This window comes from Streptomyces blattellae, from assembly GCF_009709555.1.
GTDB classification, from domain to species: domain Bacteria; phylum Actinomycetota; class Actinomycetes; order Streptomycetales; family Streptomycetaceae; genus Streptomyces; species Streptomyces blattellae.
This window is the reverse complement of sequence record NZ_WJBG01000131.1, coordinates 1-57,150: the sequence shown is the minus strand read 5'-3', so window position 1 is coordinate 57,150 and position 57,150 is coordinate 1. Positions and strand designations below refer to the sequence as shown.

At 69.7% G+C, this 57,150-nt stretch carries 50 protein-coding genes and 2 pseudogenes (1 of these 52 only partly in view); 29 read left to right on the top strand and 23 right to left on the bottom strand.

The genetic code is table 11. From position 1 onward, the window contains the following. Nucleotides 1-184 carry the final stretch of a DUF4429 domain-containing protein gene (locus tag GFH49_RS13710; protein ID WP_155056153.1) on the top strand. It extends 674 nt beyond the left edge of the window, so only the last 184 of its 858 coding nucleotides appear in the window; its start codon lies off the left edge, out of view; the stop codon is at nt 182-184. A 25-nt stretch (nt 185-209) separates the two neighbouring features. Here GFH49_RS13710 and GFH49_RS13705 read toward each other — a convergent pair whose 3' ends face one another. Both GFH49_RS13705 and GFH49_RS13700 read right to left on the bottom strand, forming a co-directional pair. Then, nucleotides 210-1,229, bottom strand: coding sequence for an aldo/keto reductase (locus tag GFH49_RS13705; RefSeq protein ID WP_155056148.1), 1,020 nt, complete (start codon nt 1,227-1,229; stop codon nt 210-212). Then, on the bottom strand, nt 1,226-1,690 hold the full coding sequence (locus tag GFH49_RS13700) for a MerR family transcriptional regulator (RefSeq protein ID WP_155056147.1): 465 nt from the start codon (nt 1,688-1,690) through the stop codon (nt 1,226-1,228). The genes GFH49_RS13705 and GFH49_RS13700 overlap by 4 nt, the downstream gene beginning before the upstream one ends. Nucleotides 1,691-1,784: 94 nt before the next feature. On the opposite strand from GFH49_RS13700, the gene GFH49_RS13695 reads away from it, so the two are divergent. After that, the gene (locus GFH49_RS13695) at nt 1,785-2,255 is read left to right on the top strand and encodes a GNAT family N-acetyltransferase (protein WP_155056146.1); all 471 of its coding nucleotides are present in this window, start codon (nt 1,785-1,787) and stop codon (nt 2,253-2,255) included. 18 nt (nt 2,256-2,273) lie between these two features. Then, entirely contained in the window at nt 2,274-3,092 is an 819-nt protein-coding gene (locus GFH49_RS13690; RefSeq protein ID WP_155056145.1) for a serine hydrolase domain-containing protein, read from the top strand. Between the two features lie 10 nt (nt 3,093-3,102). Here GFH49_RS13690 and GFH49_RS13685 read toward each other — a convergent pair whose 3' ends face one another. After that, a complete protein-coding gene (locus GFH49_RS13685; RefSeq protein WP_196217972.1) occupies nt 3,103-3,759 on the bottom strand; it encodes a pirin family protein in 657 nt (218 codons plus the stop codon). 252 nt (nt 3,760-4,011) lie between these two features. Here GFH49_RS13685 and fasR point away from each other — a divergent pair, with 252 nt between their 5' ends. The 5 genes from fasR (at nt 4,012) to fabF (ending at nt 8,982) form a co-directional block, all read left to right on the top strand. Beyond that, a complete protein-coding gene (gene fasR / locus GFH49_RS13680) occupies nt 4,012-5,217 on the top strand; it encodes a fatty acid biosynthesis transcriptional regulator FasR (protein ID WP_155056143.1) in 1,206 nt (401 codons plus the stop codon). An 89-nt stretch (nt 5,218-5,306) separates the two neighbouring features. Then, nucleotides 5,307-6,224: an ACP S-malonyltransferase gene (locus GFH49_RS13675; RefSeq protein ID WP_155056142.1), complete on the top strand. Its 918-nt coding sequence runs from the start codon at nt 5,307-5,309 to the stop codon at nt 6,222-6,224. A 21-nt stretch (nt 6,225-6,245) separates the two neighbouring features. Then, the gene (locus GFH49_RS13670) at nt 6,246-7,277 is read left to right on the top strand and encodes a ketoacyl-ACP synthase III (RefSeq protein ID WP_155056141.1); all 1,032 of its coding nucleotides are present in this window, start codon (nt 6,246-6,248) and stop codon (nt 7,275-7,277) included. Nucleotides 7,278-7,355: 78 nt separating this feature from the next. Beyond that, nucleotides 7,356-7,604, top strand: a complete 249-nt coding sequence (locus GFH49_RS13665; RefSeq protein ID WP_155056140.1) for an acyl carrier protein — start codon at nt 7,356-7,358, stop codon at nt 7,602-7,604. Between the two features lie 106 nt (nt 7,605-7,710). Beyond that, nucleotides 7,711-8,982, top strand: a complete 1,272-nt coding sequence (gene fabF, locus GFH49_RS13660) for a beta-ketoacyl-ACP synthase II (RefSeq protein ID WP_155056139.1) — start codon at nt 7,711-7,713, stop codon at nt 8,980-8,982. Between the two features lie 75 nt (nt 8,983-9,057). Here the strand turns inward: fabF and GFH49_RS13655 are convergent, their stop codons facing one another. Then, nucleotides 9,058-9,552, bottom strand: a complete 495-nt coding sequence (locus tag GFH49_RS13655; protein WP_155056138.1) for a DUF3145 domain-containing protein — start codon at nt 9,550-9,552, stop codon at nt 9,058-9,060. 250 nt (nt 9,553-9,802) lie between these two features. Between GFH49_RS13655 and GFH49_RS13650 the strand changes: the two genes are divergently transcribed. Both GFH49_RS13650 and GFH49_RS13645 read left to right on the top strand, forming a co-directional pair. Further along, nucleotides 9,803-10,687, top strand: coding sequence for an SGNH/GDSL hydrolase family protein (locus GFH49_RS13650; RefSeq protein ID WP_155056137.1), 885 nt, complete (start codon nt 9,803-9,805; stop codon nt 10,685-10,687). 10 nt (nt 10,688-10,697) lie between these two features. Next, the gene (locus GFH49_RS13645; RefSeq protein ID WP_155056136.1) at nt 10,698-11,669 is read left to right on the top strand and encodes an aldose epimerase family protein; all 972 of its coding nucleotides are present in this window, start codon (nt 10,698-10,700) and stop codon (nt 11,667-11,669) included. 114 nt (nt 11,670-11,783) lie between these two features. On the opposite strand, the gene GFH49_RS13640 is transcribed toward GFH49_RS13645, so the two are convergent. Continuing rightward, nucleotides 11,784-14,225 carry a beta-glucosidase gene (locus GFH49_RS13640; RefSeq protein WP_155056135.1) on the bottom strand — a complete coding sequence of 814 codons (2,442 nt, stop codon included), beginning with the start codon at nt 14,223-14,225 and terminating at the stop codon, nt 11,784-11,786. Nucleotides 14,226-14,327: 102 nt separating this feature from the next. On the opposite strand from GFH49_RS13640, the gene GFH49_RS13635 reads away from it, so the two are divergent. Both GFH49_RS13635 and GFH49_RS13630 read left to right on the top strand, forming a co-directional pair. After that, the gene (locus tag GFH49_RS13635) at nt 14,328-14,906 is read left to right on the top strand and encodes a TetR/AcrR family transcriptional regulator (RefSeq protein ID WP_155056134.1); all 579 of its coding nucleotides are present in this window, start codon (nt 14,328-14,330) and stop codon (nt 14,904-14,906) included. Between the two features lie 292 nt (nt 14,907-15,198). Then, nucleotides 15,199-16,485 (top strand): pyroglutamyl-peptidase I, encoded by a 1,287-nt coding sequence (locus GFH49_RS13630; RefSeq protein WP_155056133.1) that lies wholly within the window; start codon nt 15,199-15,201, stop codon nt 16,483-16,485. Here GFH49_RS13630 and GFH49_RS13625 read toward each other — a convergent pair. The 3 genes from GFH49_RS13625 to GFH49_RS13615 form a co-directional block, all read right to left on the bottom strand. Further along, complete coding sequence (locus tag GFH49_RS13625; protein ID WP_155056132.1) at nt 16,446-17,258, bottom strand: EI24 domain-containing protein; 813 nt, start codon at nt 17,256-17,258, stop codon at nt 16,446-16,448. The two genes, GFH49_RS13630 and GFH49_RS13625, sit on opposite strands and share 40 nt — an antisense overlap. 95 nt (nt 17,259-17,353) lie before the next feature. Further along, a complete protein-coding gene (locus GFH49_RS13620) occupies nt 17,354-17,827 on the bottom strand; it encodes a carboxymuconolactone decarboxylase family protein (protein WP_155056131.1) in 474 nt (157 codons plus the stop codon). Nucleotides 17,828-17,934: 107 nt separating this feature from the next. Next, entirely contained in the window at nt 17,935-18,801 is an 867-nt protein-coding gene (locus GFH49_RS13615) for a hypothetical protein (protein ID WP_155056130.1), read from the bottom strand. A 175-nt stretch (nt 18,802-18,976) separates the two neighbouring features. Here GFH49_RS13615 and GFH49_RS13610 point away from each other — a divergent pair, with 175 nt between their 5' ends. Then, complete coding sequence (locus GFH49_RS13610; protein ID WP_155056129.1) at nt 18,977-21,538, top strand: M14 family zinc carboxypeptidase; 2,562 nt, start codon at nt 18,977-18,979, stop codon at nt 21,536-21,538. Then, a complete protein-coding gene (locus GFH49_RS13605) occupies nt 21,535-22,689 on the top strand; it encodes a serine hydrolase domain-containing protein (RefSeq protein WP_155056128.1) in 1,155 nt (384 codons plus the stop codon). Before GFH49_RS13610 ends, GFH49_RS13605 begins: the two co-directional genes overlap by 4 nt. 108 nt (nt 22,690-22,797) lie before the next feature. Here the strand turns inward: GFH49_RS13605 and GFH49_RS13600 are convergent, their stop codons facing one another. Continuing rightward, nucleotides 22,798-23,796 carry an NADP-dependent oxidoreductase gene (locus tag GFH49_RS13600; RefSeq protein ID WP_155056127.1) on the bottom strand — a complete coding sequence of 333 codons (999 nt, stop codon included), beginning with the start codon at nt 23,794-23,796 and terminating at the stop codon, nt 22,798-22,800. A 100-nt stretch (nt 23,797-23,896) separates the two neighbouring features. On the opposite strand from GFH49_RS13600, the gene GFH49_RS13595 reads away from it, so the two are divergent. Continuing rightward, nucleotides 23,897-24,340: a MarR family winged helix-turn-helix transcriptional regulator gene (locus GFH49_RS13595; RefSeq protein WP_155056126.1), complete on the top strand. Its 444-nt coding sequence runs from the start codon at nt 23,897-23,899 to the stop codon at nt 24,338-24,340. A gap of 320 nt (nt 24,341-24,660) precedes the next feature. Here GFH49_RS13595 and GFH49_RS41815 read toward each other — a convergent pair whose 3' ends face one another. Further along, nucleotides 24,661-25,560 carry an SCO2400 family protein gene (locus tag GFH49_RS41815; protein WP_521969629.1) on the bottom strand — a complete coding sequence of 300 codons (900 nt, stop codon included), beginning with the start codon at nt 25,558-25,560 and terminating at the stop codon, nt 24,661-24,663. Between the two features lie 551 nt (nt 25,561-26,111). Between GFH49_RS41815 and GFH49_RS13585 the strand changes: the two genes are divergently transcribed. Then, nucleotides 26,112-26,717, top strand: a complete 606-nt coding sequence (locus GFH49_RS13585; protein ID WP_155056125.1) for an SMI1/KNR4 family protein — start codon at nt 26,112-26,114, stop codon at nt 26,715-26,717. A gap of 82 nt (nt 26,718-26,799) precedes the next feature. Here the strand turns inward: GFH49_RS13585 and GFH49_RS13580 are convergent, their stop codons facing one another. The 6 genes and pseudogenes from GFH49_RS13580 to GFH49_RS13560 form a co-directional block, all read right to left on the bottom strand. Next, complete coding sequence (locus GFH49_RS13580) at nt 26,800-31,143, bottom strand: golvesin C-terminal-like domain-containing protein (RefSeq protein ID WP_230396275.1); 4,344 nt, start codon at nt 31,141-31,143, stop codon at nt 26,800-26,802. 259 nt (nt 31,144-31,402) lie between these two features. Beyond that, nucleotides 31,403-31,732: a hypothetical protein gene (locus tag GFH49_RS13575; RefSeq protein WP_155056124.1), complete on the bottom strand. Its 330-nt coding sequence runs from the start codon at nt 31,730-31,732 to the stop codon at nt 31,403-31,405. A gap of 176 nt (nt 31,733-31,908) precedes the next feature. After that, nucleotides 31,909-32,889 (bottom strand): hypothetical protein, encoded by a 981-nt coding sequence (locus tag GFH49_RS13570; RefSeq protein WP_155056123.1) that lies wholly within the window; start codon nt 32,887-32,889, stop codon nt 31,909-31,911. Between the two features lie 32 nt (nt 32,890-32,921). Continuing rightward, nucleotides 32,922-33,104, bottom strand: a complete 183-nt coding sequence (locus GFH49_RS40080; protein WP_230396274.1) for a hypothetical protein — start codon at nt 33,102-33,104, stop codon at nt 32,922-32,924. Between the two features lie 6 nt (nt 33,105-33,110). Next, complete coding sequence (locus GFH49_RS40075; RefSeq protein ID WP_230396273.1) at nt 33,111-33,371, bottom strand: hypothetical protein; 261 nt, start codon at nt 33,369-33,371, stop codon at nt 33,111-33,113. Nucleotides 33,372-33,639: 268 nt separating this feature from the next. Continuing rightward, nucleotides 33,640-33,932: pseudogene (locus GFH49_RS13560) on the bottom strand (IS1634 family transposase); the annotation flags it as partial. Nucleotides 33,933-34,295: 363 nt separating this feature from the next. Here GFH49_RS13560 and GFH49_RS13555 point away from each other — a divergent pair. The 8 genes from GFH49_RS13555 (at nt 34,296) to GFH49_RS13520 (ending at nt 44,660) form a co-directional block, all read left to right on the top strand. Then, nucleotides 34,296-35,456, top strand: a complete 1,161-nt coding sequence (locus GFH49_RS13555) for a mandelate racemase/muconate lactonizing enzyme family protein (RefSeq protein WP_155056121.1) — start codon at nt 34,296-34,298, stop codon at nt 35,454-35,456. After that, nucleotides 35,453-36,457, top strand: a complete 1,005-nt coding sequence (locus GFH49_RS13550; protein ID WP_155056120.1) for a zinc-dependent alcohol dehydrogenase — start codon at nt 35,453-35,455, stop codon at nt 36,455-36,457. The genes GFH49_RS13555 and GFH49_RS13550 overlap by 4 nt, the downstream gene beginning before the upstream one ends. Before the next feature lie 110 nt (nt 36,458-36,567). Then, nucleotides 36,568-37,536 (top strand): hypothetical protein, encoded by a 969-nt coding sequence (locus GFH49_RS13545; protein ID WP_155056119.1) that lies wholly within the window; start codon nt 36,568-36,570, stop codon nt 37,534-37,536. A gap of 140 nt (nt 37,537-37,676) precedes the next feature. Next, nucleotides 37,677-38,783 carry a multiple monosaccharide ABC transporter substrate-binding protein gene (chvE, locus tag GFH49_RS13540; protein ID WP_155056118.1) on the top strand — a complete coding sequence of 369 codons (1,107 nt, stop codon included), beginning with the start codon at nt 37,677-37,679 and terminating at the stop codon, nt 38,781-38,783. 32 nt (nt 38,784-38,815) lie between these two features. After that, the gene (gene mmsA / locus GFH49_RS13535) at nt 38,816-40,366 is read left to right on the top strand and encodes a multiple monosaccharide ABC transporter ATP-binding protein (protein ID WP_155056117.1); all 1,551 of its coding nucleotides are present in this window, start codon (nt 38,816-38,818) and stop codon (nt 40,364-40,366) included. Beyond that, complete coding sequence (gene mmsB, locus GFH49_RS13530; protein ID WP_155056116.1) at nt 40,363-41,613, top strand: multiple monosaccharide ABC transporter permease; 1,251 nt, start codon at nt 40,363-40,365, stop codon at nt 41,611-41,613. The genes mmsA and mmsB overlap by 4 nt, the downstream gene beginning before the upstream one ends. Nucleotides 41,614-41,741: 128 nt before the next feature. Then, nucleotides 41,742-42,887 carry an aldose epimerase family protein gene (locus GFH49_RS13525; protein WP_155056115.1) on the top strand — a complete coding sequence of 382 codons (1,146 nt, stop codon included), beginning with the start codon at nt 41,742-41,744 and terminating at the stop codon, nt 42,885-42,887. A 162-nt stretch (nt 42,888-43,049) separates the two neighbouring features. Then, on the top strand, nt 43,050-44,660 hold the full coding sequence (locus GFH49_RS13520) for a pyridoxal phosphate-dependent aminotransferase (protein WP_155056114.1): 1,611 nt from the start codon (nt 43,050-43,052) through the stop codon (nt 44,658-44,660). A gap of 118 nt (nt 44,661-44,778) precedes the next feature. On the opposite strand, the gene GFH49_RS13515 is transcribed toward GFH49_RS13520, so the two are convergent. Further along, on the bottom strand, nt 44,779-46,230 hold the full coding sequence (locus tag GFH49_RS13515) for a family 43 glycosylhydrolase (protein ID WP_155056150.1): 1,452 nt from the start codon (nt 46,228-46,230) through the stop codon (nt 44,779-44,781). Between the two features lie 90 nt (nt 46,231-46,320). Continuing rightward, nucleotides 46,321-46,824: an ATP-binding protein gene (locus tag GFH49_RS13510; RefSeq protein ID WP_155056113.1), complete on the bottom strand. Its 504-nt coding sequence runs from the start codon at nt 46,822-46,824 to the stop codon at nt 46,321-46,323. Between the two features lie 130 nt (nt 46,825-46,954). Here GFH49_RS13510 and GFH49_RS13505 point away from each other — a divergent pair, with 130 nt between their 5' ends. The 5 genes from GFH49_RS13505 to GFH49_RS13485 all read left to right on the top strand — a co-directional run bounded on the left by GFH49_RS13505 (nt 46,955) and on the right by GFH49_RS13485 (nt 51,151). Next, a complete protein-coding gene (locus tag GFH49_RS13505) occupies nt 46,955-47,788 on the top strand; it encodes a helix-turn-helix domain-containing protein (RefSeq protein ID WP_155056112.1) in 834 nt (277 codons plus the stop codon). Beyond that, nucleotides 47,785-48,030, top strand: coding sequence for a DUF397 domain-containing protein (locus tag GFH49_RS13500; protein WP_155056111.1), 246 nt, complete (start codon nt 47,785-47,787; stop codon nt 48,028-48,030). The genes GFH49_RS13505 and GFH49_RS13500 overlap by 4 nt, the downstream gene beginning before the upstream one ends. Before the next feature lie 87 nt (nt 48,031-48,117). Continuing rightward, a complete protein-coding gene (locus GFH49_RS13495; RefSeq protein WP_155056110.1) occupies nt 48,118-48,450 on the top strand; it encodes a hypothetical protein in 333 nt (110 codons plus the stop codon). A 5-nt stretch (nt 48,451-48,455) separates the two neighbouring features. Further along, entirely contained in the window at nt 48,456-49,484 is a 1,029-nt protein-coding gene (locus GFH49_RS13490) for a hypothetical protein (RefSeq protein WP_155056109.1), read from the top strand. Next, entirely contained in the window at nt 49,481-51,151 is a 1,671-nt protein-coding gene (locus tag GFH49_RS13485; RefSeq protein ID WP_155056108.1) for a hypothetical protein, read from the top strand. The genes GFH49_RS13490 and GFH49_RS13485 overlap by 4 nt, the downstream gene beginning before the upstream one ends. On the opposite strand, the gene GFH49_RS13480 is transcribed toward GFH49_RS13485, so the two are convergent. From GFH49_RS13480 to GFH49_RS39340, 5 genes and pseudogenes are all read right to left on the bottom strand, one after another. After that, on the bottom strand, nt 51,135-52,949 hold the full coding sequence (locus GFH49_RS13480) for an APC family permease (RefSeq protein ID WP_196217971.1): 1,815 nt from the start codon (nt 52,947-52,949) through the stop codon (nt 51,135-51,137). The genes GFH49_RS13485 and GFH49_RS13480 overlap by 17 nt on opposite strands. A 162-nt stretch (nt 52,950-53,111) precedes the next feature. Next, on the bottom strand, nt 53,112-54,023 hold the full coding sequence (locus tag GFH49_RS13475) for a sulfite exporter TauE/SafE family protein (RefSeq protein WP_155056106.1): 912 nt from the start codon (nt 54,021-54,023) through the stop codon (nt 53,112-53,114). Between the two features lie 123 nt (nt 54,024-54,146). Then, nucleotides 54,147-55,544, bottom strand: coding sequence for an NAD(P)/FAD-dependent oxidoreductase (locus GFH49_RS13470; RefSeq protein WP_155056105.1), 1,398 nt, complete (start codon nt 55,542-55,544; stop codon nt 54,147-54,149). Nucleotides 55,545-55,558: 14 nt separating this feature from the next. Next, nucleotides 55,559-56,743, bottom strand: coding sequence for an MAB_1171c family putative transporter (locus tag GFH49_RS13465; RefSeq protein ID WP_155056104.1), 1,185 nt, complete (start codon nt 56,741-56,743; stop codon nt 55,559-55,561). After that, nucleotides 56,740-57,150 (bottom strand): annotated as a pseudogene (locus tag GFH49_RS39340) (hypothetical protein); the annotation flags it as partial. The gene GFH49_RS13465 and the pseudogene GFH49_RS39340, both read right to left, overlap by 4 nt.

Genomic DNA, 57,150 nt, shown 5'->3' with positions numbered 1-57,150 from the left:
GGCGGCGGTTCTCGCAGCGGTGCGGGAGTGCGGGCCGGTGGCGGCGGTGCCGGCGAGCGCGCCGAGGCGCGATCCCGCCGACATCGCCGAGCGGATCCGTCATCTTGGGGAGTTGCATCAGGCGGGGCTGGTGACGGACGAGGAGTTCTCACTGAAGAAGGCTGAACTGCTGGCGGAGTTGTAGCTGGCCCGCGGACCAACGGAACCCGTTACTCCCTGCCCGCCGACGTGAACGTCATGTCCGCGTACCTGTCGCCTGCCACCTTCCCGGCGATCGGCTCCAGGAGGGCCATGTCCTGTTCGCCCAGCACGATGCCCGTCGCCGCCGTGTTCTCCGCCACCCGGCTCGGCTTGCGGGTGCCCGGGATCGGGACCAGGGGAAGGCCGTGCATGGCCGCCTGCTGGTGTACCCAGGCGAGGGCGATCTGCCCGAGGGAGGCGTCGTGGGAGCGGGCGACCGTGCGGATCGGGTCCAGGAGGGCGGCGTTGGCGGCCGCGTTGTCGCCGGTGAAGCGTGGCTGCTGGCGACGGAAGTCGTCGGCCGTGAGGTCCTTGTCGGCGGCGGCGAAGGAGCCCGTGAGGAAGCCCCGGCCCAGGGGTGAGTACGGCACGAGGGTGACGCCCAGGTCGCGGACCGCGGGGACCACGTTCGCCTCGATGTCGCGGCTGAAGAGCGACCACTCGGACTGCACGGCCGCGATGGGGTGGACGGCGTGGGCGGCGCGCAGTTCGGCGGCCGTCACCTCGCTCAGGCCCAGCTGCTTGACCTTGCCCTCGCGGACCAGTTCGGCCATGACGCCGACGGTCTCCTCGATGGGGACGTTCACGTCCCGGCGGTGCATGTAGTAGAGGTCGATGACGTCGACGTCCAGGCGCTGCAGGCTCGCCTCGACGCACTGCCGGACATAGGGGGCGTCGTTGCGGATGATCCGCTTCGTGGGGTCGTCCGGGTCGATCGCCAGGGCGAACTTGGTCGCGATCACGATGTCGTCGCGGTGGGCCTTGAAGAAGGGGGACAGGAACTTCTCGTTCTCCCCGGCGCCGTAAGCGTCCGCCGTGTCGTACAGGGTGACGCCCAGTTCCAGCGCCCGGTCCAGGGTGGCCCTGGACTCCTTCGCGTCCGAGGGGCCGTAGGCGAAGCTCATGCCCATGCAGCCGAGGCCCTGGACACCCACCTCGGGGCCGTGTTCGCCGAGTCGGGTCGTCGGGATCCTGGTGCTGTCGGTCATCGGGGCCTCTCCGACGCCAGGGCACGCCCGGCGTCCGCATAGAAGTTGATCTTCCGGTCGAGTACGGCGAGGGTGTCCTGGAGCTCCTCGATCCGGGCCCGCACGTCCCGCCGGGTCGCCTCCAGGAGTTCGTACCGCGCGCCGTAGGTGTGGTCGCCCTCGCGGACCAGCTCGGCGTACCGCACCATGTCGGCGACCGGCATGCCGGTGAGCCGGAGCTTGCCGACGAGGTCGAGCCAGTCCAGGTCGCGGTTGCTGTAGCGGCGCTGGCCGGTGTGCGAGCGGTCGATGTGCGGCATCAGACCGATCCGCTCGTACCAGCGCAGGGTGTGCGCGGTCAGACCGGTGAACGCGGCGACCTCACTGATCGTGTAGCTGTCCTGGCCGTCCGGGCGCCGATCGGCATCGGGCAGCCCTCCGCAGGTGTCGGTCCTGGTACTCGTGGCGTCCATCACCGTCATGGACTCAACGCTATGGCCTTGGAGTGCACTCCATGCAAGCCGGCCGTGAGAAATCGGCAAGACTCCACGGGCGGGTGTGATTAGCGTGCGGGCCATGAGTCTCGTACGCCGTGCCACAGCCGAGGACGCGGAGGAAGTGCTCCGTCTGCGTCAGGTCATGATCGATTCCGTGCACTCCCCAGGGTCCGGTACGGACTGGCACGTACAGTCCCTGCCCACCCTGCGGGACCGGCTCGCCGACGCCGACGGGAACTTCGCGGCCTTCGTCGTCGAGCATCCGGAGCGGCCGGGGGCGCTGGCGGCCCTGGTGGCCGGGACGGTCGAGTACCGCATCGGAAAGGCCGGCAATCCGCACGGACGGACCGGCTACGTCTTCAGCGTCGCCACGGATCCGGACGCGCGGCGCCGCGGGTACGCCCGCGCGTGCATGGCGGAACTGCTGGAGTGGTTCCGGGAGCGGGGCGTCGGACAGGTGGATCTCACCGCCTCCGAGGATGCCGAGCCGCTGTACGTCGCGCTGGGCTTCGCACGCCGGAAGGACCCCTTCATGCGGCTGACATTCTGAGCGGCTTAGGCTCGGCGTATGTCCTTGAAGAGCCTCGCGTTGATCGAGAACTGGCCGGTTTCCACCGCCGCGGCGGCCGTCGTACGGGCCGACGGCACCGTCCTCGGGTCCCACGGCCCGACCGGACACCGGTTCCCCCTCGCCTCGGTCACCAAGCCGCTCGCCGCGTACGCCGCCCTGGTCGCGTACGAGGAGGGCGCCATCGAACTCGACGAACCGGCAGGCCCGCCCGGGGCGACGGTGCGGCACCTGCTCGCGCACACCTCGGGTCTCGCCTTCGACGAGCACCGGGTGACCGCCCCGCCCGGTGAGCGGCGGCTGTACTCCAACGCGGGTTTTGAGCAGCTCGGCGACCACATCGCGAAGGCCACGGACATCCCCTTCGCCGAGTATCTGCGGCAGGCGGTGCTGGAGCCGCTGGGGATGACGTCCACGACGCTGGAGGGCTCGCCCGCGAAGGACGGCGTCTCGACCGTGGCGGATCTGCTGCAGTTCGCCGCCGAGGTCCAGACACCCCGCCTCCTCGACCCCCGCACGGTCGCCGCGGCCATGACCGTCCAGTACCCGGGCACCAAGGGCGTCCTGCGGGGATACGGACACCAGAACCCCAACGACTGGGGACTCGGCTTCGAGATCCGTGACGCCAAGTCCCCCCACTGGACCGGCGCTTCCTCCTCACCGCGCACCTTCGGCCACTTCGGCCAGTCCGGTACGTTCCTCTGGATCGACCCCGACGCCCGGCTGGCCTGTGTCGCGCTGACGGACCGGGCGTTCGGCCCCTGGGCGGCCGAGGTGTGGCCGGTGCTCACGGACGCGGTACTGACCGAGACCCGCTGAACCCGCGCCGCTACCGCGACAGTTCCCATGCCAGTACCTCGGCCTCCTCGGAAACGGCGCGGAGTTCGAGATCCTTCTCGCCGGTCGCGCGCACCGCGTCCCCCGGCCCCAGTTCGTGCGGGCCGAGCCGGACGGTGCCGCGCACCACATGGACGTAGACCAGAGCGGCATCCGGCACGGCGGTGCGCTCCCCCGCCGACAGTCGCCGCACGTGCAGCATCGCGCCCGCCTCGGGGACGGCGTACGGCGTGGAGTCGGCGATGCCGCGCACGGTCTCGTAGGCGGGCTCACCGCCCGGCTCCAGCGGGGCCAGCCACATCTGCACGAACGTCAGCGGCTCGGTGCCGTCGTTGCGCTCGACATGACGGACCCCGGCCGCGGAGCTGAGCCTCTGCACGTCCCCGGGCCGGATCACCGTCTCGTGCCCCCGCGAGTCACGGTGCGTCAGCTCCCCCTCGACGACCCAGGTCACCAGCTCGGTGTGGCTGTGCGGATGCTCGTCGAACCCGGCGCCGGGCGCGAGGTGCTCTTCGTTGCACGCGATCACGGGGCCGAAGCGGAGATTGTCGGGGTCGTAGTGCGCCCCGAAGGAGAAGGCATGCCAAGACTCGATCCCGGCTGCGGGCTCGCCTCCCCGGTAACGGTCCGCTGCACGCCTCACGTCCATCACGCCCTCCACCGTAGCCACACGCAGCAAACGGCAAGGGCCCACCAACCTCCACTGGTCCCACGCGCCGGCCGCGAAGGAACCGCAGGGGGTGCGCCGGTGTCGAGGCGGCATGGGGGCACCTCCCGGTCGAGCGAAGCCGAGAGTGGGGGAGCGCGGAGGCGCGAAGCGTCGAGCACGATCGCCGCCTCGACACCGGCATTCAGCGCCCCCGTAGGCGACCGAGCCATCCGATAAGGCAGTCTTGTCCCCGTGCCCGAACCCGAATCCAGCAAGCCCCCCGCCGCACCCCCCGGCGCCCACCCCCACTCCGCAACCCTCAGGCGGCTGGAGAAGTCGTCGGGAAGTCTTGCCGCGCAAGCCATCGCGCGCATGGACGAGACGCTGCCGTGGTACCGGGCCATGCCCCCGGAGAACCGTTCCTGGATCGGTCTGGTGGCGCAGGCGGGTATCGCCGCGTTCACCGAGTGGTTCCGGCGTCCCGACGCCCCGCAGGCGATCTCCACGGATGTCTTCGGGACCGCGCCACGCGAGCTGACCCGGGCCATCACCCTCCGCCAGACCGTCGAGATGGTGCGCACCACCATCGAGGTCATGGAGTCGGCCATCGACGAGGTGGCGGCGCCCGGCGACGAGAACGTGCTGCGCGAGGCGCTGCTCGTCTACGCCCGCGAGATCGCGTTCGCCACCGCGCAGGTCTACGCGCAGGCCGCGGAGGCGCGCGGTGCCTGGGACGCGCGGCTGGAGTCGCTGGTCGTGAACGCGGTCCTCAGCGGGGAGGCCGACGAGGGTGCCGTGTCGCGTGCCGCCGCCCTCGGCTGGAACGCGCCCGAGCATGTGTGCGTGGTGTTGGGTACGGCGCCGGACGGTGACAGTGAGTTGACCGTGGAGGCGATCCGGCGGGCGGCCCGGCACGCCAAGCTGCAGGTGCTCACCGGCGTGCTCGGGGACCGGCTCGTGGTGATCGCGGGCGGCAGCGACAGCCCGCTCGCGGTCGCCAAGTCGCTGATCGGGCCGTATGCCGCCGGGCCGGTGGTGGCGGGTCCCGTCGTACCGGATCTGCTGGCCGCGACCCGGTCCGCGCAGGCCGCCGCGGCCGGGCTGAAGGCGTGTTCTGCCTGGCAGGACGCGCCGCGGCCGGTGCTGGCCGACGATCTGCTGCCGGAGCGCGCGATCGCCGGGGATCCCTCGGCGCGCGAGCAGCTGGTGGAGGAGATCTACAGACCGCTGGAGGAAGCCGGCTCCGCGCTCCTGGAGACGCTCTCCGTCTATCTTGAGCAGGCGAGCAGCCTCGAAGGCGCCGCCCGCATGCTGTTCGTCCATCCCAACACCGTGCGCTACCGGCTCCGACGTGTGACTGACGTCACCGGCTGGTCACCGTCAGATGTACGGTCGGCGTTCACGTTGCGGATCGCGCTGATCCTCGGGCGTCTGGCCGATGGAGATCTGCAGCTCTAGCCTTTTGTCGGGGGCCTACAAAACCCCTTCGCGTTCTTCGTCCCTGTCCCCACGGGCGGCCGTGGCCGTCCACAAGAGAGAGTGTGAGAGTGCTCGTACTCGTCGCTCCCGGCCAGGGCGCCCAGACGCCCGGCTTCCTGACCCCCTGGCTCGATCTGCCCGGTGCCGCGGACCGCGTCGCCGCGTGGTCGGACGCCATCGGACTGGACCTCGCCCACTACGGCACACAGGCCGACGCGGACGCGATCCGCGACACCGCCGTGGCCCAGCCGCTGCTGGTCGCGGCCGGCATACTCTCCGCCGCGGCACTGGGGACCGTCGCCGCCGGCGCGGTCGCCGGCCACAGCGTCGGTGAGATCACCGCCGCCTCCTTCGCGGGCATCCTCGACGACACCGCCGCGCTGGCCCTCGTACGCAAGCGCGGCCTGGCCATGGCCGACGCCGCCGCGGTCACCGAGACGGGCATGTCGGCGCTGCTCGGCGGCGACCCCGAGGTGTCCGTCGCGCACCTGGCGAAGCTGGGCCTGACTCCGGCGAACGTCAACGGCGCCGGTCAGATCGTCGCCGCGGGCACGCTGGCGCAGCTCGCCGCGCTCGCCGAGGACAAGCCCGAGGGCGTCCGCAAGGTCGTCGCACTGAAGGTCGCCGGCGCCTTCCACACGCATCACATGGCTCCGGCGGTCGACGTGCTGGCCAAGGCCGCCGCGGAACTGACGCCCGCCGACCCCGAGATCACCTACGTCTCCAACAAGGACGGCCAGGCCGTCGCGACCGGCGCCGAGGTGCTCGACCGCCTCGTCGGACAGGTCGCCAACCCCGTGCGCTGGGATCTGTGCATGGAGACCTTCAAGGAGTTGGGTGTCACCGCCCTCCTTGAGGTCTGTCCCGGCGGTACGCTCACCGGCCTGGCCAAGCGTGCGCTCCCCGGCGTCAGGACGCTGGCCCTGAAGACCCCCGACGACCTCGACGCGGCCCGCGAGCTCATTGCCGAGCACGCCGACGCCTGACGCCTAAGGAGCCGTACGAACATGTCGAAGATCAAGCCCAGCAAGGGCGCCCCGTACGCGCGCATTCTGGGCGTGGGTGGTTACCGTCCCACCCGGGTCGTGCCGAACGAGGTGATCCTTGAGAAGATCGACTCGTCCGACGAGTGGATCCGTTCGCGCTCCGGCATCGAGACACGGCACTGGGCCTCCGACGAGGAGACGGTCGCCGCGATGTCGATCGAGGCGTCCGGCAAGGCGATCGCCGGCGCCGGGATCTCGGCCGAGCAGATCGGCGCCGTGGTCGTCTCGACCGTGTCGCACTTCAGCCAGACCCCGGCCGTCGCCACCGAGATCGCCGACAAGCTGGGCACGGACAAGGCCGCCGCGTTCGACATCTCGGCGGGCTGCGCGGGCTTCGGCTACGGCCTCACCCTCGCCAAGGGCATGGTCGTCGAGGGCTCCGCGGAGTACGTCCTCGTCATCGGCGTGGAGCGGCTGTCGGACCTGACCGACCTGGAGGACCGGGCCACCGCGTTCCTCTTCGGTGACGGTGCCGGCGCGGTCGTCGTCGGTCCCGCCCAGGAGCCGCACATCGGTCCGACGGTGTGGGGCTCGGAGGGCGACAAGTCCGAGACGATCAAGCAGACGGTGCCGTGGAACGAGTACCGGATCGGCGACCTCTCCAAGCTCCCGCTCGACAGCGAGGGAAACGTCAAGTTCCCCGCAATCACGCAGGAGGGCCAGGCGGTGTTCCGCTGGGCCGTGTTCGAGATGGCGAAGGTCGCCCAGCAGGCGCTGGACGCGGCCGGACTCACCCCGGACGACCTGGACGTCTTCATTCCCCACCAGGCCAACGAGCGGATCATCGACTCGATGGTGAAGACGCTGAAACTGCCGGAGCACGTCACGGTCGCCCGTGATGTGCGCACCACCGGCAACACCTCGGCCGCCTCGATCCCGCTCGCGATGGAGCGGCTTCTGGCGACCGGCGAGGCGAAGAGCGGTGACACCGCGCTCGTCATCGGATTCGGGGCGGGTCTCGTCTACGCCGCCACGATCGTTACCCTCCCCTAGGCACTCCGTGCCGGATCACCCGGTCCGGCACGGATATCAACGCCACACCCTCTGGATAAACAAGAAGGAGCGCCTGACATGGCCGCCACGCAGGAAGAGATCGTCGCCGGTCTCGCCGACATCGTGAACGAGATCGCCGGCATCCCGGTTGAGGACGTCCAGCTGGACAAGTCCTTCACCGACGACCTGGACGTCGACTCGCTGTCCATGGTCGAGGTCGTCGTCGCCGCCGAAGAGCGCTTCGACGTCAAGATCCCGGACGAGGACGTCAAGAACCTCAAGACGGTCGGCGACGCGACCGACTACATCCTCAAGCACAAGGCCTGATCACCCCTCAGGACCGACTGCAAGGCCCCGCCACCCGGCGGTGGCGCCGTTGTCCCCGCCCCGAGCGGGGGTTGTCCTCCTCGGATCCGTTGGAGAAAGAATTCCCGTGAGCCCGACCAAACGCACCGTGGTCGTCACCGGTATCGGCGCAACCACACCGCTGGGTGGCGACGCAGCCTCTACCTGGGAGGGCCTGATCGCCGGCAAGTCCGGCGTCAAGCCCCTGGAGCAGGAGTGGGCGGCCGAGCAGGCCGTCCGTATCGCGGCCCCGGTCGCCGTGGAGCCGGCCGAGGTCATTCCGCGGCCGCAGGCCCGCCGCCTGGACCGCTCGGCGCAGTTCGCGCTGATCGCCGCCCAGGAGGCATGGAAGGACGCCGGCTTCGAGGCGAAGGCCGGTGGAGACACGAACGTCGACCCCGACCGGCTCGGCGCGGTCATCGCCTCCGGCATCGGCGGCGTGACGACCCTGCTCGACCAGTACGACGTGCTGAGGGAGAAGGGCGTCCGCCGTGTCTCCCCGCACACCGTCCCGATGCTGATGCCGAACGGCCCGTCCGCCAACGTGGGTCTGGCCGTGGGCGCCCGCGCGGGTGTGCACACGCCGGTCTCCGCGTGCGCCTCCGGCGCCGAGGCCATCGGCTACGCCATCGAGATGATCCGCTCCGGCCGCGCCGACATCGTCGTCGCGGGTGGTACGGAGGCGGCGATCCATCCGCTGCCCATCGCCGCGTTCGGCAACATGATGGCGATGTCCAAGAACAACGACGATCCGCAGGGCGCGTCCCGTCCGTACGACGTGGCCCGTGACGGCTTCGTCCTCGGCGAGGGCGCCGGCGTGCTCGTCCTGGAGTCCGCCGAGCACGCCGCGAGGCGCGGTGCGCGGGTGTACGCCGAGGCGGTCGGGCAGGGCGTCTCCGCCGACAGCCACGACATCGTGCAGCCCGAGCCGGAGGGCCGCGGGATCTCGCACGCGCTGCAGAACCTGCTCGACAACACCGACCTCAAGCCCGCCGAGATCATGCACGTCAACGCGCACGCGACGTCCACGCCGGCCGGTGACGTGGCCGAACTGAAGGCGTTGCGGAAGGTGTTCGGTGACGACACGGACCACATGGCGGTCTCCGCGACCAAGTCGATGACCGGGCATCTGCTGGGCGGTGCGGGCGGCGTGGAGTCGGTCGCGACGGTGCTGGCCCTGTACCACCGGCTGGCTCCGCCGACCATCAACGTCGAGAACCTCGACCCGGAGGCCGAGGCCAACGCGGATGTCGTGCGCGGTGCGGCCCGCAAGCTGCCGGTCGAGGGCCGGATCGCCGCGCTGAACGATTCGTTCGGCTTCGGCGGGCACAACGTGGTGCTGGCGTTCCGCACGGTCTGAGGAAGCCGCACTTCCAGTCGTACGACGTGAAGGGCCCCCACCGGCCGGTGGGGGCCCTTCGTACGTGCGGAGATCTCACACCACCTGGTGCAGCCAGCGGACCGGTGCTCCCTCGCCCGCGTACCTGAACGGCTCCAGTTCGTCGTCCCAGGGCTTTCCGAGGAGCTTGGCGAGTTCGGCCTCCAGGTCCGTCTCTTCTCGCTGGGAGCGGACGAGGGCCGCTCTCAAGCGGTCCTCCGGGATCAGGATGTCGCCGTGGATGCCGGTGACGGCGTGGAAGATGCCGAGGTCGGGGGTGCAGCTGTAGCGCTCGCCCTCGGCGGTGGGGCAGGGCTCGGCGGTGACTTCGAAGCGCAGGAGGTGCCAGCCGCGCAGGGCGGACGCCAGTTTGGATGCGGTGCCGGCCTCGGCCTGCCAGGAGAACTCGGAGCGCCAGGTGCCGGGGGCCGCGGGCTGCCGGATCCAGTCGAGGTTGACGCGTGTGCCGAGCACCCCGGCGACGGCCCACTCGACGTGCGGGCACAGCGCGCGCGGCGCGGAGTGCACGTACAGAACTCCACGTGTCGTCACCGGGACCTCCGGGCAGAGCGGGACAGGTATTGCTGGCTGGCCTGGCGGCGGTGACAGGCAGCCACGTTGATGGCGAGGCTACCGTGCGGCGGCGCGGGGAGTGTGACGTACCGTCCGTCCCGGCGCCCGGAAACGCCCGCCATTCACCCGGCAGGACGCTCATACAAATATAATCCGTTCCACGGAGGCATCCGGGAATTCTCGGGCGTTGCTCAGAAGGGGGCATACACCTACCGAGGAGACACACCGGATGCGAAAGCCAAGCCATCGCTCGCGGGCCGCCGTCGCCGTCCTGACGGCGGCCCTTCTGGGCGTCACCGGCTGTGACGCCGTCGGTGGCGGCTCGTCGGAGCCCACCCAGAAGGCCAAGCCCACCGCCCAGCCGGCTTCGGCGTGGGACACCAGCCCGGATTCGGTGGCCGCCGTGGGCGACTCCATCACACGCGGCTTCGACGCCTGTTCGGTCCTCCACGACTGCCCCGAGGTGTCCTGGGCAACCGGCAGCAGAGACGACGTCGACAGTCTCGCCGTACGGCTGCTGGGCAAGTCGGGGGCGGAGGAGCGGAGTTGGAACTACGCGGAAACCGGGGCGCGGATGGCGGACCTGTCCGGGCAGATGACCGAGGCTGCCGCCCGCTCGCCGGAGCTGGTGACCGTGATGATCGGCGCCAACGACGCCTGCCGGGACTCCACGGATGAGATGACCTCGGTGGACGACTTCCGGGACGATTTCGAGGACTCGCTGAGCGTGCTGCACGAGGAGGCGCCCGACGCGGAGGTGTACGTGTCGAGCGTGCCGGACCTCAAACGGCTGTGGTCTCAGGGGCGGGACAGCCGGATGGCCAGGGCGGTGTGGCGGCTGGACATCTGCCCGACGATGCTGGACGACGCGGAGTCGATGGACGCGGCGGCGGTCGAGCGGCGGGACGCCGTGCAGGACCGGGTGCAGGAGTACAACGAGGCGCTGGAGGAGGTGTGCGCGGAGAACCGGTTCTGCCGCTTCGACGACGGCGCGGTGTACGACTACCAGTTCGGTACGGAGCAGTTGAGCCGCTGGGACTGGTTCCACCCGAGTGTGAACGGACAGGCGCGGCTGGCGGAGATCGCGTATCGCAGGGTCACGTCCGTGACCTAGAGTTCCGCACATGAACGAACTCTTCGGCACGCTTTCCGACGGTTCCCCCGTCCACCGCTGGACCCTGGAGCGCTCGGGGGTCCGGGTGCGGCTCCTGTCGTACGGCGGGATCGTGCAGTCGGTGGAGGTGCCGGACCGGGAGGGGCGGCCGGGGAACGTGGTGCTGGGGTTCGCCGGCCTCGATGGGTACCGGGCGCACCCGGAGCCGTATTTCGGTGCGCTCATCGGGCGTTACGCGAACCGGATCGCGGGTGGCCGCTTCCCGCTGGACGGTGTGACGTACGCGCTGGAGCCGAACAACGGGCCGAATTCGCTGCACGGCGGCGAGCGCGGCTTCGACAAGCGGGTGTGGGACGTGACGCCGGTCGAGCACGGTGTGCGGCTCGCGCGCGTCAGCCCGCACGGCGAGGCGGGCTTCCCGGGACGGCTCGACGTCTCGGCGACGTACACGCTGGACGGCGCCGGTGCGCTGCGGATCGCGTACGAGGCCGTCACCGACGCGCCGACCGTGGTGAACCTCACCAACCACTCGTACTGGAACCTGAGCGGCGCGGGGAACGCGGGCGGGCATGAACTGCGGATCGCCGCCTCGCGGTTCACTCCCGTCGACGCGGACCTGATCCCGACCGGTGTCGCCCCCGTCGAGGGCACCCGCTTCGACTTCCGTGCCGAAGAACGCAAGGTCGGCGCGGGCTACGACCACAACTTCGTGCTCGACAAGGGAGTGACGCCGGTCCCCGAGCAGGTGGCCGAGCTGTACGACCCCGCGTCCGGGCGGGCGCTGACGGTCGCGACCACCGAGCCCGGCCTCCAGCTCTACACCGCCGACCATCTGGGCGAGCCCTTCTCCCCCGGCGAGGGCATCGCCCTGGAGACCCAGCACTTCCCGGACTCCCCCAACCGGCCCGAGTTCCCGAGCACGGTGCTGCGGCCGGGCGCGGTGTTCCGCTCGGAGACGGTGTACGGCTTCTCGGCCCGATAAGCCGGACATCACGGAGACCGGACAGCCGCCCGGCATGGGTGAACCCCGGCCCGGGGGTCAGGTCCCGGGCCGGGGCCGCTCATGGGGGGACTCGTCCCGAAGTCCCGTCCCGCCTCAGACGTTAATCGTCGCGGTGAGCCGGCGATCCATGATCGAGCGGCCGATCTGGATCTCGTACGAACCCTTCACAAAGGACCACGACCTGGTCGTCTCGTCCCAGATCTCGAACGCGCGGCGCGGGAGTTCCACGGTGACGTCGGCACTCTCGCCGGGCGCGGCCACGACGCCCGCGAAGCCGGCCAGCCAGCGTGCCGGGCGGTCGGCGTCGGGCACGCTCGGCGCGAGATAGACCTGGACGACCTCACGGCCGGGGCGCTGCCCGGAGTTGCGCAGCCGGACCCGTACCGTCGTGTCCGCGACCTCGACGGACTCGTAGGTCCAGTCGGTGTAGCCGAGGCCGTGGCCGAAGGCGTACGCCGGGCTGCGGCCCTCCTTCTCCCAGGCCCGGTAGCCGATGAACACGCCTTCGCTGTAAGAGAGTTCGCCGTCGGCCGGGACGACCTGGGTGACCGGGGCGTCGGTGAGCGAGCCCCAGGTGGTGGGCAGGCGGCCACCGGGCTCCTGGGCGCCGGTGAGCACGTCCGCCAGAGCCGCGCCGCCCTCCTGGCCGGGGAACCAGCTGAGCAGGATCGCGGCCACGTCGTCGCGCCACGGAAGCTCCACCGGGGAGCCGGAGTTGACCACCACGACCGTGTTCGGGTTGGCGGCGGCGACCGCGCGGACCAGATCGTCCTGGCGGCCGGGCAGCTTCAGGTCCTTGCGGTCGAAGCCCTCGGACTCGACCCGGTCCGTGGTGGCGACCACGACGACGGCCGTGTCCGCGGCGCGGGCGGCCTCGACGGCCTCGGCGATCAGTTCGTCCGGGTCGCGCTGCGGCTCCTGGTGGGCGAGAGTGAAGCCGACCACCTTCAGGGGGATGTCCTCGGACAGGACCACGGCATAGGTCAGGGAGACCTCGACCGGCTCCCCCGCGGTCAGTTCGCACTGCGCGACGGGTGCCGGGGCGCCGAAGAAGGAGGAGAAGGGGTCCTCCTTGGCGGGGCGCAGGACGTCGTCGTAGTACGTCGCACCGTCGATGGTCAGCTTGAAGCCGCCGATGCCCTTGACGCCGAAGGTGTGCGGGCCGGTGCCGCGCGGGGTGAAGGTGCCGGTCAGTTCGACGGTGTGCAGGGTGTCGTGGGTGACGCCGTCGGGGAGGTCCGAACCCATCCACTGGATCCGGCCGTTGGGTGCGGGGGCGGTGCCGATGACGTTGCCCTCGGCGTCGCGGCAGACCGCCCGCAGCTCGAACCCCTTGTCGGCGATGGCGAGTTCGGTGTTGGGGTCGGCGCCGACGGCGTAGGTCAGGGTGGATTCGGGGAGGGCGGCGGTGAGGCCGTCGAGCGGGGAGACGATCCGGGACGGGAAGACGGTGGCGGAGCCGCCGCCGAGGACACGGGCGTCGCGGGCGGCGGCGCCGATGAGGGCGATCCTGCCCGGCTTCAGCGGCAGGGCGCCCTGGTTGCGCACGAGCACGAAGGAGCGGTGGGCGATCTCGCGGGCCAGTTCGATGCCGTCGACGGTCTGCGGGAGCGCGGTGACGACCGGCTCGGCGCCCTGAAGGATGCCGACGCGGGCGGCGAGGCGCAGCACGTTGCGTACGGCGGTGTCGACCGTGGCCTCGTCGACCTTGCCGTCCCGCACGGCCGAGGCGAGGGCCTCGCCGTACACCGTGTCCGGGCCGGGCATGGCGACGTCGAGGCCGCCTTCGATGTCGCCGGTGGTGGAGCGGGCGGCCATCCAGTCGGAGACGTTGAAGCCGTCGAAGCCCCATTCGCCGCGCAGGACCTCGTTCACCAGGTAGCGGTGCTCGGTCATCGTCGTGCTGTTGACCGTGTTGTACGCGGTCATGATGCCCCAGGGGTGGGCGTTCTCGACGATGGCCTCGAAGGGCGCCAGGTACAGCTCGCGCAGGGCGCGTTCGGAGACCAGGTTGTTCACCGTGAAGCGGTCGGTCTCGGCGTCGTTGGCGACGAAGTGCTTGACGGTGGTGCCGACGCCGCCGGACTGGACGCCGTTGACATAGCCCGCGCCGATCCGGCCGGTGAGGTACGGGTCCTCGCTGTAGGCCTCGAAGTGACGGCCACCGAGCGGTGAGCGGTGCAGGTTGACGGTGGGGGCGAGCAGCACGTGGACGCCCTTGCGGCGGGCCTCCTGGGCGAGCAGCACCCCTGCCCTGCGGGCGAGTTCCGGGTCCCAGCAGGCGGCGAGCGCGGTCGGGGACGGCAGGGCGACGGAGGGGTCGGCCGCGGTCCAGCGCACTCCGCGGACGCCGATCGGGCCGTCCGACATGACCAGGGACCGCAGGCCGATCTCGGGGAGCGCGGGCAGGGTCCACATGTCCTGGCCGGAGAGCAGCCGCGCCTTGGCGTCGAGGCTGAGCCTGGCGAGTGCCGCCTCGACGATCTGCTCGCGCGCTTCGTCGGCCTGGGTGCGGGTTCCTGCCACAGGGGCCATCGGGGTTGCCTCCTCGTTGATCCGTGCCGTGCCTCCATCCTGCACGCATTACCTGTAGAGCGGTAGGTTTCGTTATCTTTCCGTTATTTTCAATGAGGGTGGATGTCGTACGGTGATGCCATGAACGCAAGGGTCAGGAGCGCGGAACGGCGCTCCGAGATCGTCCGTGCGGCGCTGGAGGTGATCGCCGAACGCGGTTACCGGGGCGCGAGCCTGGGCGCGGTCGCCGAGCGCGTCGGGCTCACCCAGCAGGGGCTGCTGCACTACTTCCCGACCAAGGACGCGCTGCTCGTCGCCGTGCTGGAGGAGCGGGACCAGTGGGACGCGGTGCCGAACCCGCAGTGGCGGGTCGATCTGCTCGCGTCGCTCGTGGAGTACAACGCGATGCGGCCCGCGATCATCCAGACGTTCTCCGCGCTGCTCGGCGAGAGCGTGACGGAGGGGCATCCGGCGCGCGACTACTTCGCCGAGCGCTACACCCGCGTGCGCTCGGGCATGGCGGCCGTCCTGCGTGCCGAGTACGGCGACCGGCTGCCGAACGGCCTCACTCCCGAGCGCACCGCTCCCCTGCTGGTGGCCGTGATGGACGGACTGCAGTACCAGTGGCTCCTCGACCCGGAGTCGGTGGACATGCCGGGCGCCTTCCGGGACTTCCTCACGCTGCTGGGCGAGGAGGGCTGACCGCCGCGACGGCCTCGATCCGCGCGGATGCCGACGACGCCGACGAGGGTCCCGCCGCGCGCCCTCGGCAGGGCTGCGTCGCCGCGGGCCTCGGCGTGCACCCGGTCCCGGCGCTCGCCGCCTGATGCGCGCGTCCGGACGTCGTACTGCTGCCGGTGCCCGGCGAAAGGGGCTCCGGTGCGGGCGGTGTCCGCCGCGTGGGCCGCCTCTCCTCGCTGATCTACCCATGTCCCTTCCGTCACGCCATACTGCCGAGCACGCTCCCCCACGGCGACGGAAGGACCTGACCCCCTTGAATTCCATACGTGTTCGGATCGGTGTACTCGGACTCGCCCTGCTGGCGGGGCTCGCGGCCCCCACGACGGCGACGGCGGACACGGCACCGGCTCCGACGGTCGAGGAGCTTCGGCTGGACAAGGCGCAACCGCAGGAGATCCTCAGGCGTTCCGGATTCGACACGGTGGCACCGGAGTTCGCGCGGGCGCTCGCGGCGACGGAGTCGTATGCCGAGGCCCGCCGGGTCGTCGTACGGGAGGGCGCGGCGCTGTGGCGGCGGGCCGTGGCGCGGGCGCAGGGGCGGGGGCCGGCCGAATCAAATGGGCGCGAAGCGCTTCCTCATAACGGTGGTGGTGGGCGACGGGCGGGCCTCAGCCGGGACGACGACCGGCCGCTGTACTGGGCGCGGCTGGGGATGACGCGGGAAGTGCGGACCTGGGAGCCGGAGTTCGGCCTTGACGACACGCAACGGGCCTCGCTGATCGACGCGTTGGAGCGGAACTCGCGCGGGCAGACCGCCATCCGCTATCCGCAGCGCAAGGGGCTCAAGCGGGTCCTGCTCACCGGGTTCGACCCGTTCACGCTGGACCGGGACATCCGGATCTCCAACCCGTCCGGAGCGACCGCGCTGGCCCTCGACGGCACGGTGATCGAGACGGCGGACGGTCCGGCGCGGATCGAGACCGCCATGTTCCCGGTGCGCTGGCGGGACTTCGCGGCGGGGACGGTCGAGCGGACGCTGCGGCCGTATCTGCCGAAGGTGGACCTGGTCACGACCGTGAGCCAGGGCCGGGTCGGGCGGTTCGACATCGAGCGGACCAACGGGGCCTGGCGAGGCGGCTCGCCGGACAACGAGAACACCGGTACGGCCGGGACCGTCCCCGTCACCGACCCGGCCTCGCAGCCGCAGTGGACGACGACCAGCCTGCCGTACGCCGCGATCGTGGCCGCGGACACCGGGCGGTTCCCCGTCTACGACAACACCGGCGTGACCGAGATCCCGGCGGGCGGCACCGAGTCCGTCGTACGGCCGGACGGACCGACGCCCGGGTCGACGGCGCGTGCCGGGGGCGGCGGCGACTACCTGTCCAACGAGATCGCCTACCGGGCCACGCTGTTGCGGGACCGGCTGGGGCTGCGCGACTCGCTGCCGGGCGGGCATGTGCACACGCCGGTGCTGCAGTTCGGCACGGGCAACACCGACCCGGCGACGGGCGCCGTCACCGATCCCGAGTTCGAGCGGAACCGGCTGGACATCATCGCTCAGGTGCGGGCGGTCCTGACGGTGGCCGTCACCGGGTGATCACCGTCCTCGGCGGTCTCCTCGGCGGTCTCCTCACCGGCCAGGTCGCGGGCCATCAGCGTGGCGCCCGCGACCGCGCCCGGCATCAGGAACACGGCGACGAGCGGGATCACGAAGGCCAGCGCGAGCGGGGTTCCGAAGCCCCAGACCAGGGTCTTGCGGGAGCGCAGCAGGGTGAGGCGCTCGCGCAGGTCGACCCCGCGGCGCTGGAGGGCGACGGAGGTGAGTTCCTCGGTGAGGAAGAAGCCGGTGACGAAGAACCCGATGACCGGGACGGCCGTCTGACCGGCGACCGGGATGAAGCCGCAGGCGAAGAGGAGGATGCCCCAGAGCGCGGCCCGCATGAGGACTCTCAGGCTGTCGCGGCCGGAGATCCACAGCTCGCGCCAGAGCGGCAGGCCGGACTCCGGTGCGGTGCCGTCCGGTGAGACGTCCCGGTCGACCTTCTCGGAGAGGTTCTCGTAGAACGGCTGGCCGATCAGGAGGGTGACCGCGGTGAAGGTGAGGACGGCGAGGAGCAGGCCGAGGGCGAACAGGACGACGGTGAGGAAGCCCCGGAACAGGCCGAGCCAGGGGCTGGACCAGTCGTCGGCGAAGGGTGTCGCCCACGCCACGAAGTCCTCGCCCCACAGCGCCAGCGAGACCAGCGCCGCCACATACAGGACGAGCGTTATCAGGCCCGGGACCAGCCCGAAGCCGTACTGCTTGCCGTGCCGGGCCACCCAGCGCTGGCCTTTCAGCAGGTAGTTGAAGCCCACCCCGAGATCGCGCATGGAGAAAACTCTAGCGGCACGCACTGACAGCGCCCCGGCTCCGGTGGCCGGCCACCGGACGGCGGCCGGCCACGGGAGCGGACACTCCCGGTCGGCTATCCGAACTGGCCGGGCTGGTAGTCACCGGCGGGCGTCTGGATCATGACGTTCGCCCGGTTGAAGGTGTTGATCAGGGCGATCGCGCACACCAGGGCGGCCAGTTCCTCCTCGTCGTAGTGCTTGGCGGCGTTCGCCCAGGCCTCGTCCGTGACGCCGCCGGCCGCGTCCGCGATGCGGGTGCCCTGCTCGGCCAGCTCCAGCGCGGCCCGCTCCGCCTCGGTGAAGACCGTGGCCTCCCGCCAGGCCGCGACCAGGTTGAGCCGCTCGGCGCTCTCACCGGCGGCGACGGCGTCCTTGAAGTGCATGTCGGTGCAGAAGCCGCATCCGTTGATCTGGCTGGCGCGGAGCCTGACCAGTTCCTGTGTCGCGGCCGGCAGCGTCGAGTCCTTGAGCACCTTGCCCGCCGCGATGATGTGCTTGAAGACCTTCATGGTGGTGGGGCTGTTGAAGGCGTCCAGTCGGGCAGTCATCGTGATCTCCTCTGCCGTCGTCGTTGGCTTGTCGTTGGCTGCACAGCTATGACGGAACGACCCCGGCGCGATGTGACATCACCCGATGTGACCTGCGTCTCCCCGACTCACTCCGCCGGGGCCACGGCCACCATGACCCCGCGATCCGCCGCCGGGGACACCGCCGCCGTCACCCGTACCGCCGCCGCCCGTGCCACCCGCCCCGCGCCGGAAGCCGTGGCCAGCATCAGGGGCTGGACCGACTCCAGGGCGGACACCAGCAGCTCCTCCCCCGCTATGAGCACCGGCCGCGCCGCCTTCGTCGTCGCCGCGGCGGCTTCCGTGAGGTCGGCGAGGGGCGGCAGGGCGGCGCGTACGACACCCGCGCCCGCGGCGGCCGCACGCTCCGCCAGGGCCACCTGGAGCGGCATCAGCGGGGCCAGCGCGGACGTCAACGCGTCGGCGGCACGCTGGAGTTCGGGGGCCGACTCGTGCAGGACGCCGGTCGCCGCCCGGATCAGCGGGGTGAGGGCGAGCAGCACGCCCGCGACCAGGCCCGCCGCCGCGGGCAGCAGCGGTGCCGCCGCCTCGACGAAGTCGCCGAGGGCGGTGGCGAATTCCTCCACCGCCGGCTCCACCGCGTCCAGCACCGGCAGCAGGCTGTCGCTCAGCGCCGCCAGCAGCGCCTGGGCCGGTTCGCTGACCGGGTGCACGGCGAGCGGGGCGCCGCTGGTGCCGAGCCGGGTGAGGGTGTCGACGATGCGGTAGAAGGCCTCCTGGGCCTGCGGGGAGGCGCTGGCCTCGGCGAGTTCGGCGGTGGTCTCGCGCAGGACGCGCAGCACCTCCGTGCCCGAACCGTCCCGTGGGCCGAAGGTGTTGACGGCGATTTTCGTGATGTTCCCGGCCGTGTCCAGGAGCTGGCCGGTGATGTCGGTCGTGCTGCGGGCCATGCGCAGCATCTCGTCCCTGCTGGGGAGCGAAGGGATCGTCGCCATGAACACTCCTCGCCTCGGGCCCGTCCACCGTCGCCGGGCACCCTCAGCATGCCCCGTTCGCCGCGCGCGGGATGCGCCATCCGGGGCATCGGCGACACGGACTCCCTCTTGTTGCCGTTGAGTCGAACAGGTACATCTCGCCGTACCGATCTCAGGAAGCCCGGAGGAGGTACGCGTGCGCACCACGAGAACCGCCCCTGTGAGACCCGTCCTGATCACCGCCCTCGCCCTCACCACGGCGGGGTCGCTTCTGCTCACCCCCGGCAGTGCGGGGGCCGACACCGAGCCCGTCACCCGGGAGGGCCCCGCTCTCGACCGGGAGGCCGCCCTGACCCCGGTGAGCGCGGCCGAACGGGCGCTCACCGCCACCGTCGGCAGAACCGATTCGGCAAGCGGTTATCCCCGCGAGCGGATCCTCACCCCCGACCCCGAGAACCCCGCCGACAAGTCCATCAAGCTCGGCCTCACCCCGTACCACGCGATCGCCCCGCGGCTGAACGCCCTGCAGTCCCTGGGCGACCGGGTGAGCGTCGAGGTCGCGGGCCGCTCGGCGGGCGGTCACCGCCTCTACCTCGTCACGGTCACCGCCCCGGAGACCGCCCGCCAGACCCGCGCCCAGGAGCGGATGCGCGAGCTGATCGAGACCGCGCCCGCAGCCGCCGCCAAGTCCCCTGAGATCAAGGCGGATTACAAGGTCCCCGTCTTCGTGAACAACAACATCCACGGCAACGAGTGGGAGGGCACCGACGCCTCCCTCGACCTCATCGAGCAGCTCGCGACCGCGGACGACGCGAAGACCAGGGACCTCCTCTCCCGCTCCCGCCTCTACTTCAACGTCACCGCCAACCCGGACGGCCGTATCGCCGGCACCCGCACCAACGCGGCCGGCTTCGACATGAACCGGGACTTCGTGACCGCCTCGCAGCCCGAGGTGCGCGCGATGCGGCAGATCCAGATCGACAAGCAGCCCGCCGTCATGCTCGACCTGCACGGCTACGTCAACGGCACCCTGATCGAGCCCACCACTCCCCCGCACGGCGAGAACTACGAGTACGACCTGTTCCTCAAGAACACCTACGCCAACGCCCTGGGCATGGAGGCCGCGGTCAACGGCCTCGGCTACACGCCCGGGAAGGACGGGGTACAGCCCGCCCAGATCCCCTTCCGCGACCAGCAGGAGGGCTGGGACGACTGGCCGCCGGTCTTCACCCCGCAGTACGCGGCCTTCCAGGGCACGGTCGCCGCGCACACCGTGGAGATCCCGCTCGCGGTGAACAACAGGGCGTACGACACCCTCCCGGCCGAGGAGCTGCGCCGCAGGTCGGCCGTCAACGTCGACGTGGCGGGCGCGGCCATCCGCGCCACCCTCGACTTCACGCGCACCCACCGCGGTTCACTGATCGCCGACCAGATCGAGGTCTTCCGGCGCGGCGCGGCGGGTGAGGCACAGGTTCCGGTGTCGCAGGAGACGGTTCCGGGCGTCCCCGGCATCGGCCCCGAGGACGTCTACACCACGGACTTCCCGCGCGCCTACGTCGTCCCCGCGGGGCCGTCCCAGCGCTCGGCCACCGCCGCCGCCCGCCTGGTGGACCACCTGCTCGCCAACGACGTCGCCGTCACCCGCGCGAGCCGCCCGTTCCGCCTCGCCGGACGGACGTACACGAAGGGCTCGTACGTCGTCGACCTGCGCCAGCCCAAGCGCGGCCTCGCGAACGCCCTGCTCGCCGACGGCACCGACATCAGCGGCAAGGTGTCGGTGATGTACGACATCTCGGGCTGGAGCCTCGGCCGCCTCTGGGGTGCCACGGTGCGGCCCGCGCAGAGCGGCAGCCTGCCGTACGGCGCACTGCGCACCGTGGACGAGGCCCGGCCCGTCGCCCGCGTCGCCCCCTACGGCCCGCTGCGCCTGCGCCTCGACACCCCCCAGGAGATCGCGGCCCTCAACGACCTGCTCCGGCAGGGCATTTCGATACGCCAGGCGGCGGACGGCAGCGCGATCGTGCCGTCCTCGGCACGCGAGGCGGCAGTCACCGCGGCCCGCACCCACGACGTGGCCTTCGAGGCGACGCGCACCCGCGGCACCACGCGACTGCGCCCGCTCCGCGTGGCCGCCGCCGCCACGGCGGGCGAGCTGTTCGCGCTCAGGGAGATGGACTTCGAGGTCACGCCCGTCTCCACGACCGTACTGAACGCGGGCTTCGACTGGTCGACGACGGACGTCCTGTTCGTCTCGGCGGGTCTGTCCTACGACGCCCTGAACCCGGCAGCCCGCACGGCACTGGACGCCTTCCTCACCGGCCACGGTCTGGTCGGCCGGGGCGCCACCGGCGCGGAACTCTCCTCCGCCGCCGGGCTGCTGGCCGCCAAGCCGGTCGAGGGCAACGGGGACGCCAACGGCGTGGTGCGCGTGGTGAACACGGGCGGCCGGATCACCGGCGACGCGCCGGACCACAGCTTCGTGTACGCGCCCGTCTGGTTCACCGACCTCGGCCCCGAGGTGCGGGTGGAGCAGAGGTACGGGACCGGTGACCCGCTGGTCTCCGGGCATTGGCGGCCGTTGGAGGACGGCGGCGGCGGTCCGGAGGCAGCGGCCGGGCAGGCGTCGGTGATCAGCGGTCCAGGTGCCGTGCTGTTCGGCACCGAGCCCCTCTTCCGGGATCATCCGAAGGGGGAATTCGCGCAGGTGGCCCGGGGAATGTTCACCGTGGCACAGGCGAGTCAGGAGAGTGGTGGATGACGACGAAGGAGATCCACGGCACCGTCGCGGACGGTTTCGGCGCGGTGCGCGAGGAGTTCGCCGCGTTCGTGGCGGGCGAACGGGACGACTACGAGGGCCAGTTGTGCGCGTACGTCCACGGCCGCAGAGTCGTCGACCTGTGGACGGGGGACGGCGTGGACGCGGATTCGCTGTACGGCGTCTTCTCGTCGACCAAGGGCGCCGCCCATCTCGTGGTCGCCCTGCTGGTGCAGGACGGCACCCTGGAACTGGACCGCAGGGTGACGTACTACTGGCCGGAGTTCGGGGCCGAGGGCAAGGGCGCGCTGACCCTGCGCGACCTGCTCGCGCACCGGGCCGGGCTGGTGGGCCTCGACGCCGGGTTCTCCGCGGAGGAGCTGGCCGACGACCGGGTGATCGCCGAACGGCTCGCCGACCAGCGGCCGTTCTGGCGTCCCGGCACGGCCTTCGGCTACCACGCCCTCGTCATCGGGGCGCTGTCGGGCGAGGTGGTGCGCCGGGCCACCGGCCACACCCTCCAGGAGGTGTACGAGGAGCGGATCCGGGCGCCGTACGGCCTCGACTTCCATCTGGGGCTGCCCGACGCGCTGGAACCGCGCTTCCGCCCGGTGCAGCCGATGGCGCCGACGCCGGAGCAGCAGGCGCTCATCGACGCCGAGCGGACCGGCCCGCACACGCTCGCCTCGATCGCGTCCAACGCGCATGTGCCGGACGCGGGTGACCTGGTGGATCACGCCAACTCGCGTCTGGTGCGGGCCAAGGGGCCTGCGTCGGCGGGCGGTGTGGCCGCGGCGCGCGGGCTCGCCGGGATGTACGCGGCGGCGATCAGCGAGGTGGACGGCCGGCCGCCACTGCTGAAGCCGGACACCGTCGCCGAGTTCGGCCAGATCCACTCCGTCGGCTACGACCTGGTGTCGCGGACGCACAAAACGTTCGGGCTCGGCTTCCAGATGACGGCGGACCTCGCCTACCCGTTCCTCGGCGCCGGGACGATCGGGCACAGCGGGGCGGGCGGCTCGCAGGCCTTCGCCGATCCGCGCGGCGGGCTGGCGTACGGCTACACGCGACGCCGGTGCGCCTTCCCCGGCGGGGCGGCGCCGGAGAACGTGCGGCTGGTGCGGGCGGTGCACACGGCGGCGCTGACCGTCTGACCCGGGTGAAGGCCGCACCCCACGTCCAGGGGTGCGGCCTTCGTCGTAGGCGGCGAACTGCGCCAGACCGGCGTCACGCGCTCGGCGTCACCACGGACATCATCACTGTCAGAGCTTGACGATCATCTTTCCGGTGTTGTCGCCGCGCAGGACGCCGAGGAACGCCTCAAGGTTGTTCTCGATGCCCTCGACGACCGTCTCGCGGTACTTGAGCGCGCCCGAGGCGACCCAGGGGCCGACCTCCTGGACGAACTGCGGCTGGAGGTCGTAGTGGTCGCCGACGAGAACGCCCTCGACGCGGAGCCGGTTCTGCAGGATCTTGACCATGTTGCGCGGGCCGGGGGTGGGCTCGGTCGCGTTGTACTGCGAGATCATGCCGCAGATCACGGCCCGGCCCCGCTGGTTGAGCGCGCCGATCGCGGCCTCCAGGTGCTCGCCGCCGACATTGTCGAAGTACACGTCGATGCCGTCCGGGGCGGCTTCCTTGAGCTGCTCCCAGACCGGCCCGTTCTTGTAGTTGAAGGCGGCGTCGAAGCCGTACTCCTCCACGAGGAGCTTGACCTTGTCGTCGGACCCGGCGGACCCGACGACCCGGGAGGCACCCTTCAGCTTCGCGATCTGGCCGACCTGGCTGCCGACGGCACCGGCCGCGCCGGAGACGAACACCGCGTCGCCCTCCTTGAAAGCGCCGACCCGCAGCAGGCCCGCGTAGGCCGTCAGGCCCGTCATGCCGAGCACCCCGAGGTACGCGCTGAGCGGCGCCGCCTGCGGGTCGACCTTGACGGCGTTCTTCGCGTCCACGGCGGCGTACTCGCGCCAGCCGAAGAAGTGCAGGACGTGGTCGCCGACGGCGATGCCCTCGGCGTTGGAGGCGACGACCTCACCGACGGCGCCGCCCTGCATGACCTTGCCGAGTTCGAAGGGGGCGACGTAGGACTTGGCCGCCGACATGCGTCCGCGCATGTACGGGTCGACGGAGAGGTACGTGTTCCGGACCAGGACCTGCCCCTCACCCGGCGTGGGGACCTCCCTCTCGACCAGGGCGAAGTCCTCGGGCTTGGGCCAGCCGACGGGGCGGGAGAGGAGGTGCCATTCGCGGTTGATCATGAGGGGCGCCTTTCCGGGCGAGCGAGAAATGCTTCAGTACCTGAAACAACGATGCTCCTGAATATTTCAGGATGTCAAGTAACGGGGTAGGCTGGAGCGCATGGCCAGCGACCAGAAGACCCGCCGCCCCGACGCCGTCACCATGGACGTGGTCGAGCTGATCGGTGACGTGGTGGCCCGCTACCACGAGGACTTCGACGTCGCCGCCGCCGACCACGCCCTGACCGGCGCGCAGGCACGGCTGCTCAGCCTGCTGTCCCTTCAGCCGCTGCCGATGCGCAAGCTGGCCCAGAAGCTGAAGTGCGAGCCGTCGAATGTGACGGGCATCGTGGACCGGCTGGAGTCCCGGGGGCTGGTGGAGCGCCGCCCGGACCCGAACGACCGGCGGGTGAAGCTCGCGGTCACCACGGACGAGGGCCGGCGTGTGGCGCGCGGCCTGCGCGAGTCGCTGCGGTTCGCGCGGGAGCCGTTGGCGGGACTCTCCGGGGACGAGCGAGTGACGTTGCGTGATTTGCTGCGGCGCATGCTCGAATCGGGGCAGTGAGGAGCCTTCCGGCGGGGCGGGTGCGCCGCCGCGGGGTGGACCGGGTAGGCCGTCACGGAGGACCGGGAGCGCCGTCACGGAACGAGCCGGGTAGGCCGCCACGGGACGGACCGGGTGCGCCATCACGGTTCGAGCCGGGTGCGCCATCACCGGACGGACCAGGTGCGCCATCACCGGACGGACCAGGTGCGCCATCACGGGACGAGCCAAGAGCTCCGCGGGAAGTACTCAGCGCTCCGCGGGACGTGCCGCGACCGGCCGTCGATCGCGGCCGGCCGCGATGGCGCCGCGATCCACGCACCGGACTCCCAGCAGAGCGCTCAGGAGCACCACCACAAGACCCGCTCGCACGTCTCCGAAGGCGAGGGCTCCGGCGTCGGGTCCGAGGTGGTCGGCTCCGTGCTGGGGGTGGGTGTCTCGGCCGGGGTCGACGGTCCGGGATCCGCGGTGGTCGGGTTCGAAGCCGGTACCGCCGTCGCGGACTGGGAGTCCTGCTCGGTCTCTTCCTGTGCCGGCTCGTCGCCCTTCGCCGACCTGGACGCCGACGGGGAGGTGGCGCCGGACGGGTTCGCGGAATCCGGCGATCCGATGGTGCCCTGCGTGCCGCCTATCGGCCCGGCCGTCGCGTCCGCCTCCTTCGACGTGCCGCCCTCGGCTGACGCGCCGCCGTCCTCGGCCGCCGGTTTCGGAGCCGGACCCAGGGCGTCCGTGCCCAGTTCCGCGAGGCTCAGGCCGCCGGCGGCCAGGAGGAAGCCCGCGGATATCAGCACGGTCCGGCGACGACGGCGACGGTGGGCCGCGGCCTTGCGATCGCGACGGCTCGCGCCGCCTGCCGGGTCCTCGTCGTCGGCACCCTCGTGATCGGGATCGTCGTAGGGGTCGTAGGGCTCGTCGGCGGCGCCGACCGCATCCACCGCGACCGCGACGTTTCGCGCACGGCCCCGGCCCCGGCCGCGACGCCGGGCGGCACGGCCGCGGGGCGCGTCCTCGTCGTCGTACTCCTCGCCGCGACCGCCGCCGTACTCGTCATCGCGTCCACCGTCGCGCACCTCGTCGCGGTCACCGCCGTGGGCGTCACGCTCGTCGGCGCGGGGAGCCTCGTAGGACCCTCCCGGAGCGTCGTACGCGCGCGATTCGTGGAATGAGTCGGCCGATGCGCCGCACCCCGGGCAGGCCAGGGCGCCGTTCAGGTGCCTTCGGCACACGTGGCAGTAGTCCATGTCGCGAGGAGACTAAGTTCCTCACAGGTAACATTCATAGTCACATCCGTGAAAGTTATGTGGGGAACTACCCATGCCGGCGTGGCAACTTCCGCGGCATCAAGCAAGTCATCCTGATCCTCCCGATGCGAGTACCAGCGGCACCGCGACGAACAGCGACGGCGGCCTGCCAGCACCGTAGGGTCGGAACCCGGCTGTCACCACTCACGCCGGAAGGGGAACACACTTGTCTCAGGAGCCACGGATTCGGCGTGCATGGGGACGGATCACCGACTGGTCGAGGCGGAACGCTCCACAGCAGGCCGAAGCCCTCAGTCCCGGTGTCGACCCGAGCATGCTCCACGAGGCGCAACAGGCCCTGGGGGCAGGGATTCCGGGGCTTGACAGTCCGGGCGCCTCGGCGCTTGCTGATGATCGACGGCATATATGGGTAATACACTTGCCAGACCGAACGATCAAGCTGGACACGCCTGTTGACGCCTACGCATCAGCTAGCGGGGAAACTCGGGCTAGGGGGTTACGCCAACGAGTCGTGCCAGGAGGGAGCTTTCATGTCTCATGCGGATGGTGTCAGGTATGAGTGGGCCAGGATTGTCCGGTGGCTGGTGGAGAACGCCCCCGCCAGCGCCCAGGCGCTCAATCCCCCGGCCACGGACGCCGACCTTCAACGTCTGAGTGATCACCTGGGTTTTGGGCTCCCGGAGGTCTTGGAGACATGGCTGCGCCAGAACAACGGCAGTACCGCGAAGGATTCCAGGACCGCTGTCCCCGGCGGGTTTCGCCTCGTCCCGCACGCGGACTCGCGGATCTTTCCCGGAGGGGAGGTGTTCCTCGACTGCCAGAGCATCATCGACCGGCACGGGAACCATCTCCGCATCGCCGACCACATTGGCGACGAGGACTGGTGGCAGCCGTCGTGGATTCCCGTCCTGGCCGAGGTCGACGCCCACTACGGGCTGGTCCTGGACGCCGGGCAGCGGGACGGCAGCGTTCCGGTGCTGGCGTATCGCGAGACCGACTACCCGAAGAGGTACGCTGCATCGTTGGAAGAACTGCTGGCCGGCGTGGCCGACATGCTGGAGCACGGCCGTGGTGACGGTGTGCTCACGCGTGGACGATACCCGTTCGTCCAGGACGGACGGGTGGTCTGGGACTGACCGGGCCTCGCTCCGGCCGACACCGAACAGTGGTGGGCCGGGTGATGATCCACCCGGCCCCCTGTTCTGGTTCGCTTTCCGCTTACGGCTTCTGCGCGTCAAGCCAGTAGTCGTCGCCCTCCATGACTCGGTTGTCCCTCCGGAACTTCGGGAACAGGCTCATGGACTGCGTGTTCTGGTTGTTCGACATACTGGAGCGACCGCAGGGCTCCGTCCAGGTCGGCACGTGGGCGCGCGAGTCGGGTATCAGCCTCCACAGCCCGTCGCTGCCCTTGACGGCGATAGTGTTCAGGCATTCCTTGCCGTCACTGACCTGCTTGAGATTCTTGCCGCCCCATGTCTTCGGGATCGCGGCGCTTTGCCAGCTGGCTGCGAAGGGAAACTCATCACAACTGGAAACATCGCCAGCTCCCAAATTGTCCGACATGGTGGCCAGAGGGCTACGCTGCCACGCGTCCGGGCAGATGGTGTCGCGGTTGTGGTCGACCAGGCTCTTGTTGCTCGTCGGGGGATCAGGCACAAGAACGTCATCGGCCAGGAAGGTAAGCGGGTTGTAGCCCCGCAGTCCGTAGTGGCCGGGAAGCTTGTTCTGGATCAGCCATGCGTGCGCAGCGGCCGCCGGGAACTTCTTGGAGTTCATGACGTACGTCGGCGTGTAGTGACTGAACACGCAGCCCGGCGTGGTACCGACCTCGACGTCGCAGCGGACGTCCAGTTCCTCCTTCTCGATGTCGTTGGTGTTTGTGGGCACCCCGTTGGCCGCACCCTTAATGGTCCAGAGGGGATTGATGACGCTGTGGTCCGTCCCCTTGTTCCACTTGATCCGCGAAGTCGCGACCGCGGTGTGGTTGTCACCCTTGGTCCATGTCTTGCTTCCGGTCCAGACCGGGGTTTCCACCTGGCAGTAACCGCGGCAGTCAAAGTCGACCTCGAACTGAACGCTGTTGATGGCGGCGTCCATCGACTTCAGGTCGATCGTCACAGTCTGGGTGAAGGTGTCACTCTTGACGTCGAGATTGATCTCGTGCTGGTAGTCGAATGTGGCGTCGCCACGCGGAGTGCCGTTTTCGAGATACGTGATGACGGCTTCATCTCTGATGCACGCCTGGGTCCGCGTGTACGTCATCGTGCCGGTGGTCACGGAACAACTGGCGGTCGCCTCTGCGGTGAGCTGTGTGCTGCTCACGGTCCCGGGGCGTGTCGCTGATGCAATCGTCGGCATGGACGACTTGAGCGCACTTGTGACGCTAGGGAAGAAGGAGCCGGAAATGGTGTTGGGAGGCTCGATCGGGGCCGGCTCCGGCGCGTTGGGGTCGGCATCGCCGAAGGTGAGGTCGGAGGGGATGCCGGAGTAGTCGCCGGGGACGAACGCGATCGCGTCCCAGGCGATGTCCTTGTCGCCAGTGCCGTCGCTAGTGAAGTTGGACAAGCTCACCTCCGGAGTCATGCCGGTGAAGAAGTACGCCCCGAGATCGACCCACTTATTCGACGCGTTGGCAGTCTGAGAGATCGTCTTCGACTCGACACCATTGGCCGTCGTGATCTTGTACGTGGCTTCCGCCGTCTGTGCCCCGTGGTCGGGTATGTGCACGTACACCTTGGCCTGCCCGTTGGCCTCGGTGATTTGGCGACCGAGCTTCCAGACTCCGATAGCCCGCATGCGGTTGGCGGTGCCCGCCGTGGACTCCGGCTGGCGAGTATGGGCGAAGTAGAAGTGGTTGCCGTACCCTGCGCCGATCTGGTGGGTGTCCATCTTTCCGGGGTAGGTGCCGTTCCACATACTGTAGTTGAGCGTGAAGGTGCCGTCGGATGTGGACGCTCCGCAGCTGCGTGAGGCCGAGCCGGTCGGGATGACGCCCTTGTCGACGTCGTCGACGATCAGGGCGTTGGAGGGCAGGCCGCTACTGCAGCGCGGCGGGTAGGAGTTGGCGTCGGCCTGTTCGGGGTAGGTGGTGTTGAACCGGTGGACCTGGTTGCCGCACTGGGCGCCGGTCGTGCAGTTCTTCCACTCGACCGACTTGTTCCACCAGCAGTGCAGCCAGTGCGGGTTGGTCTCGTCGTTCCCACTGTCCAGGGTGCAGGCGCCTTGGCCGGGGTCGTTGGAGTCGTTGTCGCCGATCTTCGACTCGTCGCAGGAGTTGGAGGCGTCGCAGAACAGGTCGACCGGCGGCTTGGCGGCGGTGCGGTCGGTGCCGGTGTTCCACCAGGACGCGCGGTAACCTGCCTGGACGTCACCGGGACCGAACAGGGCGGCGATCGGGCGGGCGGCCCAGCCGATGACCTTCTCCTCGTACGGCCAGTCCTGCGGGTGCGCGGCGTCCCCGTAGCTGTCGCCGCCGGACGCGTTCTCCAGGAAGGGCAGCCGGTTGGCCTTCCACAGCGGGTTGGCCGGGTTGTTGGTCCAGCCCACGCCCCAGTGCCCGTCGGAGTCTGCGGTCTCGTAGAAGCCGGAGTTGTAGGCCCACAGGGCGAAGAACCAGTTCTCGATCCACTTCGGGTGGCCGTCGTTGACTTTCATGCCCGCCTTGCGGGTCTGGTTCCACTTGTCCGACAGGATCTGTGCACCATAGGCGATGTTGGCGGTGTAGTCCAGGGCAACGGCCTCCTGCTTGAGGGTGCTCATCGCCGTCTCGCCAGGCTTCTCCTTGCCTGCCAGCCGCATGCCGTCGGTGGCCTGCGTGATGCCGTAACCGCAGTCTGCCTCCGACCAGTCGATGGCCCACGGGTCCTGCTGCTCCCCGGACGCGGAATAGTCGACGCCGTAATAGTTGCCGATGAGGCTGTTGGACGTGACGCCGGGCACGGCGAAGCGAGTGGCCTGCCACATGTTGGACTCCTGGGCGGTGACCCCGAGGAGGATCTGCGAGGGGATGTGCCAGCGGTCGTTGTCGCCGTCCTCAGTGTCCAGCGTCCCGTTGGGGTCACCCTCCAGGAGGATCGGCGGGAAGAGACCCTGCGGCTGGTAGCCGGCCATGCCGGTGTTCTTCCAGTCCGGGGACCGGTAGAAGTCGAGCTTGCCCACGACCGCCTGGTCGACGGCCCACTCCACCTGGCGCGGGGTCGGCTGGAACGCCTGCTTCTTCACGTCGTTGCGGGCCACGGCGCACGTGCGTTCGGCCGCGTCCTCGCCCGGGTCGGAGGGTGAGGCGGCAGCGAGTTGCGTGCGCACGGTCTGCGTGGACAGGCCGCCACTGTCGGACGAACCGTCCTTTGCGGCAGGTGTCTTCTCCGGCTGCGGAAGCGCCGGTGAGGTCGCCGCCCCTTGCAGCTCGGCCTCCTTGCCGCCGATACGGTCCTGGCCGGGCTGCGCATCCAGAGTGACCGTCTTCTTGGTGTCCAGCAGGCGCAGGCTGATGCGCGCTGTGCGCTCGGCCAGAGCCTCTTCGGGCCGGATGCGGGTGTCCTTGCCGTCCGCCCAGGAGGTGGTGAGCGCGGCTTCGCCGTGACTGGAGACGAGCGCGCCCTTGGTGATGCCGCCGGGGTTCTTCACCGCCTTCGGCAGCGGGCCCTTGGTCGTGGCCTTGCCGGTGATGTAAACCGTGCCGTCGGCAGAGGAGGTCAGGTCCCAGTCGGTGAGTACGCCCGAAGCGAGCGTGCTGGGACGGGAGTTGGCCCTGCCAAGCTTGCCAGAGTCCAAATAGCGGGCATATCCGGTGGACGCCTTCTGCGTGCTTCTGCTCTTCGTGCGGTCGATGTAGGTCAGGCCGCCCGCGGCGTCCACCGTGAGCTGGAACGGCACCGACTCGGTACGGGTGATCTCCCTGAGCTCGCCCTTGGCTCCGGCGGCGACCAGCCGGTTGCCGTAGGCAGCGACGATGCCGTCCTTGGTCGGCACGGCGGAGGTGATTTGACCCGGATAAGTCACCGGAGTGCCGGCCCTGCCCGTGGCGGTGTCCACAGTGACCAGCCGCGTCTGCTGCTTGGCGTCGCCCTCATAGGAGAGCTGGGTGAACACGGCCTGCTCACCGTCACCGCAGCCCGGGCTGAAGTAGGCCAGCGACGCCTGGAACGGCAGCTTGGTGACCTCGCCGGTGGTCAGATCCACGACAGCCGCGAAGGCTCCCCGCGCCATCAACTCGGGGTCGTTGGTGAAGGTACGCGGAGCGTAGGCGACGGCTGCCCGCTTGCCGGAGGCGGTCAGGCAGGCGTTGCCGATCCAGGTGTCGGCGTCGAATCCGGGTTCGGAGAGTGTGGCCGCCGTCTTCCAGGCGTAGCCGTTCTCCTGGTCAGCGACGAGCAGGTGGAAGCCTGTGCCGTCACCTGAGGTGGTAAAGGCAGTGTCCGTCGACTTCTCATAGTCCTCGCCCAGGAGTTCGGTGCGCTCCCGGGAAGGGACGGCCCCGGGCTTGTCGACGTCCTGGGTGTCCGGAGCCCGCCACTGCGTCGCGTTCTTCGGTGGAGTTGGTTCGGAAGCCTGCGCGGGCAAGCTCAGCGGTATGGCCAGCACTGTGGCCACCGCGACAGTGACCGGCGCCAGGGACCGCTTTCTTATTCGTCCTGCGTGTCTCACACTTTTCCTTTTCGGTGATGGTCGTGCACCGTCGGGATTTCGAGGTTGAGGCCGTCGGAAAGGGCTCGCGCCACCAGCAACTCGTCAGCGGATGCTTCACTTGAGCGCAGCGCAGACGTGGGTGCACTGGCAGGTGCCCGCCACGACGAGGACACTCGGTCCAGGACGGTGCCGATCAGCCCTGGCTGCCGACTGAGCGGACCTCGACCGTCAGATCGCTCAGGGGGAGGCTGTGCGCGCCCTGGACGCTGATCTCGGTGAGCAGGCTCGCGCGAGAGGTCAGGGGGGCGCCGCTGTCGACGGCCCCTTCGTAAAGGCTCAATTGCTGCCCGTACGGGCTCGCCTGGACCTTGATGAGCGCCCGAACGACGCGGGGCGCACTGAACGGGTTGGTGAGGATCACGGGGAAAGTGACCATGTCCCCTTCCCGCGATGGCGCATACACCGTCACGCTCTTGTCCGCTGAGGCCGCCACCGCCGCGCCGAGCCGCTTCTTCTCCTCCACAGTGACCGTACCGGTGACCGGTCCAGCGGTCGGGCCGGACGCAGACGGGTACGGCGGGAATCCGCGCGCGAGGTCCTCGTTGGCACTTGTCGCCACCGAAACCCCGCCGTACACGGCAGCCCCGACGATCACCACTCCTGCCGTCAAACCGGCCAGAAGGCGCCCCGCGCTCGGCATCAGCCGGCCAGTTCCGCGTTGGCTGCAGCGACGGCGTCGCTGTTGCGCGTGCGGGTGGAGTTCAGCCTGTCCTGGTGCTCGGTGATCTGCGCCTTCTGGATCTTTGTCTCCTCGGCGAACCACACCGTGACCAGATCGGTCTGCTCCTTGCAGTCGATCTCCGCCAACGCTACGGCGATCTCCTCCTTCGACGCGGTCCCGCCTTCCACGTGCGGCACGATCTCCGCCGCTTCGGACGGGGTGGCAGCCGTGTAGCCCTCGGTCTGCATGCACTGTGACCAGTCGGCCAGCGCCTGCTTCACGGCCGGGCTCTGCATCGACTCGGTAAAGCTGTTTCCGTTCAACTCGGAGACGAACGCCAGGTCCTCGGAGGTGGGCTGCGGCAGCTCGTCCTGCGCCCATCCGGTGCAGCCGCCCTCGTGGATCTTCTTTCCGTTGTAGGACTCGGGAGCGGGTTGAGCAGCCAGGTCCGCTCCGGGCGCGGTCGGTTCCGTGGGCGTGGAGTGACCAGTCAGCACCTGGACCTCGTCCTCGGTCAGGTCGGGCTCCGCTTGGTGCACCTGCTCGGTCAGCTCCTCGGGCAGGCCGTACCCGTACTGGGCCGCGGCCTCCCGGTCGGTGAGCCCGTATCTGCGCTCCATGTTGGCGTCGTTGTCGCTGGGCGGCGGATTGGTACCGGCCAGCGGCAACTCTATGGAGAGGCCGTATTCGGCCATGCATCTTTCCTGGAGCGACCGTGACGCCTCGTCCAGGGTCACGGTGTCCTGGTAGGTCTGCATATAGGCCTCCAGCGGCAGAGACATACCCTTGGCCAAGCCCTGCTCCGGAACGGCCTCGGGCCAGTTCTCCTTGTCCACCATCGAGTTGTCCTCCACGACCGTCTTGGTCCTGGCGGTGTCGTTCTCGGTTTCTGCGCCGCATCCGGTGAGCAGAGCGGCCGCCGCCATGGCCGCAACAGCCGTGCACTTCTTCCCGTTCATCGGTGACGTTTGCTCTCCATGCTGGTGGTGGCTCAGGCGAAGTGCTGCGAGGCGTTCTCGTTCTTGAGCGCCGAGATCAGGTTGGTGAGCTTGCAGGAGCCGTAAGGATCGCGGTGGGCGAAGTACTGCGAGGTGCCGCCGTAACCGGAGTTGTAGTAGACGCGGTAGTTGTCGACGCTGGAGCAGTTCTGCACCGAGGCCGCGTTGTTCTTCACGTACTGTCAGGCACCCTTGCCGTTGCCGTTGAAGACATAGCGGTACGTGTCCAGGGTTGAACCCTGGTACCGGCTCGTCCCCCAGTAGTCGGAGACGTTTCCATAGAAGGTGGCCCAACTGGTGATGTAGTGGCCGTCCTCGACGGCCAAATCCTTCGAGTTGTACAGCAGCCACAGGTCGCCGGACGTGCAGTTGATCCACGGAACATCGCAGTTGTCCGTGACCGTGTAGGTGGCGGCCCGCGCCGGCGTCGCAGTGACCAGCATCCCCACACTGGCGGCAACCGCGGTAACGGCCGCACCCACCTTGGCTCGCGCTGACACGTTCTGCACTCTGAGCACACCACCCTCATGTTATGGACATGTTCAGACGTCACCCTCACACAGCGTTCAGCATCTGTCACGGCTTTTCAAAGTCGGCCCAAACCGGAGTTCCACAGCAGGGGTAGCCGCATGGTCGCCGAATCCAAGGCCTGACCTGCGGGAAGGCTGCGTGACCCAGTGACGGGGCATGTCACTGGGTCGCGGTGAACGTGGTCGCTCCAGGCCATGACCAGACGCGGACCGGGATGCCGTCACAGGTGACGGCTATGCCGACGACGACCTGGGGCAGATCGTCGCAGGAGCCTTGGACTTGCCGTGGGCGCGGAATCTTCGGTGGTGGGCGGCCAGTTGGGGGTCGCTGCCTTCGGGCAGCAGGCGTCCGTCGGCGTCGCGCGGGGCGGGCTCGTCCGCTTCCCCAGTCTCGAAGCAGGTGCTGGCGGTGTCGGAGAACAGCAGGTCCACCTCCAGGTTGAGCGGGTCGGTGACCTGGAAGTACACGCTCTTCAGCTGTCCGAGCACGGATGCGTTGCCGCGCCCATGACGTCGATGCCGGGGGGGCAAGAAGACGCTCGGCAGCAAGGAAGCGCACAAGGGCGTGACCGGACCCGTCGCCGACGACAACCCGAGCCGGAGGGCGCAGAGTGGCCGGCTGATGCCGGGCTCAGGTTTGCGTCCCGTCGACAGCCCTCGTCGAGTGGGCCTTTCCGTCGTTGGCGGCCGTATCGAAACACGTATCGAAACTGTTATGCGTTCGACCCATTGACACTCCGACCGGCCCGTCCTTAGTCTCGCGTCAGCATTTCGAACGAGTGACGAAATATCGAACGAGCAAGAACCGAGCCGACGACGCAGCAAGGGGCAACTGCCGTGCGCATCACCGGAATCAGCACACACGTGGTCGGGACGCCGTGGCGCAACCTGACCTACGTCCAGGTGCACACCGACGAGGGCATCACCGGAGTCGGCGAGACCCGGATGCTGGGCCACACCGACGCGCTGATCGGGTACCTGCGGGAAGCCGAGGCCAATCACATTCTCGGTTCTGACCCGTTCGCCACGGAAGACCTCGTACGGCGGATGAAGTACGGGGACTACGGGCGGGCCGGCGAGATCGTCATGTCCGGGATCGCCGTCATCGAAATGGCCTGCTGGGACATCAAGGGCAAGGCGCTCGGCGTGCCGGTGTGGCAGTTGCTCGGCGGCAAGGTCACCGACAGGGTCAAGGCCTACGCCAACGGCTGGTACACGACGGAGCGGACGCCGGAGGCCTATCACAAGGCCGCCCTGGAGGTCATGGCGCGCGGGTACAAGGCGCTCAAGATCGACCCCTTCGGGACCGGGCACTTCGAGCTGGACCACCAGCAGACCCTGTACGCCGTCTCGCTGATCGAGGCGGTGCGCGACGCCATCGGGCCGGACTCCGAGCTGATGCTGGAGATGCACGGCCGGTTCTCGCCCTCGACCGCCGTACGCCTCGCGCACGAGCTCGCGCCCTTCAAGCCCGCCTGGCTGGAGGAGCCCGTGCCGCCGGAGAACCTGAAGGCGCTCGAAAAGGTTTCGGCGAAGGTCGACATGCCCGTCGCCACCGGTGAGCGCATCCACGACCGCATCGAGTTCCGCGAGCTGTTCGAGAGCCAGGCCGTCGACATCCTGCAGCCCGACGTCGGCCACATCGGCGGCATCTGGGAGACCCGTAAGCTCGCCGCCACTGCCGAGACCCACTACATGCTGGTCGCGCCGCACAACGTCGGCGGCCCCGTGCTCACCGCCGCCTCCCTCCAGGTCGGCTTCTCCACACCGAACTTCAAGATCCTGGAGCACTTCAACGACTTCGCCGACGCGGAGATCAAGAAGGTGGTCAAGGGGGCGCCCCAGGTCGTGGACGGATACTTCGAGATCTCCGACGCGCCCGGTCTCGGTGTCGAGCTGGACACCGACGCGGCGGCCGAGTTCCCGCAGCAGCAGGCCCGGTTCGACCTGTGGGCCGAGGGCTGGGAGCAGCGCAAGCCGAAGGGTTCGCAGGAGTGAGCACCGCCGTAGTCATCGAGGCACCGGGCACGCACCGGCTCGTCCCGCACGAGCCGCGCGATCCCGGCCCCGGCGAGGCCCTCGTCGCCGTGCACGCCGTCGGCATCTGCGGCAGCGACCGCGAGGTGTACCAGGGCAACCGGCCCGAGGGATACGTCCGTTACCCGCTCACGCCCGGTCACGAGTGGTCCGGGACGGTCGAAGCCGTCGGCGCCGGGGTGCCCGAATCCCTCGTCGGCCGCAACGTCGTCGGTGAAGGCTTCCGCAACTGCCAGGTCTGCGACCGCTGTCACGCCGGTGAGACCACCTTGTGTACGGCGGGGTACGAGGAGACCGGGTTCACCCAGCCCGGCGCCATGGCCACCACGCTCACGCTGCCGGCCCGGCTGCTGCACGTCCTGCCCGACGGCGCCGACCTGACCGCCGCCGCCCTGCTGGAACCGGCCGCCTGTATCGCCGCCGCGGCGATCAAGGCGAACGCCCTGCCGGGCGAGCGGGTCGCCGTGGTCGGCACCGGGACGCTGGGCATGTTCGCCGTTCAGTTCCTGAAGGCGGGGTCCCCGGCCGAGCTGCTCGTCGTGGGCACCCGTAACGACCGCGAGCCGCTGTCCCGGCAGTTCGGCGCCACCGACTTCCGTACGAGGGACCAGCGTCTCCCCGACGATTTCGACGTCGTCATCGAGACCGCCGGGTCCGCGTCCGCCGCGCGCACCGCCGCCTCCCTGCTCAGGCGCGGCGGACGCCTGGTCCTCACGGGTATCCCGGCGCCGGGCGCCGAGGGTCTCGACCCCACGGACCTGGTCGTACGGCAGCTGGAGGTGCACACCGTCTTCGGTGCGCCACCGGACGCCTGGGCGCACACGGTCCGGGTGTTCGCCGCGGGGCTGCTCGATCCGTTGCCACTTGTCACGCACGAGCTGCCGCTGGCCGAGTTCCCGCGCGCCATCGAGCTGGTCGGGTCCGGTGATCCCAAGGTCGGCAAGGTGCTTCTGCGCCCCTGAGCCGTACGCCGGTACGGGAGAACCTGACAGCTTCCGTACCGGCGTACACCCAAGCCCCCGCACCCTGAGCCGCGAACTTCGTCCGAAATACCGAACCAGAAGGACAGCTTGTGACCGACGCCTCCGACACGGCAGCCCGCCGACCGGGTGAGCAGGCCCTCACCACGCTCGGCCTGGGTGCGCCCGCACTCGACCCCGCCGACACCTCGCCGCACTCCTTCCCCGGCGGCGGCCGCTGGCGCACCGAGATCCCCTCCTGCGAGGGTCCCGAAGCGCTGGCCGTGGTCCTCAAGGAGTCCTCGCGGCTGGATGTGCCGATCCACCGGATCAGCCAGGGCAGCGGCGTGTGGATGCTGACCGACGCCGAGATCACCGAGATGGTCGAGGCCACCGGCGAACGGGACATCGAACTCTGCCTGTTCACCGGTCCGCGCGGCATCTGGGACATCGGCGGATCCGCCCGGACCGACTCACGCGGCGGCGGGCTGCGTGCCCGTGGCCATGACGCCGTCGCCGGCTGCGTCGAAGACGCCGTCCGGGCAACGGAGTTGGGCGTCAAGTGTCTGCTGGTCGCCGACGAGGGCGTGCTGTGGACCCTGCACCGGGCACGTACGGCGGGCATCATCCCCGCCGACACCACCCTCAAGGTCTCCGCGCTGATCGGGCCCGTCAACCCGGCCGCGTACGCGGTCTACGAGAACCTGGGCGCCGACTCGATCAACGTGCCCAGCGATCTGACGCTCGATCACCTCACCGAGATACGGCGGGTGTCCGCCGCCCCCATGGACATGTACATCGAGGCCCCCGACGATCTCGGCGGCTATGTGCGGATGTACGAGGTCGCCGAGCTGATCCGGCGCGGCGCACCGCTCTATCTCAAGTTCGGCCTGTCGAAAGCACCCGGTATCTACCCATATGGCCACCACATGCGCGATCTGACCCTGAGCAGCGCCCGGGAACGGGTGCGGCGCGGCCGGCTCGCCCTGGACCTGCTCGCACGGCACGGAGCGGACGGCGACATGGCGCCGCCCGGTTCCCGGCTGCCGGGCGCGCTCCGTCGTTTCGAAACACCCTCATAACGTTCCGGCCGCCACCTCTTCACAAAAGCAGACGCAGCCGAACACAATCCCACACACCCTCTCTCGGTCGCACCCGCACCAGCGACGGAGCCCACCGCACCGCCAGACCGAGCCAGTCACAGACATCAAGGATGATGACCATGCGTACTCGCCGAGCCGCACTCTCCGCCATAGCCTCCGCCGCCTGCCTCGCCCTGACCCTGACCGCCTGCGGCCAGGACAGCGAGGGCGGCAGCGAGGAGAACGCCGGCAGCTCCGAGGGAGGCACCATCGGCATCGCGATGCCGACCAAGTCCTCCGAGCGCTGGATCGCCGACGGCGACAACGTCAAGAAGGACCTGGAGTCCAAGGGCTACGAGACCAAGCTGGTCTACGGCGAGGACGACCCGGACCAGCAGGTCTCGCAGATCGAGAACCTGATCACGCAGGGCGTCAAGGCGCTGATCGTCGCGGCGATCGACAACAAGTCGCTCAACAACGTGCTCCAGCAGGCCGCGGACGCCGACATCCCGGTCATCGCCTACGACCGTCTGATCCTCGGCACCGAGAACGTCGACTACTACGCCTCCTTCGACAACGAGAAGGTCGGCCAGCTCCAGGCCACCTACATCGTCGACCAGCTGGGCCTGGAGGACGGCAAGGGTCCCTTCAACATCGAGCTGTTCGCCGGCTCCAACGACGACAACAACACCAAGTACTTCTTCAACGGCGCGATGAGCGTCCTGCAGCCGTACATCGACAGCGGGGATCTCGTCGTCAAGTCCGGCCAGACCGACATGACCCAGGCCACCACCCTGCGCTGGGACGGTGCCACCGCCCAGAAGCGCATGGAGGACATCCTGACCTCCACCTACGGCAGCGCCCGGGTCGACGCGGTCCTGTCGCCGTACGACGGCATCTCCATCGGCATCCTGGCCGCCCTGAAGTCGGACGGCTACGGCTCGGCCGACAAGCCGCTCCCGGTCGTCACCGGCCAGGACGCCGAGCTGGCCTCGGTCAAGTCGATCATCGCCGACGAGCAGTCGGAGACCGTCTACAAGGACACCCGTGAACTGGCCAAGGTGGCCTCGAACATGGTGGACGCGGTCCTCAACGACAAGGAGCCCGAGGTCAACGACACCAAGACCTACGACAACGGCTCGAAGGTCGTCCCGGCCTACCTCCTGGAGCCGGTGAACGTCGACAAGTCCAACTACGAGAAGGTCCTGGTCGACGGCGGCTACTACACGGCCGACCAGCTCAAGTAACAGGCGACACCTACGGATTGGAAGGCACGACCATGGCGGGACCCGTCCTGGAAATGCGCTCGATCGTCAAGACCTTTCCCGGTGTCAAAGCGCTGTCGGACGTCACACTGACCGTCCGCCAGGGCGAGGTCCACGCCATCTGCGGTGAGAACGGCGCCGGAAAGTCCACCTTGATGAAGGTGCTCTCCGGCGTCCATCCGCACGGCACCTACGAAGGGGACATCCTCTTCGAGGGAAAGCCCTGCTCCTTCAAGGACATCCGGGCGAGCGAGCAGCGCGGCATCGTCATCATCCACCAGGAGCTGGCGCTCGTGCCGTTCCTGTCCATCGCGGAGAACATCTTCCTCGGCAACGAACACGCCTCCGGCGGGTTCATCAACTGGAACGACACGCTCAAGCACGCCACCGAGCTGCTGCGCCGGGTGGGGCTCACCGACCACCCGGAGACCCGGATCGCCGACATCGGCGTGGGCAAGCAGCAGCTGGTGGAGATCGCCAAAGCGCTGTCGAAGGAAGTGAAGCTGCTCATCCTGGATGAGCCGACGGCGGCGCTGAACGACGAGGACAGCGGCAAACTCCTGGAACTCATCCTGGAGTTGAAGAAGCAGGGCATCACCTCGATCATCATCTCCCACAAACTGAACGAGATCCGCAGGGTCGCCGACTCGGTCACGATCCTGCGCGACGGGCGCACCATCGAGACGCTCGACGTGAAGGCGGAGAGCACCACCGAGGACCGGATCATCTCCGGCATGGTCGGCCGCGACCTCGACCACCGCTTCCCCGACCGCACCCCGTTCGAGGGCGAGAAGGAGGCGGCCCCGGCCCTGGAGATCCGCAACTGGACCGTCCACCACCCGATCGACCAGCAGCGCAAGGTCGTCGACGACGTGTCGATCCATGTGCGGCGCGGGGAGATCGTCGGCATCGCGGGCCTGATGGGCGCGGGCCGCACCGAGCTGGCGATGAGCGTGTTCGGGCGGACCTACGGCCGGCACGCGGGCGGCACGGTACTCAAGGACGGCCGGGAGATCCGTACCAAGACCGTCGCCCAGGCGGTCGAGCACGGCATCGCGTACGTCACCGAGGACCGCAAGCACTACGGCCTCAACCTCATCGACACCATCAACCGCAACATCTCGCTCAGCGCGCTGGGCAAGGTGGCCAGACGCGGCATCGTCGACGAGCAGGAGGAGCGGCAGGTCGCCGAGGGCTTCCGCAAGTCCATGAACATCAAGGCGCCGACCGTCTTCGAGCCGGTGGGCAAGCTGTCCGGCGGCAACCAGCAGAAGGTCGTCCTCAGCAAGTGGATCTTCGCGGGGCCGGACGTACTGCTCCTGGACGAGCCCACGCGCGGTATCGACGTGGGTGCCAAGTTCGAGATCTACACGGTCATCGACCAGCTGGCCGCCCAGGGCAAGGCGGTCGTCTTCATCTCCTCCGAACTGCCCGAGCTGCTCGGCATGTGCGACCGCATCTACACCATGGCCGCCGGACGGCTCACCGGTGAGGTCTCGCGGGCCGAGGCCACGCAGGAAGTGCTGATGCGCCAGATGACGAAGGACAAAGAGGTATCGCGATGAGCACGGATGTGACGGACAAGGTCCCGGCCGCGGCGCCGCCGGGCGGGAGCGGGGGGTCGTCCTCCTCCGGCGGGGGCCTGCTCCAGCTGGTGCTGGACGGCCTGCGCCGCAACATGCGGCAGTACGGCATGCTGATCGCGCTCGGCCTGATCGTGGTGCTGTTCCAGGTGTGGACCGACGGCGACCTGCTGCTGCCGCGCAACGTCTCCAACCTGGTGCTGCAGAACAGCTACATCCTGATCCTCGCGATCGGCATGATGCTGGTGATCATCGCGGGGCACATCGACCTGTCGGTCGGCTCACTGACCGCTTTCATCGGCGCGTTCGCCGCCGTGCTGACGGTCGAGAACGACGTGGCCTGGCCACTGGCGCTGGTGCTGTGCCTGGTCGTGGGCGCGGTCGCGGGCTCGATCCAGGGCTTTCTGATCGCGTATCTCGGCATACCCTCCTTCATCGTCACCCTGGCCGGCATGCTGCTCTTCCGCGGCATGACGGAGATCCTCCTGGAGGGCCAGACCCTCGGCCCCTTCCCGGACGGGCTCCAGAAGCTCGGCAACGGCTTCCTGCCGGAGTCCGGCCCGGACACCAACTACCACAACATCACCCTGTTGCTGGGCTTCGTCCTGCTGGCCTTCGTGCTGCTCCAGGAGGTCCGCGAGCGCCGGCGTTCGCTGGAGTTCGACCTGGAGGTGGCCCCGCGCAGCCTCTTCCTGCTGAAGCTGGTCGCGATCAGCGCAGCGATCATCACCCTGACCATGCTGCTCGCCAGCTACAAGGGCGCCCCGGTCATCCTGCTCGTCCTCGGTGTGCTGGTGGTCGGCTACGGCTACGTCATGCGCAATGCGGTCTTCGGCCGGCACATCTACGCGATCGGCGGCAACCTGCCGGCCGCGAAGCTGTCCGGCGTCAAGGACAAGAAGGTCACCTTCTACGTCTTCCTGAACATGGGCGTGCTCGCGGCCCTGGCGGGTCTGGTGGTAGCCGCCCGCCTGAACGCGGCCTCTCCGAAGGCCGGCACCAACTTCGAACTGGAGGCGATCGCCTCGGCGTTCATCGGTGGCGCGTCCATGAGCGGCGGTGTGGGAACCGTCCTCGGCGCGATCATCGGCGGCCTGGTCCTCGGCGTGCTGAACAACGGCATGAACCTCCTCAGCGTCGGCACCGACTGGCAACAGGTCATCAAGGGCCTCGCCCTGCTGGCCGCGGTCGGCTTCGACGTGTGGAACAAGCGCAGGGTCGGTTCGTAAACGACTCGGGCCCCGCCGACCGGCGGGGCCCGATTTTTCTTCCGAAAGCTGCGATCCAGCAAGACACCGCACGACTACTCATCACACAGGCGGGGGAACTGGTTTCCCCCAACCACCAGGAGCCGCATATGGATATGAGCAGACGCACGGTCATGGCCGGAGCCGCGGCGGCGGGGATCACCGCCGCGTCCATCGGCAACGCGCACGCCACGGGAGGCAGGAAGCCGGTGAAGTCGCTCTTCGGCACGCTCGCCGACGGCACGAAGATCTACAGCTGGTCGCTGGAGAACGGCGGCACGAAGCTGAAGGTCCTCTCCTACGGCGGCATCGTCCAGTCCCTGGAGATCCCCGACCGGCGCGGTCGCTACACCAACGTGTCGCTGGGCTTCGACAACATCGAGGACTACGTCGCCAAGAGCCCGTACTTCGGCGCGCTGATCGGCCGCTACGGCAACCGCATAGGCCAGGGCAGGTTCACCCTCGACGGCAAGAGCTACCAGCTGTCCGTCAACGACGGCGCGAACAGCCTGCACGGCGGTGCGCAGGGCTTCGACAAGCGGGTGTGGGACATCGAGCCGTTCACCAAGGGCTCGGACGTCGGCCTGTACCTGTACTACACGAGCGTCGACGGCGAGATGGGCTACCCGGGCACGCTCCGGGTGAAGGTGACGTACACCCTCACCCGGAGCGGCGACTGGCGCATCGACTACGAGGCCACCACCGACAAGGCCACCGTCGTCAACCTCACCAGCCACGTCTACTGGAACCTCGCCGGCGAGGGCAGCGGCACGATCGAGAACCACGAGCTGAAGATCGCCGCCTCCCGCTACACCCCCGTCGACTCGGGCCTCATCCCCACCGGTGAGCTGGCCCCCGTCGCGGGCACCCCCTTCGACTTCCGCCGCACCAAGGCGATCGGCGAGGACATCCGCGAGGCGCACCAGCAGCTGCTGTACGGCAAGGGCATCGACCACAACTGGGTGCTGGACAAGGGCATCACGGCAAGGCCCGAGTGGATCGCCACGCTCAAGGACCCCGCCTCCGGCCGCACCCTGACGATGGCGACCACCGAGCCGGGCCTGCAGTTCTACTCCGGCAACTTCCTGGACGGCACGCTCGTGGGCCCGAGCGGCCGCACCTACCGCCAGGGCGACGCGCTGTGCCTGGAGACGCAGCACTTCCCGGACTCGCCGAACCAGCCGTCGTTCCCGTCGACCCTGCTGCGACCTGGGCAGACGTACCGTTCGACCACGGTTCACTCCTTCGGGGCGTGATCCGGCCGCACGGCGGCGTCACGACTTTCCGTCGAATCCACAGCTGTTGAACGGCGCCTCACAGGCATCCGTATGTAGGGACGGCCCGCGCTCCCCCGCGCGGGCCGCCCCAAGACGACGGACCCGGTCGTCCCCACCGGGTCCGCCCCATACGGAGGTTCCATGGCTGAGAACGTCACCTCGCTGTTCCGCAGCACGGCGGCGCACAGCCCGTCGATGGCCGCGCTGACCCGCGAGGGAGGCGACGGGGCCGGCCCGATCGACTTCTGTATCCCGTGCAATCCGTACTTCCCCACGCCCGCCATGTTCGACGACATGGCGGGCCGGTTGCGCGACATCATCACGTACTACCCCAGCAGCGCCGACACCATCACGGCCGAGCTGTGCAACCTCCTCCAACTCCCGCCGCAGGCCGTCGCGATGGGCAACGGCTCGACCGAGCTGATCACCTGGATCGACCACCTGATGGTGCGTGAGTCACTCGCCATCCCGGTCCCGACCTTCGGCCGCTGGACCGACCAGCCGATGGAGACCGGCAAGCGGGTCGACATGTTCCCGCTCCAGGAGTCCAGCGGATTCGCCCTCGACCTCGCGCAGTACGCCGACTTCATCCGGGCCCGCGGCACCCGCGTCGCCGTGATCTGCAACCCGAACAACCCCGACGGCGGCTATCTGCACAAGCACGCGCTGGTGCAGTTCATGGACGCCATGGCCGACCGGGACCTGATCGTCATCGACGAGTCGTTCCTGGAGTTCGCGGACGCCGAGCAGGAACCGTCGGTCGTCCATGAGGCGATGCTCCGCCCCAACGTGATCGTCCTGCGCAGCCTCGGCAAGAACTTCGGGCTGCACGGCATACGCTTCGGCTACCTCGTCGCCAACCCGGCGCTCGCGGGCCGGGTCCGCTCCATGCTGCCGAAGTGGAACCTCAACGCCTTCGCCGAACACGTGGTGTTCATGCTGAAGAACCACGGCCCGGAGTACGCGCAGAGCCTGCACCAGGTGCGCCGCGACCGCCTGGACATGGCCAGCCAGCTCTCCGCGCTGCCCGGCCTCACGGTCTACCCCTCCCAGGGCAATTTCCTCTTCGTGCGCCTCCCCGTGGGCGCCGAAGGCACCGTGGTCCGGGACCGGCTGCTCACCGAGCACCGGATCCTGGTCCGCGAGTGCGGCAACAAGATCGGTTCCTCCAGCCGCTTCCTGCGACTCGTGGTGCGCCCTCAGGTCGACGTGCGTCGCCTGGTGTCCGGCCTGGAACAGGTGCTCTACGGGACCAGGAGGGGAGCCGCCGTGCCCGAGCTGGGTACAGGGACCAACTACAGCTCGGGTACGGCGGCGGTGGACCGGCTGGTCGGGCAGACCAACGGGGCGGGTGTGCAGGGCCTGGCGGCGATGGCCTCCGGCGGTATGCCGCAGCCGGTTGCCGCGCAGGGCTATCCGCAGCCGATGCCTGTGCCTGCGCCTGCGGCGGTGCCTGCGCCTGTGCCCCAGCCGGTTCCGGCGCCCCAACCCGTCCCGGCGCCGCAGCCGATTCCTGCACCGCAGCCCGTTCCCGCGCCGCAGCCCGCCGCCGCGCAGTTCCCCGCAGCCGCGCAGTTCCCGGCCGCCGCCGCGGCGGCGGCCCAGCCGGTGGGGCCCACCCCGCCCGGGGTGCCGGCTCGGGGTGGGCTGACTGCCGCGCAGGTGCGGGGGACGAACGGGCTGACGCCCGCGCCTGCTACCGGGTGGCCCAATGCCGGGAGTTGGCCCAGTGCGGCGGGGCAGGCCGGGTAGCGACTTATCGCCGCAGGGGTGCGGGTACTTGGGCGACTTTCGGTTCGTTGTGGCTGGTCGCGCCCACGCGGCGGAGCCGCAAATTGATACAGCCCCGCGCCCCTATGGGGCGCGTGCGCTAGACCGGGTTCAATCTCCACTGTTGGCAGGTGTTGTTCAGCCACGACCACTGCCTTACGTCCGCCCCGTCCGCAGTCGAGCAGTTCGCGACGTCGGCCACCTTGCCCGTTGCCTGGTTGACGATCCTGACGTAGCCGCTGTCCGTCGCGATGAAGCGGAAGCGTTGGCAGGTGTTGTTCAGCCAGGACCACTGGCGCAGGTCGGCGCCGTCGGCGGAGGAGCAGTTCTCGGTGTCGAGGACCTTGCCGGTGGCGACGTTCACCAGGCGGTGGGTGTCGTCGCCCAGGTCCTCCAGCCGCCACCTCTGATTGCTGCCGCCGCTGCACGTCCACTGCTGGACGTTGGCCCCGTCGGCCGTCGAACCCCCGGCCACGTCAAGGCACTTGCCGCTGTTGCGGTTGGTGAGGGTGTACGTCGTGGAGGCGGCGGCCGGTTCGCCCGACGGGCCGGTCATGCTGGTGCCGAGGCGGACCGGTGTGCCGAAGTTCGGGGTGCCGTCGGAGTTCCAGGTGAACTCCTGGGCGCGGGTCGTACGCCCGTTGTCGCAGCCCTCGCTCGCGGCGTCGTTGGCGTGGTAGACGATCCAGTTCTCGGTGCCGTCGGGTGAGGTGAAGAAGCCGTTATGGCCGGGCCCGTAGACGCCCGCGGAGTCGTTGCGCTGGAAGACCGGCGTGGACTTCTTGGTCCAGGAGGACGCGGAGAGCGGGTCGGAGCCGGTGAGGGTGAGCTGGCCGAGTTTGTAGTCGGGGGTCCAGCAGCCGCTGGCCGAGTAGATCAGGTACGTCTGGCCGTTGCGTTGCAGGATCTCCGGGCCCTCGTTCACCGCGCCGCCGGAGGTCTCCCAGGAGTTGGTCGGCCTGGAGATGGTGGAGAAGCCGGTGGCGAGGGTGTAGGGGTTGGACATCCGCGCGGCGACCAGGTTCTGGGTGCCGTCGCTCGCGCTGCCGAACAGATAGAGGCTGCCGTTGATCGTGGCGACCGTGGGGTCCAGCATCCAGGCCGAGTTGAGCTGGCCGCGGTAGGTGTACGGCCCCATGGGGTCGGAGCCGGCGCTCTCCAGCACGTGGGTGCGCTGTGTGGGGATGTAGTCGGAGACGTTCTGGCCTGCGACGTAGTACAGGTACCAGCGGCCGTTGATGAAGTGGATCTCCGGCGCCCAGATGTTGCAGCACCGCGAGGCCGCGTCGCCCTGCCACACCTGGACGCTGGGCGCGGTGTTGAGCCCGGCGAGGGTGGTGGACTTGCGCATGGTGATGACGTCGGTCCAACTCGTCGTCACCATGTAGTAGTTGCCGTCGTGGTACGAGATCCAGGGGTCGGCGCCCTTCTGCGCCTTGACGGGGTTGGCGAAGGAGGCCGCGCTCGCGGAGGACTGTCCCAGTCCCAGCAGGAAGATCAGCGCGGCCAGCAGGGTCAGTAGGCGACGTGCGGCGGTTCTCTTGCGGATCATGCGAGTGCGGCTCACAGGGGACGCTCCTGTTCTGTATTTCGAACAACGATCGTCACTTCGGACGGACCGTAGAATCGAATCACTTGCACGTCAATGGCTCGCGCGCGTCACAGGAGTTGGCGACCGCCGGACACCGAAGCGAGCCAGCCACCCCGGCAGGTCCACCTCCGCGCGGATGGTCTTGCCGGGAGCGTCCCGGTCCAGCACCTCCCACCGGTCGGCCAGTGCCTCGACGAGCACGAGGCCGCGTCCGTGCTCGTCGAGGGGGCGGGGCAGCCGTACGTCACCGGGTTTCGGGGGGCGGAGTTCGGTACAGGTGTCACTGACCTCGATGCGGACGCTGCCCGTGGGCAGCGACAGGCGCAGCTCGAAGTCCCGGCCGGGGACACGGCCGTGGGTCACGGCGTTGGCGGCCAGTTCGGCGACGATCACCGCGACGGTTTCGGAGGCGTCGCTGCCGTGCGGGATGCCCCAGGTGTGGAGTTCGTTCAGGGCCAGGTGCCTTGCCAGGCGGGCGCCGCGGGGGGTGGCGCTGAGGCGCTGGGTGAACGTACGTACGGTAACCGGGGGTTGGGGGGCGTGGGGTGCGGGCATGTGCCCAATTTGGCGGTTGGGCCCGACAGTTCACCAGGTAGGCGCCACGTACGCTGTGCAACCGTACACGGTTACGGGGTGGACAGTACTTGTGACCGGCCGTGACCATATGCGCGGGAGGTGACCGACGGTGGTCGATGGTGCGGTGGGTGGCGGTGAGCCGGAGGCGTCGGACAGTCTGCGGACGTTCGGGGCGGTCGTGCAGGCGTTGCGGGAGCATGCCGGGTTGAGCCGGGAGGAGTTCGGGGAGCTGGTAGGGCTGTCCAAACACACCGTGGCATCGGTGGAGCTGGGGCGGCGGATGCCGGATCCGACCTTTCCGGAGCGGTCGGAGCCGGTGCTGGGGAATACGGGGGCCGTGCGGAAGGCTGCGCGGCATCTGTCTCGCCAACCGGGGCTGGCGGCATGGTTCCGGCAGTGGGCCCAGCTGGAGAAGACGGCGATCACCCTCTGGACGTACGAATCCCGCATGATCCCCGGCTTGTTGCAGACACAGACGTACGCGCAGGCGATGGCCGTCGACAACGTTCCACCGCTGGACGACACGCAGATCGGGGAGCGATGGACCGCACGAGCGGAGCGACAGCAGTTGCTGCGGGACCGGCCGAACACCTCGTTCTGCTTCATCATCGAAGAGCACGTGTTCCTGCGGCAGACGGGAGGTGCGGAAGTAACGCGTGCGCTCATCGACCACGCCCTGGAACTCGCCGCATTGCGCAACGTCGAGATCCAGATCATGCCGCTGGTGCAGCAGTCACATTCAGGACTGCAAGGCCCCGTCCAGCTGCTGGAGACGCCGGAGAACAAGTGGTTCGCCTACATTGAGGGACAGGAGAGCGGCCAACTGATCACCGACCGGAAAGTGGTAAGCGTTCTCCAGAGGCGATATGCCAGGATGCGTGCGCAGGCTCGCAGCATGGCGGACTCCGTGGGCCTGTTGCAGCGGATGCGAGGAGAGCTATGAGCACCAGCGAACTGACGTGGTTCAAGTCGAGCTACAGCAGCGGCGGCGACGGCGACTGCGTCGAGGTCGCCCTCGCCTGGCGCAAGTCCAGCTACAGCAGCAGCGCTTCCGGCGACTGCGTCGAGGTCGCCCACACCCCCGCCACCATCCACGTACGCGACTCCAAGGCCCCTGAGGAGCGTCAGTTGGCCCTGTCCCCGGAGACCTGGGGGGCGTTCGTCTCTTCCGTACTGATCCTGTAACGCGCTTCAAGTCGCCCTCGCGGAGCGGGCGTCGCGGCTGGCAGAGTGGATGTGTACGGCGTACCGCGGCGGGGGAGGCACGGAAGCATGACGGCGACGATCTCCGTGAAGGTCGAGGGACCGGTCGGGCTGGACGAGCCCGCCGAACTCCTTGAGGAACTGGCGCGGGAGACAGGTCTGGCCTGGCGGCTGGAGACGGCCGGAGAGCAGGGCACCCTCGACGGTGGACTCGCCGTCGCGATGCTGGAGGCACTGGTCAGTGGCGCCGCCGGGGCCGTCGTGCAGGTGGCCGCGCAACGGGCGATCGACGTCTGGCGGGGCCGGCGGCTCGACCCGCCGACCGTCACCATCATCGTCCAGCCCCCGCAGCCCCCGCAGCCCACGGAGCCGCAGCGCTCCGACGATCCTGAGGGGAGCTGACCGGCGTGGCGTCCCGGGCGTTGGTGATCGGAGTCGGCACCTACGACGACGACTCCGGCATACACGGGTATCCGACGATCGAGGCGAGCGCTCTCGCCTACGGGGCCGCGCTGTCCCGGGACCCACGGTGGGACGCCTCGGCGAGGGCCGCGGTGCTGGAGCCGCACCGGACGCGGACCGCGGACGGGGTGATGCGCGCCCTCCACGAGGCGGCGGCGGCCGGTGAGGGACCGCGGGACACCCTGCTCGTGGTGTACGTCGGGCATGGCGCGTACTGGCAGGACGTACCGGGCGGCCAGGTCCACTTCGCGGTCGGCTCCTCCCGCCTCAACGAGCCCTGGACCTGGCTGTCCGCCTGGTACGTGTACCGGGCGATCCGGAAGAGCAAGGCCGGTCTCAAGGTGCTGATCACCGACTGCTGTTACTCCAACATGCTGCCCCACCTGGGCCCCGACTCCGCGCTCCCCGGCGCCCTCGGCACCCGCTACCAGGGCACCTGTGTGCTCACCGCGGTCGGCGGCAACGTCCACAACGCGTGGGCCGACGCCTGCACGAACCTCCCCGAACCCCTCGACACCTGTACGCCGTTCAGCGGCCATCTGCTGAACGTGCTCGGCGAGGGCATGCCCGACCACCCCGACGACCTCACACTCGGTGCGCTCCGCGCCGGTATCGACGAGAGCATGCAGGAGTGCGGCGTCCACCACGCACCCCGGATGCTGCTGAACGACGCCTCGGAGGCGGCCACGCTGTTCACCAACCACGCGAAGGGCCGGCGGCCCCGGCCGCGCACCCCGGAATCGGTGGACCAGTGGGTCCGTGAGCTGCACCTCAACGGCGACCGCATACTGCCCAGTCTGATGAGCCACCCGGAACTCGCGGGCCGCGTGGTGGTGCAGTTGAAGAAGGGGGACGAGCAGAGCCGGGCCCTGGCCCGCCGGGTCGACACGAAGGCGGGCGGGCTGCTGACCAACCCGACCGACTTCGTCGCGTACTGGGGTGAGATCGAACGCGCGATGCTGGGCGGCGGATGACAGACGACGGCGACGGCTCCAACGGCCGGGAAAGCGCCCGCCGCACCGACCATCTGTTCCAGCCGGACCTGGCCGAGTCGCTCCACGAGGCGTACGCCTGGGTGACACGGTTCGAGGTCGAGCAGTTCGTGCTGAGTCTGAACACGATGCGGCAGGAGCGGCACGACGCGATGGCGATGCGTGCCCTGCACGCGTTCGCCCTGCGCCGCCCGGTCCACGAACTGGTGGAACTCGCCCACCACTTCGACGGGCGGGACGCGGTCATGCTGATGGCGACGGCGGCCCTGTCACGCCCCGTCGGGGAGGCGGCCGAGCTGGCCCTGATGCAGCACGAGGCGGAGTCCGGCGGCGAGCGCGCCCCGATCACCGCGAGCATCGTGCACGATGTGGCCTGCCAGCGCACGGCGTTCGACGTGGCGGTGTTCGTACGCGTACTCCAGCGGCGGCAGCCGGAACTGGCGGAGCGCACCGTGCAGGTGTTCGCGTCTCCCGGCTCCGGCCGCACCAACCTCGACAAGGCGCTGCTGCACACCGCGCTCCGTGACGAGGGGTGTCACCGCGAGGCCGACCGGCTCCTCGAACTGACCCTCCAGGCGATCGCCGACAGCCCGCTGGGCACCGCCGGGGTCGGCGCCGAGGACGAGGAGATGGCCGACCTGTCCGGCGCCTTCCAGCACCTCAGCCCGGCCGGGCAGATCCTGGAACGGTGGGTCGAGGACAGGCTGAACGCCCAGAACGCGGCCGAGGTGGGCAGAACCCGGGGACTGGTGGCGAGTCTGATCGCCCGGGGCGGCACCGACGACGCGCTCGCCGAGTACATAGGCAGCACAGTGCCGTACGACCATGTGGTGAGCCTGTGCGCGCTGCTGTCGACGGGCGACACGGCGTCCCCCGCCAAGTGCGCCATGGTGCGGCGCTATGCGGCCGGGCGCGAGAGCCTGAAGGATCTGGGCGGCCTCGTGGCCGCCTGGCACAAGGAGCCTTCGCTGACCCGCACCACGCGGGATCTGCTGGCAGACATCGCGGAGGGCAGAACCGCCCCCGACTCCTCTCCCCGCTCCCTGGAGGAGCTGGAGCATATCGACGAGTGGCTGCCCCAGATGGGCGCCGACCCCGAGTGCTCCCGGCTGCTGCGCTATGAGGCCGCCGTCCGGGTCGAGGGGCGCTCCGGCGAGGACCTGGTGACCCTGCTGGGCCGCGTCAACCGCAGCCGGGACAAGACCCGGGCCCAGCACGAGATGGGATACCGTCTGGCCGTTGCCGTCATGGGCCCCGACGCGGACCGGGACTGGTTCGTGGACTGCCTGCGCGCGCTGCAGGCGAAACACCTGGTTGCCGTACGCTCCGCCTGCCGTGAACTCTCCGACCCCGCGGGCGAGCTCGACGCCGGGCTGGTCGCCGATGTCGCGCGGCGGCTGCACGGAGCCGGACTGCACGACGCGTCCTGGACGTTGCTCGAACGGCTTCTGGAGAACGAACAGCGGGTGACTCCGCCCGGTGTCGTCGAGGTCGTGCGTCAGGCACTGGCGCTGCCGGACGCGGAGCTGCTGGTGCGGGCCACGGTGGGCCGTTGGTCGGACGGCGTCCGCCGTGACGAGGCGGTGACCGCGCTGCGGGCGGCCGATCAGCGCGAGGCGGCCGACTGGGTCATCAAGTCGCTTCGGTGACGGACGATTTCACCTGATCCTCGTGCCGGAGGACGGTCAGGCTGGGCGTTACCTTCCGCGTGTAGTCACGGCAGGCCCGGACCATCAGCGGGAACACGACGGCCGCTGACACGGCGACGATCAGCAGGACCGCGTAGTCAAGTGCGTTGTTGTGGCCCGGTTTTCCGCCCCAGTGATGCCGCAGCAGCGTGCACACCGTGATCATCGCCAGATGCGCCAGGAACAGCAGTGCCGGCCGTACGGCGACGTCGCCGGGGGTGGCGAAGCGGGAGACGTGCTCCTGTGCGTCGTAGCGTCGCAACAGGCGTCCCACGAAGGGCAGGTCGAGTCGCGCCAGCCACGGCAGCGCAAGGAGCAGCGCCGAGCCGATTCCCACGGCGGCCATGCCCTGCCACACGTTCCGCCAGCCCGACTCGTTTATCACCAGGGCGATCGCGATGAACGCGACGCAGGAGAGGACCATGTGCAGCATCCGGCGTGGTCTGGGGAACGCATGCGGGCCCAGCGCCGCCAGGACGACGCACGGCATGGCATAGATCACCAGCGTCAGCAGGCTGTTGAGGGCGACCAGTTGCCCCCAGTCGCCCTGCACCGCGGCGAGCATCGCCAGGCCGATACCGAAGTTGACCAGCAGGATCATCCAGTACGCGTCGATGTCGGCGCCCCGGAAGCGGAACGAGGCCCGGCGTGCCGTCTGCAGTCCCCGGTGGGTGAGGTGGGCGCGGCTCAGCGCGGCGACCTCACGCGTCAGGGCGTGCGTGAAGACGATGCCGGCGCCCATGGGCGACAGCACCGCGTTCATGAAGATCAGCCCGGCCAGCCACGCCATTCCCAGCCCCGTGGCGAACTGGGCGTACGGCGATTCGAGAATGTTCGCGTTGAGCGTGCCGCAGTGCTTGCCGAACACCCACTGGAGGGCCGTATACAGCAGGAACGCGCCGACGAGGGTGCCGTACACCGCCCATCGCAGCCGCGCCGCCTCCCCGATGCCGCGCCGTTTGACGTTGCCGGCCGAGTCGAGGGGGGCCTGGAAGCCGATGTAGGCGTAGATGACGGCGCCGCCCAGCACCATGTGCAGCGGCAGACTGCCACTCGACTGCTCCGCGCCACCCTTGAAATGCCGGGCGTCGCCTGGCACGCACTCCTCGATCTTGTCGAACTGGGAGAAGAGGTCGAATCCGAGGAGGACGACGATCAGTACCGGGACCAGGACCTTCACCGCGGTGACGAGGACGTTCAGCCTTATCAGCCGGCGTGGCGGCAGCAGGTTGAGCGCCGTGATCAGCGCCATGAACGCGACCGTGCACAGCCAGCCGCTGACGGAGAGGTCGTAGGGCTGCGCCAGATCCTTCGCGCTGAGATCGGCGGCGTTCTGCAGGTCACGCCCCTGCTCCATCAGCGAGGGCACCCAGTACGCCAGCCCCCGTACCATCGCCGCCGCCTCGCTCGCGGGGTTCGCCGCGTAGGCGATCCACAGTCCGGCGGCCACGACCGTGGCCAGCAGCGGCCCGGCGGCCTGGAGCGGGACGAAGATCAGGCCGCCCGTCTTGGGGGCGGCGATGCCCAGTTCGACCATGACGGCGGCGATGAGCAGCATCAGCGCGCCGCCGATCACCCAGGCCCACAGGGCGTTGTCACCGGTCACCCAGTAGACCTGCCCCGCGGCCAGCAACCACCCGGAACCGACGACACCTCCGGCGGCGAGACCCACGAGGTCCAGGGTGGAGAGCCGACGCCGCTCGTCCGTGTCCTCCGCCGAGCCCTCCGCTGCCGTGTCCCGGCCGTCCCTCCACCCCAACGCCATCCCCCTTTGGCCGACTTCGCCCGCAGCCGTACTTCGCTGTGCCCATGGGCCGCCGTCTTTCACAGGTTACACACGCGCGGGCACTCCTGGTGACGTAGGTCACCAGGAGTGCCCGGCGTGGACGGCGTCAGCGCCGCCCGATCACGCGCTGACCGATCACGCGCCGACCGGCTGCGGCTCCTCCGCCTGCTGGATCTCCGACGCCTTTTCCCTCCGGTAGGCGCGGATCGAGTACGCCAGGGCGGCTGCCCACACCGCGTACAGGGCGACGTAGACCGAGGTGCTGAGGCCGCCCGACGCGCCGACCCAGTCGCTGCGCAGCAGCGTACGGACGTTGGTCACGATGATCACCCCGCCCACCGCCGAGCCCAGGATCCGCGGCGGAAGCAGGCGGACCAGCCACGCGGCGATCGGCGCGGCGATCAGGCCGCCGATCAGGAAGGCCGCGACCCACACGAAGTCGATGCCCTGCGAGCCGAGCGAGAAGAGGAAGCCGAGGCTCGCGGCGACCGCGACCAGGAACTCGCTGGTGTCGATCGAGCCGATGACCTTACGGGGTTCCATCCGGCCGCTGGCCAGCAGGGCCGGGGTGCCGACCGGGCCCCAGCCGCCTCCGCCCGTCGCGTCCAGGAACCCGGCGACCAGGCCGAGCGGCGTCAGGAACCGCCTCCGCAGCGGCTTGCCCAACTGGCCCTTGGGCAGGCCGCGGAAGGTGAACCGGGACATGACGTACAGGCCGAGTCCGAGCAGGATGAGGGACATCGCCGGCTCGGCGACCTCGGTCGAGAGCCTGGACAGGACGGTCGCGCCGAGGAAGGAGCCGACCGCCCCCGGCATGCCGATCCTCGCGACGACCTTCCAGTCGACGTTCCCGAAGCGCCAGTGGGAGGCGCCCGACATCAGCGTGGTACCGATCTCGGCGAGGTGGACGGTGGCCGAGGCCGCCGCCGGGTTGGTGCCCATGGCGAGCAGCAGGGTGGTGGAGGTCACGCCGTAGGCCATGCCGAGGCTGCCGTCCACGAGCTGGGCTCCGAGGCCCGCGAGGGCGAGCAGTATCAGCGTGCGCATGCGGCCGGTCCGTCCCGTCTTCCCGATGATTCCTACCGGGTCGGTAGGAATGAGCAACGGGACGGGACTCTAAGCCCTCAACCTGAGAACGGGATGAGCAACGGACTTGGCAGGGTGTGAAGCTCAGCCCGCCGTCCGGTCCAGCCCCCGCAGAATCTCCCGCTCCTCCGCTGTGAGCGGCGGGCCCGCGGGTGCGGGCAGCGGGGGCCCCGTGAGGGCGGCCAGCACGGTGTCGGGGTGGAAGAGGCGGGCCGGGCTCGCGGTCAGGCTGGTCACGTCCCACAGGGCGGAGGCCGCCACGTAGGAGCCGGTGGCCGCTCGGGTCAGCCGGCGGGTGTACCCGGCGGCGATCCGGTCCGCGACGCCCGGCCGGCCGCCCCGCGTCCCCGGGTACCAGACGTCCTGGCCGACGGCCAGGGTCCAGGCCGCGTCGACCGTTTCGGCGGCACCGCGCTGGACGCGGCGGGCCAGGCCGGGTGCGGACGGGCCGTCGCGGCGCAGCTCGCGGGCGAGGAGCCGGGCGCCGAGCGCGGCCACCGACATGCCCTGCCCGTAGGCCGGGTTGAAGGTGGCGATCGCGTCGCCGAGGACGACGAAGCCCTCGGGCCACCGCGGGGCCTTCTCCAGGTAGCGCCGGACGTTGCTGGTGCTGCGCCCGATGTGGACGCCGGTGAGGGGTTCGGCGCCGGAGATCAGCCGGCCCACGATGGGGTCGGGCAGGTCGAGGGTGTACTGGAGGAAGCCGTCGGGGTCGGCGGGCGGCTCGCCGCCCCGGGTGCCGGCGAGGCTGACCATCCAGCGGTCGCCCTCGATGGGCAGGATCATCCCGCTGCGGCCCGGCCGGGACGCGTACGGGTCGGCCTGCACCATCGTCAGCGGAAACCCCTCCGCGCCCGGCGGCGTGCGGTAGATACGCGTGGCGTTGACGAGTCCGGAGTCGACGGACGTCTCCCGGATGCCGGAAATGCCCAGCAGCCCCAGCCACTTGACGACCCGCGTCCCCCGCCCGCTCGCCTCGACGACGATCGCGGCATCGAGGTCCAGGTCACCGTCGGGAGTTGATACGCGGGCGCCCTGAACACGCCGGGCGCTGCCGAGGAGTCCGAGGACCTGCCCCTTGCGGATCTCGATCCCGGTCCCGGCGACGACCGCCTCGCGCACCGTCCAGTCCAGCAGCGCCCGCGTGCAGGTGATCATCTGCGGCCCCTCGTGCCGCCACCGCCGGAACCAGCCCTCGGGCGTGAGGGCCACCATGCCGCGCCCGAGGGATATCTCGCGGGCGCCCGCGGCGAGCAGGTCCTTGCGCAGCCGGGCACCCGGGACCAGCTCCTCCATGGCGGCCATGCCCCCGGCCATCAGGAGGTGGGCGTGACGTCCCTGCGGGAGTCCCTTGCGGTGTTCCGGCCCCTCGGGCAGGTCGTCGCGTTCCAGCACGATCACCTCGTCCACGACAGTGGACAACGCCGCCGCGGCCAGCATGCCGGCCAGGCCGGCACCGATGACAACAGCTCTACGCGACATGGGACTCCTCGGGTTCAGCCATGGTTCAAGCCGTGAGAGGTGTTCACGGTACCTTCACGCATGACGGCGGCCGGCGAACGCGTGAGGACCTGAGCCAGCTCCACCAGCCCGCTGGTGTCGGAGACTTCGGTGGCGTAGAGCCGGTAGGCGCTCGGCCGGTCGAGGGGCGGCTCACCGGCGGCGGCCCGGCGCGCGGCGTCGTCGACCATCGCGGCCTCCGCGACCACGCGGGCCTCGTGCGCGCCGCGGCTCTCCCGCAGCGCGACGTCCCGGGCCCGCTCGCGCACCCGGTCGTCGAAGTAGGGGGCCAGGGCCAGCAGCGCGTCGTGGATCGACATCTCCCGCCAGTGCAGCCGCTCCCGCGGCGACTGCCACCAACTGCTGGGCGGCTTCGGCGCGCTGGACACGAACCGCACCCGCGACCACAGCGGTCCGAGCCTGCGGCAGTCGCCCAGACAGCGCCAGTGGGCGGCGGCCGGCGGCAGCAGCCTCGGCAGCATGAAGCCCGCGGAACACACCAGCGCGGCGAGCGAGGCCATCGGCGGGGCGACGGTCGTGGACAGGAAGTCGAGATCACCGCCCGCCCAACGCGCCCCCACCGCCGTGTACTTGGTCAGCTGGAACCCCAGCACGTCCAGCGCCGCACCGGCCATGATCAGCCGCAGCCCGGTCTTGAGCAGCCCGGTGACCTCACGCATCCACTTCAGGCACAGCACGCACATCACCACGGTCGCCACGCTGTGCCCGACCAGATAGAGCACCGTCATCTCGCGCATGAACGGCGTGTCGGCGTAGTACGTGTCGAGGTCGGTCAGCCGCTCGGTGTCCGCGTCGGCCAGCACGAACACCACGACGATGGCGACGATCAGCGCGGCATACGCGGTGACACTGCGGACGACCATGCGCCGGATCCGCTCACGGGGGCCGCCCCGCCAGTGGATCAGCAGGATGACCAGCGAGCAGCTGTACGCGGAGAGCAGTCCGTACGTCAGCGGCGCACCGAAGTTGGTGATGCCGGTCAGGTCGTTGACGGCCTGAAGGGTCAGCGGCGCCGAGCAGACGAAGACGAGCGCGCCGAGCGCGATGGCCACACACGTCGACACGGCCAGCGGGTTGCGTACGGCGGTGCGCGGCCGGCGGAACAGCACGGCGAAGGACAGCCCCAGCAGGCCGGCCGCCAGATACACGACGAGGCTCATGCGCGGCCCCAGGATGCCGCCTCGCCGCCGACCCGCGCGGCGGCGACGGCCGGGGAACCCGCCAGTGCCTCGGCGATGGGCACCAAGCGCTCCGCCGGAGGTGCCACACCGTCCCGTCGGTCCGCCGCGGCACCGTCGAAGCCGGTCGCGCAGTTCCCCGCTCGGAGCGCCGCCCCACCGCGGTCGACCCCGCCCGACCTGCTCAGGGCGGCCGGACCGGACACCTCGACCGGCAGCCGGTCCGCATCGTCCGCCTCGTCCGCCGCGGCGCCGTCGAAGCCGGTCGCGCAGTTCCCCGCTCGGAGCGCCGCCCCACCGCGGTCGACCCCGCCCGACCTGCTCAAGGCGGCCGGACCGGACACCTCGACCGGCAGCCGGTCCGCATCGTCCGCCTCGTCCGCCGCGGC

Excerpts from the sequence above, each read along its gene's own strand:
- GFH49_RS13705 (WP_155056148.1), bottom strand. The coding sequence starts at position 1,229 with ATGACCGACAGCACCAGGATCCCGACGACCCGACTCGGCGAACACGGC.
- GFH49_RS13700 (WP_155056147.1), bottom strand. The coding sequence starts at position 1,690 with ATGACGGTGATGGACGCCACGAGTACCAGGACCGACACCTGCGGAGGG.
- GFH49_RS13695 (WP_155056146.1), top strand. The coding sequence starts at position 1,785 with ATGAGTCTCGTACGCCGTGCCACAGCCGAGGACGCGGAGGAAGTGCTC.
- GFH49_RS13690 (WP_155056145.1), top strand. The coding sequence starts at position 2,274 with ATGTCCTTGAAGAGCCTCGCGTTGATCGAGAACTGGCCGGTTTCCACC.
- GFH49_RS13685 (WP_196217972.1), bottom strand. The coding sequence starts at position 3,759 with ATGGACGTGAGGCGTGCAGCGGACCGTTACCGGGGAGGCGAGCCCGCA.
- GFH49_RS13670 (WP_155056141.1), top strand. The coding sequence starts at position 6,246 with ATGTCGAAGATCAAGCCCAGCAAGGGCGCCCCGTACGCGCGCATTCTG.
- GFH49_RS13665 (WP_155056140.1), top strand. The coding sequence starts at position 7,356 with ATGGCCGCCACGCAGGAAGAGATCGTCGCCGGTCTCGCCGACATCGTG.
- GFH49_RS13650 (WP_155056137.1), top strand. The coding sequence starts at position 9,803 with ATGCGAAAGCCAAGCCATCGCTCGCGGGCCGCCGTCGCCGTCCTGACG.
- GFH49_RS13645 (WP_155056136.1), top strand. The coding sequence starts at position 10,698 with ATGAACGAACTCTTCGGCACGCTTTCCGACGGTTCCCCCGTCCACCGC.
- GFH49_RS13640 (WP_155056135.1), bottom strand. The coding sequence starts at position 14,225 with ATGGCCCCTGTGGCAGGAACCCGCACCCAGGCCGACGAAGCGCGCGAG.
- GFH49_RS13635 (WP_155056134.1), top strand. The coding sequence starts at position 14,328 with ATGTCGTACGGTGATGCCATGAACGCAAGGGTCAGGAGCGCGGAACGG.
- GFH49_RS13625 (WP_155056132.1), bottom strand. The coding sequence starts at position 17,258 with ATGCGCGATCTCGGGGTGGGCTTCAACTACCTGCTGAAAGGCCAGCGC.
- GFH49_RS13620 (WP_155056131.1), bottom strand. The coding sequence starts at position 17,827 with ATGACTGCCCGACTGGACGCCTTCAACAGCCCCACCACCATGAAGGTC.
- GFH49_RS13615 (WP_155056130.1), bottom strand. The coding sequence starts at position 18,801 with ATGGCGACGATCCCTTCGCTCCCCAGCAGGGACGAGATGCTGCGCATG.
- GFH49_RS13605 (WP_155056128.1), top strand. The coding sequence starts at position 21,535 with ATGACGACGAAGGAGATCCACGGCACCGTCGCGGACGGTTTCGGCGCG.
- GFH49_RS13600 (WP_155056127.1), bottom strand. The coding sequence starts at position 23,796 with ATGATCAACCGCGAATGGCACCTCCTCTCCCGCCCCGTCGGCTGGCCC.
- GFH49_RS13595 (WP_155056126.1), top strand. The coding sequence starts at position 23,897 with ATGGCCAGCGACCAGAAGACCCGCCGCCCCGACGCCGTCACCATGGAC.
- GFH49_RS41815 (WP_521969629.1), bottom strand. The coding sequence starts at position 25,560 with ATGGACTACTGCCACGTGTGCCGAAGGCACCTGAACGGCGCCCTGGCC.
- GFH49_RS13585 (WP_155056125.1), top strand. The coding sequence starts at position 26,112 with ATGTCTCATGCGGATGGTGTCAGGTATGAGTGGGCCAGGATTGTCCGG.
- GFH49_RS13570 (WP_155056123.1), bottom strand. The coding sequence starts at position 32,889 with ATGAACGGGAAGAAGTGCACGGCTGTTGCGGCCATGGCGGCGGCCGCT.
- GFH49_RS40075 (WP_230396273.1), bottom strand. The coding sequence starts at position 33,371 with ATGCTGGTCACTGCGACGCCGGCGCGGGCCGCCACCTACACGGTCACG.
- chvE (WP_155056118.1), top strand. The coding sequence starts at position 37,677 with ATGCGTACTCGCCGAGCCGCACTCTCCGCCATAGCCTCCGCCGCCTGC.
- mmsA (WP_155056117.1), top strand. The coding sequence starts at position 38,816 with ATGGCGGGACCCGTCCTGGAAATGCGCTCGATCGTCAAGACCTTTCCC.
- mmsB (WP_155056116.1), top strand. The coding sequence starts at position 40,363 with ATGAGCACGGATGTGACGGACAAGGTCCCGGCCGCGGCGCCGCCGGGC.
- GFH49_RS13525 (WP_155056115.1), top strand. The coding sequence starts at position 41,742 with ATGGATATGAGCAGACGCACGGTCATGGCCGGAGCCGCGGCGGCGGGG.
- GFH49_RS13520 (WP_155056114.1), top strand. The coding sequence starts at position 43,050 with ATGGCTGAGAACGTCACCTCGCTGTTCCGCAGCACGGCGGCGCACAGC.
- GFH49_RS13515 (WP_155056150.1), bottom strand. The coding sequence starts at position 46,230 with ATGATCCGCAAGAGAACCGCCGCACGTCGCCTACTGACCCTGCTGGCC.
- GFH49_RS13510 (WP_155056113.1), bottom strand. The coding sequence starts at position 46,824 with ATGCCCGCACCCCACGCCCCCCAACCCCCGGTTACCGTACGTACGTTC.
- GFH49_RS13500 (WP_155056111.1), top strand. The coding sequence starts at position 47,785 with ATGAGCACCAGCGAACTGACGTGGTTCAAGTCGAGCTACAGCAGCGGC.
- GFH49_RS13495 (WP_155056110.1), top strand. The coding sequence starts at position 48,118 with ATGACGGCGACGATCTCCGTGAAGGTCGAGGGACCGGTCGGGCTGGAC.
- GFH49_RS13485 (WP_155056108.1), top strand. The coding sequence starts at position 49,481 with ATGACAGACGACGGCGACGGCTCCAACGGCCGGGAAAGCGCCCGCCGC.
- GFH49_RS13475 (WP_155056106.1), bottom strand. The coding sequence starts at position 54,023 with ATGCGCACGCTGATACTGCTCGCCCTCGCGGGCCTCGGAGCCCAGCTC.
- GFH49_RS13470 (WP_155056105.1), bottom strand. The coding sequence starts at position 55,544 with ATGTCGCGTAGAGCTGTTGTCATCGGTGCCGGCCTGGCCGGCATGCTG.
- GFH49_RS13465 (WP_155056104.1), bottom strand. The coding sequence starts at position 56,743 with ATGAGCCTCGTCGTGTATCTGGCGGCCGGCCTGCTGGGGCTGTCCTTC.